General features: G+C 72.8%; 46 protein-coding genes. 24 read left to right on the forward strand and 22 right to left on the reverse strand.

The annotated features are described in order from the left end of the window. Positions 1 to 267 precede the first annotated feature (267 nt). Genes WBN91_RS21520 through WBN91_RS21545 form a run of 6 tightly spaced genes read right to left on the reverse strand, consistent with a single transcriptional unit; the run spans position 268 to position 7,585 of the window. The gene (locus WBN91_RS21520) at positions 268 to 1,479 is read right to left on the reverse strand and encodes a phthiocerol/phthiodiolone dimycocerosyl transferase family protein (RefSeq protein WP_337725954.1); all 1,212 of its coding nucleotides are present in this window, start codon (positions 1,477 to 1,479) and stop codon (positions 268 to 270) included. 15 nt (positions 1,480 to 1,494) lie between these two features. Then, positions 1,495 to 2,586: a terpene synthase family protein gene (locus tag WBN91_RS21525; RefSeq protein ID WP_337725953.1), complete on the reverse strand. Its 1,092-nt coding sequence runs from the start codon at positions 2,584 to 2,586 to the stop codon at positions 1,495 to 1,497. An 8-nt stretch (positions 2,587 to 2,594) separates the two neighbouring features. After that, positions 2,595 to 3,923, reverse strand: coding sequence for a cytochrome P450 (locus WBN91_RS21530; protein ID WP_337725952.1), 1,329 nt, complete (start codon positions 3,921 to 3,923; stop codon positions 2,595 to 2,597). Further along, positions 3,920 to 4,795, reverse strand: coding sequence for a DNA-binding domain-containing protein (locus WBN91_RS21535; RefSeq protein ID WP_337725951.1), 876 nt, complete (start codon positions 4,793 to 4,795; stop codon positions 3,920 to 3,922). Before WBN91_RS21535 ends, WBN91_RS21530 begins: the two co-directional genes overlap by 4 nt. Then, on the reverse strand, positions 4,788 to 5,663 hold the full coding sequence (gene bufB, locus WBN91_RS21540; protein ID WP_337725950.1) for an MNIO family bufferin maturase: 876 nt from the start codon (positions 5,661 to 5,663) through the stop codon (positions 4,788 to 4,790). The genes WBN91_RS21535 and bufB overlap by 8 nt, the downstream gene beginning before the upstream one ends. Further along, positions 5,660 to 7,585 (reverse strand): ferritin-like domain-containing protein, encoded by a 1,926-nt coding sequence (locus WBN91_RS21545; RefSeq protein ID WP_337725948.1) that lies wholly within the window; start codon positions 7,583 to 7,585, stop codon positions 5,660 to 5,662. Before WBN91_RS21545 ends, bufB begins: the two co-directional genes overlap by 4 nt. A 189-nt stretch (positions 7,586 to 7,774) precedes the next feature. Between WBN91_RS21545 and WBN91_RS21550 the strand changes: the two genes are divergently transcribed. From WBN91_RS21550 to WBN91_RS21595, 10 genes are all read left to right on the forward strand, one after another. Continuing rightward, positions 7,775 to 8,989 (forward strand): sensor histidine kinase, encoded by a 1,215-nt coding sequence (locus tag WBN91_RS21550; RefSeq protein ID WP_337725947.1) that lies wholly within the window; start codon positions 7,775 to 7,777, stop codon positions 8,987 to 8,989. Continuing rightward, positions 8,986 to 9,648: a response regulator transcription factor gene (locus WBN91_RS21555; RefSeq protein WP_337725946.1), complete on the forward strand. Its 663-nt coding sequence runs from the start codon at positions 8,986 to 8,988 to the stop codon at positions 9,646 to 9,648. The genes WBN91_RS21550 and WBN91_RS21555 overlap by 4 nt, the downstream gene beginning before the upstream one ends. A gap of 95 nt (positions 9,649 to 9,743) precedes the next feature. Continuing rightward, positions 9,744 to 10,400, forward strand: a complete 657-nt coding sequence (locus WBN91_RS21560; protein WP_337725945.1) for a DUF2306 domain-containing protein — start codon at positions 9,744 to 9,746, stop codon at positions 10,398 to 10,400. Further along, the gene (locus WBN91_RS21565) at positions 10,397 to 11,374 is read left to right on the forward strand and encodes an NAD(P)-dependent alcohol dehydrogenase (RefSeq protein WP_337725944.1); all 978 of its coding nucleotides are present in this window, start codon (positions 10,397 to 10,399) and stop codon (positions 11,372 to 11,374) included. The genes WBN91_RS21560 and WBN91_RS21565 overlap by 4 nt, the downstream gene beginning before the upstream one ends. Before the next feature lie 19 nt (positions 11,375 to 11,393). After that, entirely contained in the window at positions 11,394 to 11,609 is a 216-nt protein-coding gene (locus tag WBN91_RS21570) for a hypothetical protein (RefSeq protein WP_337725943.1), read from the forward strand. Between the two features lie 32 nt (positions 11,610 to 11,641). Then, complete coding sequence (locus tag WBN91_RS21575; protein ID WP_337725942.1) at positions 11,642 to 13,087, forward strand: hypothetical protein; 1,446 nt, start codon at positions 11,642 to 11,644, stop codon at positions 13,085 to 13,087. Next, the gene (locus WBN91_RS21580; RefSeq protein ID WP_337725941.1) at positions 13,084 to 14,355 is read left to right on the forward strand and encodes a hypothetical protein; all 1,272 of its coding nucleotides are present in this window, start codon (positions 13,084 to 13,086) and stop codon (positions 14,353 to 14,355) included. The genes WBN91_RS21575 and WBN91_RS21580 overlap by 4 nt, the downstream gene beginning before the upstream one ends. After that, complete coding sequence (locus tag WBN91_RS21585; protein ID WP_337725940.1) at positions 14,352 to 16,211, forward strand: vWA domain-containing protein; 1,860 nt, start codon at positions 14,352 to 14,354, stop codon at positions 16,209 to 16,211. Before WBN91_RS21580 ends, WBN91_RS21585 begins: the two co-directional genes overlap by 4 nt. Continuing rightward, positions 16,204 to 18,186, forward strand: coding sequence for a protein kinase domain-containing protein (locus WBN91_RS21590; RefSeq protein WP_337725939.1), 1,983 nt, complete (start codon positions 16,204 to 16,206; stop codon positions 18,184 to 18,186). Before WBN91_RS21585 ends, WBN91_RS21590 begins: the two co-directional genes overlap by 8 nt. A 36-nt stretch (positions 18,187 to 18,222) precedes the next feature. Next, on the forward strand, positions 18,223 to 18,951 hold the full coding sequence (locus WBN91_RS21595; protein ID WP_337725938.1) for an SAVMC3_10250 family protein: 729 nt from the start codon (positions 18,223 to 18,225) through the stop codon (positions 18,949 to 18,951). Positions 18,952 to 18,955: 4 nt separating this feature from the next. Here the strand turns inward: WBN91_RS21595 and WBN91_RS21600 are convergent, their stop codons facing one another. From WBN91_RS21600 to WBN91_RS21640, 9 genes are read right to left on the reverse strand one after another with little or no spacing between them, the layout of a single operon-like run. Beyond that, positions 18,956 to 20,602 (reverse strand): outer membrane protein assembly factor BamB family protein, encoded by a 1,647-nt coding sequence (locus WBN91_RS21600; RefSeq protein WP_337725937.1) that lies wholly within the window; start codon positions 20,600 to 20,602, stop codon positions 18,956 to 18,958. A gap of 57 nt (positions 20,603 to 20,659) precedes the next feature. After that, entirely contained in the window at positions 20,660 to 21,937 is a 1,278-nt protein-coding gene (locus WBN91_RS21605) for a VWA domain-containing protein (RefSeq protein WP_337725936.1), read from the reverse strand. Positions 21,938 to 21,960: 23 nt separating this feature from the next. After that, positions 21,961 to 24,183 (reverse strand): serine/threonine-protein kinase, encoded by a 2,223-nt coding sequence (locus WBN91_RS21610; RefSeq protein ID WP_337725935.1) that lies wholly within the window; start codon positions 24,181 to 24,183, stop codon positions 21,961 to 21,963. Further along, entirely contained in the window at positions 24,180 to 25,418 is a 1,239-nt protein-coding gene (locus tag WBN91_RS21615; RefSeq protein ID WP_337725934.1) for a caspase family protein, read from the reverse strand. The genes WBN91_RS21610 and WBN91_RS21615 overlap by 4 nt, the downstream gene beginning before the upstream one ends. Further along, positions 25,415 to 25,786, reverse strand: a complete 372-nt coding sequence (locus tag WBN91_RS21620; protein WP_337725933.1) for an effector-associated constant component EACC1 — start codon at positions 25,784 to 25,786, stop codon at positions 25,415 to 25,417. The genes WBN91_RS21615 and WBN91_RS21620 overlap by 4 nt, the downstream gene beginning before the upstream one ends. A gap of 20 nt (positions 25,787 to 25,806) precedes the next feature. Then, positions 25,807 to 26,802, reverse strand: coding sequence for a glutamate ABC transporter substrate-binding protein (locus tag WBN91_RS21625; RefSeq protein WP_337725932.1), 996 nt, complete (start codon positions 26,800 to 26,802; stop codon positions 25,807 to 25,809). Continuing rightward, entirely contained in the window at positions 26,799 to 28,067 is a 1,269-nt protein-coding gene (locus WBN91_RS21630; protein ID WP_337725931.1) for a hypothetical protein, read from the reverse strand. Before WBN91_RS21630 ends, WBN91_RS21625 begins: the two co-directional genes overlap by 4 nt. 15 nt (positions 28,068 to 28,082) lie before the next feature. Then, positions 28,083 to 29,051 (reverse strand): glutamate ABC transporter substrate-binding protein, encoded by a 969-nt coding sequence (locus tag WBN91_RS21635; RefSeq protein WP_337725930.1) that lies wholly within the window; start codon positions 29,049 to 29,051, stop codon positions 28,083 to 28,085. A 5-nt stretch (positions 29,052 to 29,056) separates the two neighbouring features. Further along, on the reverse strand, positions 29,057 to 30,310 hold the full coding sequence (locus tag WBN91_RS21640; protein ID WP_337725929.1) for a hypothetical protein: 1,254 nt from the start codon (positions 30,308 to 30,310) through the stop codon (positions 29,057 to 29,059). Positions 30,311 to 30,897: 587 nt separating this feature from the next. On the opposite strand from WBN91_RS21640, the gene WBN91_RS21645 reads away from it, so the two are divergent. The 6 genes from WBN91_RS21645 (at position 30,898) to WBN91_RS21670 (ending at position 37,772) form a co-directional block, all read left to right on the forward strand. Next, complete coding sequence (locus tag WBN91_RS21645; protein ID WP_337725928.1) at positions 30,898 to 31,359, forward strand: hypothetical protein; 462 nt, start codon at positions 30,898 to 30,900, stop codon at positions 31,357 to 31,359. Between the two features lie 174 nt (positions 31,360 to 31,533). Next, the gene (locus WBN91_RS21650; RefSeq protein WP_337725927.1) at positions 31,534 to 32,019 is read left to right on the forward strand and encodes an SDR family NAD(P)-dependent oxidoreductase; all 486 of its coding nucleotides are present in this window, start codon (positions 31,534 to 31,536) and stop codon (positions 32,017 to 32,019) included. Between the two features lie 111 nt (positions 32,020 to 32,130). After that, positions 32,131 to 33,048 carry an alpha/beta hydrolase family protein gene (locus WBN91_RS21655; protein WP_337725926.1) on the forward strand — a complete coding sequence of 306 codons (918 nt, stop codon included), beginning with the start codon at positions 32,131 to 32,133 and terminating at the stop codon, positions 33,046 to 33,048. 508 nt (positions 33,049 to 33,556) lie between these two features. Next, complete coding sequence (locus tag WBN91_RS21660; protein WP_337725925.1) at positions 33,557 to 36,553, forward strand: polymorphic toxin type 28 domain-containing protein; 2,997 nt, start codon at positions 33,557 to 33,559, stop codon at positions 36,551 to 36,553. Between the two features lie 14 nt (positions 36,554 to 36,567). Beyond that, positions 36,568 to 37,113 carry a pentapeptide repeat-containing protein gene (locus WBN91_RS21665; RefSeq protein WP_337725924.1) on the forward strand — a complete coding sequence of 182 codons (546 nt, stop codon included), beginning with the start codon at positions 36,568 to 36,570 and terminating at the stop codon, positions 37,111 to 37,113. A gap of 461 nt (positions 37,114 to 37,574) precedes the next feature. Next, positions 37,575 to 37,772 carry a hypothetical protein gene (locus tag WBN91_RS21670; RefSeq protein WP_337725923.1) on the forward strand — a complete coding sequence of 66 codons (198 nt, stop codon included), beginning with the start codon at positions 37,575 to 37,577 and terminating at the stop codon, positions 37,770 to 37,772. 3 nt (positions 37,773 to 37,775) lie between these two features. Here the strand turns inward: WBN91_RS21670 and WBN91_RS21675 are convergent, their stop codons facing one another. Then, positions 37,776 to 38,870 carry a serine hydrolase domain-containing protein gene (locus WBN91_RS21675; protein WP_337725922.1) on the reverse strand — a complete coding sequence of 365 codons (1,095 nt, stop codon included), beginning with the start codon at positions 38,868 to 38,870 and terminating at the stop codon, positions 37,776 to 37,778. Positions 38,871 to 39,079: 209 nt separating this feature from the next. On the opposite strand from WBN91_RS21675, the gene WBN91_RS21680 reads away from it, so the two are divergent. Beyond that, on the forward strand, positions 39,080 to 40,510 hold the full coding sequence (locus WBN91_RS21680) for an FAD-dependent monooxygenase (RefSeq protein ID WP_337725921.1): 1,431 nt from the start codon (positions 39,080 to 39,082) through the stop codon (positions 40,508 to 40,510). A gap of 26 nt (positions 40,511 to 40,536) precedes the next feature. Next, complete coding sequence (locus WBN91_RS21685) at positions 40,537 to 41,742, forward strand: SGNH/GDSL hydrolase family protein (protein ID WP_337725920.1); 1,206 nt, start codon at positions 40,537 to 40,539, stop codon at positions 41,740 to 41,742. Between the two features lie 372 nt (positions 41,743 to 42,114). Here the strand turns inward: WBN91_RS21685 and WBN91_RS21690 are convergent, their stop codons facing one another. Together WBN91_RS21690 and WBN91_RS21695 are read right to left on the reverse strand one after the other, a co-directional pair. Next, on the reverse strand, positions 42,115 to 45,270 hold the full coding sequence (locus WBN91_RS21690) for a BTAD domain-containing putative transcriptional regulator (protein WP_337725956.1): 3,156 nt from the start codon (positions 45,268 to 45,270) through the stop codon (positions 42,115 to 42,117). A gap of 61 nt (positions 45,271 to 45,331) precedes the next feature. Continuing rightward, positions 45,332 to 46,954 carry a tannase/feruloyl esterase family alpha/beta hydrolase gene (locus tag WBN91_RS21695; protein ID WP_443217767.1) on the reverse strand — a complete coding sequence of 541 codons (1,623 nt, stop codon included), beginning with the start codon at positions 46,952 to 46,954 and terminating at the stop codon, positions 45,332 to 45,334. Positions 46,955 to 47,037: 83 nt separating this feature from the next. On the opposite strand from WBN91_RS21695, the gene WBN91_RS21700 reads away from it, so the two are divergent. Next, entirely contained in the window at positions 47,038 to 47,682 is a 645-nt protein-coding gene (locus WBN91_RS21700) for a thiopurine S-methyltransferase (protein ID WP_337725919.1), read from the forward strand. Here WBN91_RS21700 and WBN91_RS21705 read toward each other — a convergent pair. Then, positions 47,679 to 47,915, reverse strand: coding sequence for a hypothetical protein (locus tag WBN91_RS21705; protein WP_337725918.1), 237 nt, complete (start codon positions 47,913 to 47,915; stop codon positions 47,679 to 47,681). The genes WBN91_RS21700 and WBN91_RS21705 overlap by 4 nt on opposite strands. Positions 47,916 to 48,072: 157 nt before the next feature. Here WBN91_RS21705 and ilvD point away from each other — a divergent pair, with 157 nt between their 5' ends. The 3 genes from ilvD (at position 48,073) to WBN91_RS21720 (ending at position 50,649) form a co-directional block, all read left to right on the forward strand. Next, complete coding sequence (ilvD, locus tag WBN91_RS21710; RefSeq protein WP_337725917.1) at positions 48,073 to 49,770, forward strand: dihydroxy-acid dehydratase; 1,698 nt, start codon at positions 48,073 to 48,075, stop codon at positions 49,768 to 49,770. A gap of 69 nt (positions 49,771 to 49,839) precedes the next feature. Next, positions 49,840 to 50,226: a hypothetical protein gene (locus WBN91_RS21715; RefSeq protein ID WP_337725916.1), complete on the forward strand. Its 387-nt coding sequence runs from the start codon at positions 49,840 to 49,842 to the stop codon at positions 50,224 to 50,226. A gap of 120 nt (positions 50,227 to 50,346) precedes the next feature. Continuing rightward, the gene (locus WBN91_RS21720) at positions 50,347 to 50,649 is read left to right on the forward strand and encodes a hypothetical protein (RefSeq protein WP_337725915.1); all 303 of its coding nucleotides are present in this window, start codon (positions 50,347 to 50,349) and stop codon (positions 50,647 to 50,649) included. A 6-nt stretch (positions 50,650 to 50,655) separates the two neighbouring features. Here WBN91_RS21720 and WBN91_RS21725 read toward each other — a convergent pair whose 3' ends face one another. Beyond that, complete coding sequence (locus WBN91_RS21725; RefSeq protein ID WP_337725914.1) at positions 50,656 to 51,312, reverse strand: response regulator transcription factor; 657 nt, start codon at positions 51,310 to 51,312, stop codon at positions 50,656 to 50,658. Further along, complete coding sequence (locus WBN91_RS21730) at positions 51,309 to 52,349, reverse strand: sensor histidine kinase (RefSeq protein WP_337725913.1); 1,041 nt, start codon at positions 52,347 to 52,349, stop codon at positions 51,309 to 51,311. The genes WBN91_RS21725 and WBN91_RS21730 overlap by 4 nt, the downstream gene beginning before the upstream one ends. 296 nt (positions 52,350 to 52,645) lie before the next feature. Here WBN91_RS21730 and WBN91_RS21735 point away from each other — a divergent pair, with 296 nt between their 5' ends. Together WBN91_RS21735 and WBN91_RS21740 are read left to right on the forward strand one after the other, a co-directional pair. Continuing rightward, entirely contained in the window at positions 52,646 to 53,047 is a 402-nt protein-coding gene (locus WBN91_RS21735) for a DUF6326 family protein (protein WP_337729397.1), read from the forward strand. A gap of 201 nt (positions 53,048 to 53,248) precedes the next feature. After that, positions 53,249 to 53,833 (forward strand): DUF3885 domain-containing protein, encoded by a 585-nt coding sequence (locus WBN91_RS21740; RefSeq protein WP_337725911.1) that lies wholly within the window; start codon positions 53,249 to 53,251, stop codon positions 53,831 to 53,833. Between the two features lie 362 nt (positions 53,834 to 54,195). Here the strand turns inward: WBN91_RS21740 and WBN91_RS21745 are convergent. Then, positions 54,196 to 54,727, reverse strand: a 532-nt coding sequence (locus WBN91_RS21745) for an RICIN domain-containing protein (protein ID WP_337725910.1), incomplete at its 5' end; no start/stop codon positions are given.

Below are 54,727 nucleotides of genomic sequence, written 5' to 3' on the forward strand. Positions count from 1 at the left end.
GGACGGGGAAAGAAACCGAGGCCCTTCCCGTGGTCGCTGCCGCTTGGCGGAACGCAAGAGCTCCCGCCCTTCGGGCGTAACGCCTTCGGCGGAAAAGCGCGCCTTCGGCGGAAAAGCGGCGCGCCTTCGGCGGAAAAGCGCGCGGCCGTTGAGTGGTGGGTCGGGCGGACCTGCGGCCGGCGGTACCGAGTTGCGCATTGCTCGTCCAGAGGGCCTGGGGTTTAGGGGTCCAGGGCCGCCGGTGCCACCCGTGCACCGGCCGGGGGGCTACCCGAGGGTGGTGTCGAGTTGTCGAGCCAGGGCGTGGGCCAGGTGTGCGGCCTGGTCGGTGTCGAACCAGGTGCGGGGTGTGGCCAGGTGTAGGGCCAGGGTGTGGTCGACGCGGGTGATGAACACAGCAGGGAGAGGACCAGGCGGTGGGGCGTAGCCGAACACGTCGGTCAGGTTGATGCCGGGTGGGAGCGTCAGGCGGAGGCGCTGGGTGGCCATGTTGGTGACCATCATCGTGTACGGGATCGGCGTGGGTGCGTGGAGCAGGTAGCGGAGGGCCACCGCTTGCCGCTCGGCGTGGGAGGTTGTTCGGGCGGCGGTGAACTGGTGGTCGATGAGGGGGCCGAGGGTGGCTGGCGTGTCGTCGGTGCCGACCTTGGCGGTGATGGGTACGAACGAGGTCGCGGTGACCACGTGGTGCGCGGGGATGGGCGGAGTAGTGCAGGGGCGCAGGGTGATCGTGACGCCCAGGGACAGGCGGCGGCGGGCCGGGCGGAGCCGGGTGTGGGCGGCCAGCAGGATGATCGAGCACAGCAAGGCGGTCGTGGTGGTGCCGTACCGGCGGGCGGTGCGGTAGAGCCCCTGTGCTTGTGCGGTGGTCAGTTCGACGGTGTGCAGGTGGGCACCGGGTTCGGGTGGCGTCGTTCGGCGGCCGGGTAGTCGTGCACCGCGGTGCGTCGCCAGGTGGACAGCTTGGCCGGCGAGCCAGGTGGCGACCTTCAGCGGTGGGTGGCGGTGGGCTAGCAGGTCGTCTGTGGCGGGGTGTGGTTCGGGCTCGGGTGGGACGGGCTTGTGGGTGCCGGTGACGAGCGCGGTGTGGGTCTGCCACAGCTCGGAGGCCAGCGTCACGGCGGAGACGCCGTCGCTGATGGCGTGGTGGACGGCCAGGACTAGTCGGTGGGTGCCGTCCGGGTGGCGGGCGAGGGTGGCGCGCAGCAGCGGGTCACCAGGGGCGAAAGGTGTGTCGAAGGGCTCGTCCGGGCTGGTGTGGCGCAGCTGCGGAGGGTGGTCTAGTGCCGGGGTGAGCCGGTGCCGTGTCCCATCCCGGATGATGCGGTGGGTGAGGACGGGGTGCCGGTCGCACAACAAGCGCACCGCGCGGGCGAGGGCGTCGGTGTCCAGTGGGCCGTGGATGGTGGCGCCGGAGACCACCGGCGTGCCGGTGCGCGCAACGAACTCCTCGACGGCGGAGAGAGCACGGCCCGGCATCGGCGCCCCTTTCGGTCAGGACAGGTCGGGGTCCCACCACCACGAGATCGATGGGATCGGCGGCGGCGACGTGTCGAGGGGCGGGGTGCGGGTGGTGGCGGCGATCGTGGCGACGGCGTCGGGGTGGCGGCCGTCGGGGTCGCGGTAGCGGTCGGCGTGCAGGCCCCAGTCGAGGTTGCCGGGTAACAGGTGGGCCAGGTGGTCGAGGTAGGCGCGCAGGGGTGTGCTCGCGCGCGGCACGACCCGCTCGTGCAGGGCGTAGAACCGGTGGGTGAGCCGGTCGCACAGGTCCACCGCTCGGGCGATGGCGTCCGATGTGGACAGACGGTGTTCGCGGCGCAGGATCTCCACCAGGCTCAAGCCTGAGGGCGGGGTCCCCTCGGCATGGGCGAACCAGAGTTCCTTGCCGTAGGAGAACAGGTCGTCGTCGAAGGCCGCGGTGGTGAAGGCCAGTTCGGTCAGGGCGCGCACGGCCGGCGCGGTCAGCTCGCGCTCGGGGACCTCCTCGCCGTCGACGATCTCGGCCCAGGACAGGGTGGCCGCGCCGGCGGCGGTGTGCTGGCGCAGGTGCGCGTAGTCGTCGAGGCTGGGTGTGCTCGCGGCGGCACGGTGTCCGAGCTCCCACAGCACGGCCAGGAACCACGCGCGGTGCGCCTCGACGCACCGCCGCCGCTGGGTCGGGGTGGCCCACCGCGCGGCTCGGCGGGCGAGGTCGCGCACCGGGGCGAGCAGGGCGGTGCCGTCGAGCGGGGTGTCGGGGACTTCGAGCACGCGGACGATCCTGGTGGCGAGATCGGTGAACTGGCCGAGTCGTCGACCGGGTGGGCCTTCGTCGCAGTGGGCGTCGTCGAAGTGGAACATCACCGTGCACCAGTCCACCGCCAGTTGCAGCCGGTCGGTGTCCGCGTGGGGCATGATCCGGCCGTAGAAGCCGGGACAGTCGTTGCCGCGCAACCGGTCGCGCCGCTGGGGCGACAGGTCGAGCCCGAAACCGGAGATCCAGTCGGCGGTCCGCCGGGCCAGCAGGGCTTCGTCGGGGTGGCGTTCCGGCGGCAGGGGGCAGTAGCGCGGCGGTAGCTCGACCGTCAGCGCCTGGTCGGACCGCACGTCGTGGGTCACCTCCCGGTCGAGGACAGCGCGAGCAGCAGCCGACGCGGGCGCAGAGCGGTGGACAGGGCGACCGGGCGGGGGTCGCTGCCCGCAGCGCCGCGCAGCCGCCACCGGGACACCAGGGTGGCCAGCAGCAGGCTGCTCTCGGTCAGGCCGAACTCCTGGCCGGCGCACTTGCGGGCCCCGGCGCCGAAGGTCACGAACGCGCCGCGCGGCAGGTGCCGGGTCCGCTCGGGCAGCCACCGGTCCGGGTCGAACGCGTCGGGCCGGTCGTGCACACCGGCCCGCAGGTGCACCGCGGACGGGCAGAACGCGACCGTGGTGCCGGCGGGGAGCCGGTGGCCGCCCAGCTCGATGTCCTCGGTGGTGATGCGGGTGAACAGCCACCCCGGCGGGTAGAGGCGCAGCGCCTCGGTGACCACCCGGCCGGTGTGAGGCAGCCGGGGCAGGTCGGCGGGGCGGGCGGGCTCGCCGCCCAGCACCTCGTCCACCTCCCGGCGCAGCGCGGCCAGCGCGTCGGGGTGCCGGTCGAGCAGGTGCAGCGCCCAGGACACCGTCGCGGCGACGCTGTCGGACCCGGCGACCAGCATGGTCAGCACCTGGTCGCTGACCTCGTCGTCGGACAGGCCGCCGCCGGACCCGTCCTCGTCGCGAGCGGCCAGCAGGGCGGACAGCAGGTCGCCTCGATCGCCGCCCCGGCGGTAGTCCGCGATCAGGGCGTCGATGTCGCGGCGCAGGCTCTCCAGGGACCGGTCGAAGCGGCGGTTGACCGGGATCGGCAGCCGTTGCAGGACATCGGGCACGAACATCCGCGCGGTGATCTGGTGCAGCAGCGTCTCCACCGACCGCCGCATCCGGTCCACCGCCGCGTCGTCGGCGGTCGTGGTGAACAGGCAGCGCAGCACCGTGCGCAACGCGGCGCCGAACAACGCCGGGTAGACGTCGACCACCTGCCCGTCCCGCCACCCCGAGGACAGCGCCGCCGCCTCCTCCGCCATGACCTCCGCGTACCGCCCCAGCCGCGCGTGGTGCAGCGAGGGCTGGATCAACCGGCGCTGCCTGCGGTGCTGGGCGTGCGGACAACTGCCGACCCCGTTGCCGATCGTGGCACGGACCCGGTCGAACAGCGGCCCGCCCTTGTCGAAGACCCGGTCGTCGGTCAACACCCGCCACAACAACTCGGGATGACACGGCACCACCGCCCGCACCGGCCCCAACCGCACCTCGACGAGATCCCCGAACCCGGACAAGCCCCCGGTGAACCGCACAGGATCCCGCATCATCGGCCACGCATGCCCCACCACCGGCCACCGCCCCGGCGCCACCGCCGTCATGCGATCCACCCTGAGCTCGCCGCACCACTCCCGCACGCCGGAACCACGCGATCAGGTGCCCGTCGATCGGGTGGCGCGGTCACCATTCCCGCTTCCACCGCCCAGGGCAGCCAGGTGAACAGGCCGGCCAGTACCCGGGGCACGGGAAGGCCGTGGGCGTGGGCGGTTGTGGTGGTGGCGGTGTGCAGGGTGGTGTTGGTGGCGGTGTGCAGGAAGGTGTGTTGCCACGGGGTGAGGGCGTGGAGGTGGACGCGGTAGTTGGTGCGGGTCACCGCGTAGTGGGTGTCTTGCGGAGTGGGTACGGGTGGGTGGTGGCCGTGGTCTGCGGCGGTGACGGTGTCCAGGAGGGCGAAGTCCAGGTGCAGCAGGCGCAGGGTGGGTGGGGTGCGCAGGGGTAGGTCGGGAGTGGTCATGAGCAGTACCGGGTCGATTGGTCGGTGTGTCGGGTCCGACTCGACGCCGGCGGCGCGGCGGGACTCCGAGCGGGCGCGGTCCAGGCGGGCCAGGGCGGTGGGTAGGGCGTCGGGGGAACCGGGTGGAGACAGCGGTTGGGGGCGGGTGTGGTGGAGGAAGTCGGCGAAGGCTGCGCCCAGGTCGGCCATCGAGTACGAAGCCGGCGGGTGGGCGGCGATGTAGGCGTCGGCGAACAGAGCGAACACCTGGTCGCCGACCAGGGCGTGGAGGACGCTGAACTCGGACTTGAGGCACTCGCGCAGCCGTGCGCGATAACCCCGCGCGTAGATGGCGACGCGGTCTTCGGCCGTCAGGCGACCGGAATCCCGCACGACTTCGGACGGACGGCGGGACAGCTGTCCGCCGGTGCACGCGGTCAGCAGCCAGCGCTGGAGGTCGGCCAAGTCCGGCTCACGCACGCGCCCACTCCCCCGCCGGCGGCAGATACCCGGCCCGCACCCGGGCCGCCTTGGCCAGCTCGGCGACCAAGTCCGGGAACGGCGGGATGTCGGCGTCCCACTCCAGCAGCGTCGCCACCCCGCCGGTCCGCTGCTGGGCCAGCGCGTACAGCGGCCACACGCGGTCGGGCACGGGACGGTCGTGGGTGTCCAGCAGGTAGTCGCCGTGGTCGCTGGGGCCGGCGAGGTGGACCTGCACGATGTGCTCCGCCGGCAGCTCCCGGATGTACCGCTCGGGGTCGAACCCGTGGTTGGTGGCGCTGACGAAGACGTTGTTCACGTCCAGCAGCAACCCGCACCCGGTGTCCTGCGCCAGCCGCCCCAGGAACGCCCACTCGGGCAGCTCCGACGCCAGGAACTCCAGGTAGCTGCTGGGGTTCTCCAGCACCAGCGGGCGGCCCAGGTGGTCCTGCACCGCCCGCACCCGGTCGGCCACGTGCGCGAGGCTGCGCCGGGTCAACGGCATCGGCAGCAGGTCGTGGCTGGTCACCCCGTTCACCCCGGTCCAGCACAGGTGGTCGGAGATCCACGCCGGGCGCACCCGGTCGGCCAACGCGCCCAGCTTGCCCAGGTACCCGTAGTCCAGCGGGTCGGTGCTGCCGATGGACAGCGACACCCCGTGCATCACCACCGGGCGGTGCGCCGCCACGTGGTCCAGGACGTGCGCGGCGAACCCGTGGTCGTCGAAGAAGTTCTCGCTGATGACCTCGAACCAGTCGACGTCCCACGCCTCGGGCGGCGTGTCCAGCAGGTGGCGGAAGTGGACCTCGCGCAGCCCGACGCCGTCGCCCAGGTTCGGCAGCCCCAGCCGGGGCGGCACCCCGCTCACGTCGACGGCGGGAACGCCAGCCGCACCCGGTTCGGTGCCGGTTTCGGCGGCACGGGCGACCCGCGGTGCTCCATCACGGCCTGGTACGCGCGATAGGCGACGTCGTGCACCTTCTCGCCCCGTTCGAACGTCAACTTGCCGATGGGCGTGGCGTTGTGGTTCTCGCCGACGAAGTCGTACAGCCGCATGGTCCCGCCCTGCGGCAGCACCTGCGACGCCGAGATGGGCACCGCGCACCCGCCGAACGCGCCGCACTTGTTGTCGCCGGGCGCGGAGTACACCGTCTGCTGGCCGTCCCGGGCCGGGTCGTCGGCGCTCTTCTCCTTCACCAGCGCGAAACCGCAGCTCCCGCCACCGCTGTCGTTCTGCACGAACCCGCACCCGCCCTGGGCCTTGCAGGCGTTGGACCCGCGGCAGGAGTGGAAGACGTCCACCGCCGCGCAGTCGTTGGGCACGCCCGAGCGGTTGGTCAGGTCCAGGCCCTGGCAGGCGTGCAGCAGGGCGCTCCCCCGCGCCGGCCCGCCGCTGAGGTCGGGCGCCTTGCGGAACATCGCCCAGCAGATCGCCATCCGGTCGCCCGAACCGGCCATCGACGGGTACGGGAACAGCACCGAGCTGTCGGCCCAGTAGTTGTTCAGGACCGTCGTGATGCCGGCGATCGACCCCACGGCCGCCTGGCTGATCGTGTGGTACATCGACTCGTCGAGACCCAGTTCGTTCATCGCCTCGGCGATGAACTCCGGGCTGGGCAGGTTGTAGTCGTTGGGCGCCCCGGTGGTCAGGTCGGCGGCCTGCCACGGCCGTTCCTCCAGCCTGCGCCACCGCGGCCAGGTCACGAAACCGTCCTGGCCCATCAGCCCTTCGATCTCGGCGAAGCGTTCGTAGTGGTCGTTCTTGCCGTTGTCGTACCGGGCGGTGGCGTCCCGGGAGTCCGTGGGCGCACCGGAGTCGGTGAAGCTGGGGTAGTCGGCCTTCAACGCCTTCAGCGAGGCCTGGTACTGGTCCTCGACCTTCATCGGGCGCGGGCGCGGCAGTTCGCCGCCCTCGCCCTGGTCGGTGATGGCGCTGATCATGTCCCACACCACGCGCAGCGACGGGCGGCTGATGGTCGTGTCGAAGCCGGGGAACTCCCGTTCCGGGTGGCCGTGCGGTTTCTCGACGTTGAACAGGTCCCGTTGCAGGGCGGTGTGGTCGTAGACGTGCTCCCACAACTTCGTGCCGGGGTCGTCCTGGTAGGACAGGTTGAGGTAGTCGTAATAGCACAGGTACATCTGCCCGATCGTGCCGAACATCGGCAGGTCCTTCTCCGTCATGCCCACCTTCCAGTCCGGGAAGGGGGCCTGGGGGAAGTACTTGTGCTCGGCTCCGGGCTCGATGTTCTCGCGGGCTTGTTTCTCGGGTTGTTCGATCACCCGGAACAGGCGCATTTGCGCGGGGTCGACAGGGCCGATGTCGACTTTGACGTCCTTGGCGTTCTTGGTGTCGCGGAGATCGACGATGTGCGGGATCACCGTGTTGTTCGGCCCGTAGCACGTCCAGCCGTACGAGGAGTTTTGCAGCAGAGGGCTGGTGAAGGTCGGTTGGACGCCGACGCGGGTGGCGAGGTTCGCCGCCATCTGGACGTGCAGCATCTCCTCGATGAACACCGAGAAGATGATGTTGTACGCCTTTTCGTTCGGTGTTTTCGGATGTGCCGTGGTGGCCGCCCCGGGCCACAGGCGTCCACGGTAGAAGGTTTCGTCCTTGCCGGTGATCTGGTGCATGCCCTGGATCGAGGTCATCGCGCACATGTAGAGCGGGATCGTGAACAGTTCGACGTTCACGGCGGCTTGGGCGATCGCCTGCAACGCCGCGATGTCCGCTTCCCGGCATTCGGGCGGACGGGGCGTGGTGACGGTTTCGGTCGTGACGGCGTGATCCATGTCCAGCCTTCCGATCGGTGTGCCGCGTGGCAGGCGAACCTGATTCGACCATAGAAGGTTCGGCGCGATGCCGGCTTACACGGTTGAGCGAATTTCGTCAGGGCGGTTTTGACGCATTGTGTCGACCACTGCGCCGGGGTCGTACTTTCGGCTGATCTGCGGTGTGACCCGCTCGCATACCATGACTCGGTGCACGAGTTCTTCCGCTCCATCCGGGACGAGCCACGCCCGCCGAACCCGCCGTCGCGCGCCCGGTGGGACTGGGCGCTCATCGGCGTGCTCGCCGTGGCGGGGGTGCTCGAAGGGGTGCTGCGGCGTGATCTCGCCTCGCCGGTCGTCGCGGTGGTCGTCGTCGTGGGGCTGCTGCCGACGTTGCGGTGGCGGCGGACCCGGCCGCTGCTGATGGTGGTGATCGCCTTCGGCGTCGGCGGGCTGGCCTCGGCGCTGGTCGGTCACGAACTCCAGATGTCCACGATGGTGTACTTCCTGCTGCTGCCGTACTCGCTGTTCCGGTGGGGGTCCGGGCGGGAGGCGGTGCTGGGCTCGCTGGTCGTCCTGGCCAACGTCGGCTCGTCGATGCTGCTGGGCCACACGAGCCTCTCCGACGGGCTCGCCGGCCTGGTGATCCTGTCGACGACCGCCACCCTCGGCACCACGCTGCGGCTGCGCGTCAAGGGGCGGCTGCGCGAGCTCGACCGGGTGAAGCTGCTGGAACGGGAGCGGCTGGCCCGCGACCTGCACGACACCGTCGCCCACCACGTCTCGGCGATGGCCATCCGGGCCCAGGCCGGCCTGGCCACCGCGGACACCAACCCGGGGGCCGCGGTCGACGCCCTGCGCGTGATCGAGGCCGAGGCGTCCCGGGCGCTGGCCGAGATGCGCAGCATGGTCCGCCTCCTGCGCCACGCCGAGCCGGCCGACCTCGCGCCCCACTCCGGCACGGCCGACCTCTCTGGCGCGGCCGACCAGACGCCGGCCGACCCGACATCGCGCCTCGGCCTGGCCGACTTGGCGCCGAACCCCGGCGTGGCCGACCTCGACCGGCTGGCGTCACCGTTCGGGCCGGTTGTGGACGTGGAGGTCGTCGGGGACGTCGAGGACCTGTCGCCCTCGGTCGGGACCGCGGTCTACCGGCTCGCCCAGGAGTCGGTCACCAACGCCCGGCGGCACGCCCGGCACGCCTCCCGGATCGGGGTCCGGGTGGTCGTCGACGACCGCGCGGTGCGCCTGTGGGTGACCGACGACGGCGAGCGCCCCAGCCGCCCGACCGCCACGCGCGGGCACGGGCTGATCGGCATGGCCGAGCGCGCCGACCTGCTCGGCGGCACCTGCGAGGCGGGTCCCAACCCCGATCGCGGCTGGACCGTGACCGCCGTGCTGCCGCGTGTCGGGAGGACCGCATGACCACCACCGTGGTCGTCGCCGACGACCAGGAGATCATCCGCACCGGCCTCACGATGATCCTCGACGCCCAACCCGGCATCGAGGTGGTCGGCGCGGCGGCGGACGGTCGGGAGGCCGTCGAGCTGGCCCGGCGGCTGCGGCCCGACGTGTGCCTGTTCGACATCCGGATGCCCGTGGTCGACGGCATCGAGGCCACCCGCGCCCTCGCCGGGCCGGGGGTCGCCGACCCGGTGGCGGTCGTCGTGATCACCACCTTCGACCTGGACGAGTACGTCTACGCGGCGCTGCGCGCGGGAGCCAAGGGCTTCCTGCTCAAGGACGCGGGACCCGGTCTGCTGGCCCAGGCCGTGCACGCCGCCGCGAACGGGGAGGCGCTGATCGCCCCGAGCGTCACCGCGCGCCTGCTGGACGCGTTCGCGGGCTCCGCACCGCCGTCCACGCCCGTGCAGCCGATCGAGCCGCTGACCGAGCGGGAGGAACAGGTGCTCGCCGCCGTGGCGGCCGGGAGCACCAACAGCGAGATCGCGGGCCGGCTCCACATCACGCTGAGCACGGTCAAGACCCACGTGGCGAGCCTGATGAACAAGCTCGGCGTGCGCAACCGGGTGGAAATCGCCATCTGGGCCTACGAAACCGACCGGGTCCGACGCGGCCGGTAGCCGAAAGTACTAGCCACCCACCGGTCTTCCGGCCGACCGGAAGGGTGGTCCAACGCCCGATGATCCGGGACCACCCCGGCGGCCACGATCTGGGCATGACCACGACAACACCGCACCACCGCACCAGGTTCCGAAGAGAGTGGCTCGTGCCGGCCGGGCTCATCGCGCTCAGCCTGGTCCCCGTGGTGGCCGGCGGCCTCCGCCTGGTCGAGCTGGGCGGCGGCCCGCAACTCGTGCCTGACGGCGGGCGGGACTACGCCAGCGCGCCGGGTTTCCTGATAGCGCACATCGTCACCGTCATCGTGTACTCCGTCGTCGGCGCCCTCCAGTTCGCGCCCGGGTTCCGCGCCCGGCACCGCGGCTGGCACCGGGCGGCGGGACGGGTGCTGGTCGTCGCCGGGATTGTCGCGGCCCTGTCGGGCGTGTGGCTGTCGCTGTTCCAGCACCGCCCGGACATCAGCCCGCTGCTCACCGGCTTCCGGCTCGCGGCCGGCACGGCGTGGGTGGTGTTCCTGGTCCTCGGCTTCACCGCGATCCGCCGCCGCGAGGTCGTCCGCCACCGCCGGTGGATGGTCCGCGCGTACGCGATCGCCCTGGGCGCGGGCACGCAGGCGTTCACCCTCGGGGTGTGGCAACTGGCCGTCGGCACCTCCGGCCCGATCGCGGAGGCATTCCTGATGCTCGCCGGGTGGCTGATCAACATCGCCGTGGCCGAGTGGGTCATCCGCCGACCTGCGGTGAGGCGGCGGTGAAAGCGATCACGCAGCACCGCTACGGCGGTCCCGACGTGCTCCAGTTCGAAGACGTCGACCAGCCCGTGCCCGCGGACCACGAAGTGCTGGTGCGGGTGCACGCGGCCACGATCAACGCCCGCGACTGGCACGTCATGCGCGGCGACCCCCACCTGGCACGGATCATGCCCGGCATCATGGGATTGCGCCGCCCCACGGCGATGATCCGCGGCACCGACTTCGCCGGCGTGGTCGAGGCGGTGGGCCGGCAGGTGACCCGACTCCGGCCGGGCGACGAGGTGTACGGCGAGGCGGACGGCGCGTTCGCCGAGTACGTGGCCGCGCCCGCCACCGTCGTGGACCACAAGCCCTCGAACCTGAGTTTCGACCAGGCCGCGGCACTCCCGCTGGCCGCCAACACCGCGCTCATGGGCCTGGGACAGGTGCGGGCCGGGCACCGCGTCCTGGTCAACGGCGCGTCCGGCGGCGTCGGCACGTTCGCCGTGCAGATCGCGAGGTCGCTGGGCGCGGACGTGACCGCGGTGTGCAGCACCCGCAACGTGGACCTGGTCGCTTCCCTGGGCGCACACCACGTCATCGACTACACCCAGGACGACTTCACCCGCGACACAGCCCGCTACGACGTCGTCCTGGACCTCGTGGGCAACCACTCCCTGCGAAACCTCCGACGCAGCCTCAAACCCGGCGGCACGCTCGTCCTCTCCGGCGGCGGGGTGTCGACCGGCGGCAGCCTGATCGGCCCGATGGGTCTGATCCTGCGGGCGAGCGCGGCGAAGCCTTTCATCCGCCGGCACCGCGTAGTCGTGCTGGCAGCGCACCCGAACGTGGAAAACCTGGCGGCACTGCGGGAACTCGCCGAGGCCGGGACGATCACACCGATCATCGACCGCTCCTACGGGCTCGCCGAAGTGCCCGCCGCCATCCGGTACGTGGAGGAGGAGCACGCGCGGGCCAAGGTCGTCATCACGGTGTGAACGATCTGGGGCCGATACGGTGGTCGGGTCGGCCCCACTGCCCTTGCTGGTGTTGGCCGAGCGCCGGGAGTTCCGAGCTGCCGCCGTCGATGGGATCCCCGTCGCGGGGTTCCCGGCGAGCCTGGGTGCGATGTTGGCGTTCGGCGTGGGTTTCCTGCCGGTCGTGGTGGCGGCCCTGGTCGTGGACATCCCGATCGTGGCTCGGTTCCTGCGGGCAAGATCGTCGTTCCGGTAACGGATGGCCCTCGCACGGCCGATCATGGGTGCATGTTGGTCAGCTTGACGCGGGTGGGTGGCGCTCGGCAGAGGTTCGACAAGGCTTTCGCGGTGCTGGGGGTCGAACCGGCGGCGATGGCGGCGGCCTTCGCGGCGAGCGAGTTCCGCGTCGGCGGCATGCCCGCGCAGGTGGTGCCGGTGGCGGGGACGCCGGGGCTGTTCGCCGTTCGGGTGCCCCTGTCGTGGTTGGGCAGCCGTGCCGCGCGGGACGAGGTGTTCGCCGAGCTGGCCGACGTGACCCGGCGGCTCGCCGAGGTCGCCCGCCGGGCCGGGGGTGTCCTGGTGGCGCCAGGAATCGGCACGTCCGGGCATCCGGGTGTGCTCGGTGGTGACGTGCATGTCGTGGAAGTGCTGTCGCCGGTGGAGCAGGAAGTCCTGTGCAATCTGTTGCGCAGCCGGGTTCCCGCGTTGATCGCGTTAGCCGGGCGGGGTGTCACCAGCGTCGGGCAGCCGTTGGACCGGACGGGGTCGCGGTGGCTGGCCGCCTCGCGCTCGCACCTGGCCACCCGGTTCCTCGCCTCCACCGCCGACGAGCACCTGGACCGGGTGAAGGCGGAGTTGCGGCGGCGGGACGGTGTGGCGCAGCTGGACCGGATGGACGTCTCCCCCGGCGCCGAACCCGACGGCACGCTCACCGTCGTGGTGCGCTGCCTCGACGCCACCGCCACCCTCGCCGGCACCCGTGCGCACGCGCTGCTGCTCGCGGCGTTGGCCACGCAGGCGCGGCGGATGGTGCGCGACGGCAGGCGCGCGGGGCACGAACCGCAGCGGCTCCTGGAGGAGAACCGGGCGCGCGCGGTGGCGGACGGGCTGCGGGCGCGGCTGGTGGTGGAGGACCGCAAACCCGCCCGACGCGACCGCGCCGCCCCCGCGGAGAAGCGCAAGCGGCCGGCTCGGGACGTGGTGCGCGGCGTGGTCGGCGACGTGGCCGTCGAACTGCGCAACCTCGGCGCGGCACCTGAGGAGCTGGCCCCCGTCCTGCTCGCGCTCGACCTGCCCGACCTCGGCGTCAAGCACGGCGCGGTGGAGGCGGAACTGCTGGCGCACTGGGCGAGCGGGGGCGATGCGCACCTGCTGGACCGGAGCCTCGACGCGCTGACCGACGCCACGCCGGGCGGTCCGCTGCTGGCCGCGCTCGACCAGTCGTTCCCCGGCCGGGTGGCCGTCGTGCTGGGCACCTGGCGCAAGCGGATCGCCGAGGCCGGCACCGCGACCCAGGCCCCCCGAAAGCAGGAGGGGCGCGGCGGCGACCGGCCGAAGCAAGACCGGCGCGGCGGCGACCGGCGCGGCGGCGACCGGCGGAGCGGCAGGCCACAAGGCGAGCGGGACGGCAGGCCGCAAGGCGAGCGGGACGGCAGGCCGCAAGGCGAGCGGGACGGCAGGCCGCAAGGCGAGCGGGACGGCAGGCCCCAGGGCGAGCGGAGGGGCGGACGGTGAGCGGCGACGTCGAACTCGTGTTGGACCTGCGCGGCCTGCGCGACGCTCCCACGACACCGGACGGGTTCGCGGAGCTGTGGGACGCCGTGGAGCCCGCTCTCCTCGGCCGCGACCTCGCGCAACGCCCGGTGCACGAACTGCACAGCCCCGACGGGTCGGTGCGGCTGGAGGTGGCGCGGCTGCCCGACGGCGTCGGAGTGGTCGACCACACCACCCGGTTCGCCATCGTCGCGGTGCGCGAACAACCCCGCGTGCGCTACCGGTGCAAGCACTGCGAAGCCTCCGGCGAGACCGGCTACGCCCCGTTCGTCTGCGCGTCCTGCCCCCGCGACGACGCCGGCAGCCGCGTGTGCGACCGGCACGTCGTGATCCTCGACGGCGCGCTCCTGGCGACCTGCCGGGACCACCACCCCGCGTGCCAGGAGTGCGGCGCGCCCGCGGTGTTCCGCTGCGCCGGGCGGTCGTGCCGCCGGGAACGCGCCTGGTGCGCCGCCCACCGCAGGCCGCACCCGCGTGATCCGGACGTGGACTACTGCCCGACCTGCTACGACGAGGTCTTCCCGCGCTGCGAGGCCCCCGGCTGCACCGACATCGGCACGGTCCGCTGCGAGCACGTGTCGCGGGACCTGGACCGCTGCGGCCGGCGGATGTGCACCCGGCACGCCCGGCGCTGGCAGGTGTTCGGCGGCGAACGCGTCGGACTCGGCCGGTGCGCCCGGCACGGCTCGATGCGCGGTGTCGCGCCGGACGAGCTGGTGTTCCAGATCGTCGTGGGCGCGTCGGCCCGCAAGCGCAAGGAGCGGTTGCCCAGCCTCCAGGGTTTCGCGCACAACCTGCGCAACGGCGGCCACCGCGACCTGGCGCTGGACTACGAGCGCATCCACCGGCTGCTCGACGTGGTCGGCCGCGAGGTCGGGCGCGACCGCGCGGCGTCGGCGGCCGTCTCCGAGGCGCGGCCGGTGTGGCAGCGGCAACTCGCGGGCCTGGCCACCACCTCCCAGGAGGGCATGCGGCTCGTCGAGAGGCTCAAGGGCCTGGTCCGGGCGCACGACCCGCGCTTCGGCGTCGAGGTCGCGGCGGCGATCGAGCTGGCGGAGTACAAGCCGCCGATCCAGCGGGACGGGGTCGTGACCCGACGTGCCACGCTGTTCGTGAAGGTGCCCGAGCACCTGCGCGGCCGGTTCATCGGCCCGCGCGGGCAGAGCGTCCAGGCCTACTCGGCCGGCCTCGGGGTGGACGTGAAGATCGAAGGGGGCAGGCGCGGATGACACCAGTCGCGGACTCGGCCTCGCACCGCCTGGCCGTGGTGCCCGGCGGCGGCCCGATCTCCGGTCACCGCATCGGTGTCGCCGCAGGCGACGGCAGCGGTCCCTGCCTGATGAGCGTCCGAACCGGAGCCGGGTGGCTGCGCGCGGCGGTCTATGCGGCGGAGTCCGACGCGGTGCCGCCGGGGTTCGTCGCCGTGGACGAGGAGTTGGCCGTGGCGCTGGACGTCGACGCCGCCGACCGCCCGCAGTGGCGGCTGGAGCGGGAGACGCCGGTGCCGGTGCGGCGGCTGGTGCTGGAACTGCCGACCGAGCGCGACCCCGCCGAGGCTGCCCGCGACGTCGCCCGCGCGGGCCTGGTCGGCGCGCTGCTGTGGGTGCCCTCGGACGGCACGGACGTGTCGCTGCCGGTGGACGGCGTGCCGCACCGGGTCCGCGAGATCGACCTCGGCGGCCGGTCGGACGTCGTGGCGAGCCTGACCCGGGACACGGTCGTCGAGCTGCACGCCTCCGCGGTGCGCGCGGGCGTGGACATCGTCGTGCTGGCCGATTGCAGCAACTCCATGTCCGTCGACGACCTGCCGGTCGGCCTGGAGACGCGCCGCCTCTTCGGGTCCACCCAGCACTGGATCACCCGGATGGAGGCGCTCAAGCGATCCCTCCAGGAACTGCTCGACATCCGGTTGCAGATCTCCGGGCGGGTGTCCCGGTTGGCACTGCTGGAGTTCAACACCCGGGTGCGCCACCGGTTCCCGCGCCAGGGCGGGATGGCCCAACTCGACGGCAGCTCGCCGGAGTCGCTGGTGACGGAGTTCCGCCACGCCGTGGCCCTGCTGCGCCCGGACGGCGGCACCGACATCGGCAACGCCCTGCACGAGGCCGCGAACCTGCTCTACCAGCACGGCAGGCCGGGCAACGAGAAGCTCATCGTGCTGGTCAGCGACGGCGCGAACTGGTCGCCCGCGGGCGACCGGGGCACCGGCGAGGTCGTGCACACCGTCGAGGAGCCGGTGAGCCTGGTCGCCCACCTGCACCGCGACGTCGGCATCCGGCTGCACGCCATCGGCATCAGCACCGCCGAGCTGTTCCGCAGGCGTGGTCGATACCAGCCCAACGAGACCATCGTGCCCAACCACGCCCTGCTGGAGGAGCTGGTGAAGGTCGGTGGCGGCGACCCGACCACGGTCGGCGGCCTCGACGTGCTGGCCGACTACTTCGCGGGCCTGGGCGGCGGCATCATCCACCGGGTCGGCGAACGCCTCACCGAACCACCCCGGCCCGGTCCCCTGCCCGACCACACCCGCGCGGCGCTGGACCGGCTGCGCTCCGCCGGGGCGACCGACTTCGACCAGCGGCGCGGCGACCTGCGCGGCCGGATCTCCGAGCTGGCGGGCCTGTGCGACACCGAGGCGCAACGCGTGCTGGGCAAGCCGGTGTGGAAGCAGGAGAGCATCATGCGGCTGTCCTCCCGCGAGTTCGGCCGGCTGCCGGCCGCCGAGCCCGAGCTGGCGCGGTTCCTGGTCGGCCTGTGCGGCGGGCTGCGGCCGGGCCACGGCTCCGGGCACTTCACGGCGTTGCGGGCGGTGCTCGACGAGCTGTCGGCGGCGGTGACCGGCCAGTCCGCCGACCACGCGCGGCTGGCGGCGGTGTCCGGCCTGCCGGTCGACTCGCCGGCCGCCGCCCAGGTCGCCGTCATGCAGCGCGTGCACGACGTCCTGGCGGACCTGCACCGGACGCTGGCCGCCGCCCGACCCGAGGTGTCGCCGCCCGAGGTGTCGCCGCCCGCCGCGCCACCGCCGGTCGAGCCGGCCGCGCAGCCGCCGACCACCGCGAAGCGGGGGTTCACCTACCTTGAGTGAAGGTCCGGCCTGGAGTGGGGGTCCGGGCTCGGGTGGAGGTCCGGGTTCGGGTGGGAGTCCGGGCTCGGGTGGGAGTCCGGCCTGGAGTGGGAGTCCGGCCTGGAGTGGGAGTCCGGCCTGGAGTGGCGGTTCGGCCTCGGGTGAGGGGCGGGCGGCCCACGACGGACGGGCGCGGCCGGGGTTCCACGTCGGTCCGCCCGACGACCCCGACCGGTACCGGCTGGACCAGGGCGTCGGCCGGGGCGGCGAGGGCGAGGTGTGGCTGGCCAGCACCGCCCGCCGCGACGGCAGCACCCGGCACCGGTGGGCGGTGAAGGTCCTGCACGCCGACCACCTGCCCGCCGACCACGAGGAGTCGGCCGCCCAGGCGCTGGCCCGGTGGCACGCCCGCGCGCTGGACGCGTTGGAGGAGGCCGACCAGCTGCAACGCGCCGTGGCCGGGGTGGTCGGCGCGACGCACGCCTTCCTCGGCGCGGAACCGCACCCGCCCGGCGAGGAGGGCGCGGCACGGACCCTCTACGTGGTCTCGCCGTGGATCGAGGGCCGGGACCTGGTGCACTGGCTCAAGGAGCAGCCGACCTTCGAGCAGGTGTGCGCGGTCGCCGCGCGGCTGGCCGAGATCCTCGACGGCATCGCCGCGGGTCCGCTCGCGGTCAGCCACCGGGACGTCTCGCCGGCCAACGTGGTGGTCGAGCCCTCGGGCGCGGTGTGCCTGATCGACTTCACCTTCGTCGTGCCGACCCGCAGCGGGCCGGTCACCGCCATCCGGAACTCCGGTTACACCGCACCGGAAGCGCGAGCCGGCCGGGGCAGCCCGGCGGCGGACCGGTACTCGTTCGGCGCCGTGGTGCACTTCCTGCTCACCGGCCGGCCGCCGGACGACTCGAACGCCGAGGCCGACAGCCGCGCGACCCTCGTCCGGGCCAACTTCCCGGCGGCCGTCGCCGACCACGTGGCCGCGCTGCTGGCCGCCGATCCCGCGCGGCGACCGACGTCGTTGACGCGGTGGGTGGCGGAACTCGTCGCCAAGGCCGCCGTGCGGTCGAACGCGTCGCACTACGGCGACCTCGACCTGACCGTGGACGGTTCGAACACCACGGTCGTCAGCGCGGCAGGCACCACCGTGCTGTCCCGGGCAAGGTTGGGCGCGGGCGCGATGTGGGCGCTGGTCCCCGACCCGGACGCGCCGACCGCCCCGGTGCTGCTGCGGTCCGCGACCGACGGGACGGGCACGACCGTGGACTTCGTGGTGGACAAGGCACAGCGGCTGTGGATCGGGCGGGCCGGCGGGTGGCGGGACGTCGGCGGGGCCGCGCTGGGCGGCGGCATCGCGACCGTGCGGCTGGCCAACGGTTCGGCGGCGGCCTTCACCATCGACCCGGTCGGCGAACGGCTGACCGAGGTGGAGGTCCGCGTCGACGGTTCGGTGCGCCGCGGCACGGCCGGGCCTTACGCGCGGCGGGTGCTGGCCGCCGCCAACGACTCCGACGGCTCGCCGGTGGTCGCGGCCGTGGCACCCGACGGCGAACTGGTCGGCGTGGCCGCGGGCGACGTGCGGCGGCTCGGCCCGACCGGGGTCGTCAAGGCCGCGCTGTGCCTGAACACCTGGGGCGAGTTGCAGTGCTTCGCCGTGCCGGCGGACGGGGGTGGGATGATCACCTTCGAGCAGTTGCACGGGTCGTGGGCACCGGGCGGCGGGATCGAGACGCCGGGTCCGGTCGCCGACCTCGCGTGCGTCGGGCACCGGGACGGCGTGACCGTCGCGGTCGCGGGCGACGAGGGGCTGTGGGTGGCGACGCACTCCGACGCCGGGCTGTCCGAGTGGCAGCGGCTGACCGACCGGCCGTGCCACCGGGTGGCGCTGGGCGTGGGCGCGGCGTGGCGGCTGCGGCTGGCCGCGCTCGTCGACGGCCGCGTCGCGGTCGCCACCGAGGACTTCACCGGCCGGTGGTCGACGGCGCCCGGGTACCTGTGACCGGCAAGACCCCACGACGACACGGAGGCCACACCCTTGTTCCACGAGTACGTCTACCTCTCCGACGCCAAGGTGCGCCAGTTCATCCCGGCCGACGCCCCGTGGTGGCGGCGGATGCGCGCCAAGAAGCTGGCGGGCGCCGCCAAGGTCGCCGGCGTGGAGGCGTCGCTGGAACTGGAGCCCTCCGACATCGCGCGGAAGGCCGAACTGCTCAACCGGCTGGTGGAGCACATCACCCTCACCGGCCGCTGGTACACCGACCGGGACGTGCGCGCGGGCGAGTGGGTGTTCTTCGAGGGGCGGATCGGCTACCAGGTCACCGGCCCCGACCCGCAGGCCGGCGCGGTGCTGTTCTGCGAGGCCGGCGAACCGACCGGCGCCACCCCCCGCATCGTCCTGCACGGCTCGGCCCGGCACCTGGTCACCGGCGGCGCGGCCCCCACCCGGACAGCGGTGGCTCCGACTCCAGGCGGGTTCTCCGAGTTCGACGGCGCGAAGTCCGTGGTGGAGGCGGTGGGCCGGTCGGCGATGTCGGTCCCGGAGCGGACGTTCTGGCGCCTGTTCGACCGCTCGACCGCCACCGGCGACGCCTTGCCGCACCACCTGCGCACCCTGTTCCGGGAGGTGGCCGGAACCGACTCTTTCCTCGACGCGGCCCCGTTCCTGGGCGGCTGCGCCCGCGTGACCACCGTGGTCCGACCGCCCCACCTGCCGTTCCCGGTGGTCCTCGCCTCTCCGCTGTACGTGCGGCACGAGCGCCCCTGAGCGGTCACCCGGCGCAGGCGGTGACGGCGCACCGGTCGGTCAGGCCGATCACCGGGGCCGGCGGGCCGGTGGACGCGCGGGCCAGGACGATCGCGCCCGACGCGGGCACCAGGTGCAGCCGCGCGAGCAGGTTCGAGCCGTCCAGGCGCAACGGGGTCGTGGTGGGCGGCGCCCCGGTCAGGTCCTGGGTGACCAGGGTGAGGTCGTGGCCGGTGTCGCCGCAGGCGCGCAGGTAGGTGGTCGCCGTGGTGGCCTCGGCGGCCGGGTTCGGGCACGCCGCCAGGTCCAGGGGTGTGGTCGCGGCGGTGGCCGGGTCCAGTGCCCGCACGGCCTTCACCTCGCCGTTCTCCTCCCACTGGAGCACCGGCTTCGGACCGAGGTCGGTGCGCAGGGACCAGGGCAGCGCCGCCAGGTCCGGTCCCCACCAGGCGGGGTCCGGTCGGGCGATGAGCCGGCCATCCTCGGCGTCGAGCAGGCCCGCGCGCACCGCGTCGGGCGCCGCGTCCGGCGCGAGCGTCCGCAACCACAGCAGCGACCCGTCCGGCGACGCCGGCATCCGGATCTCCCGCCGCTCCCCCACCGCACCGGTCAACGGCACCCGGTGCGACCACCGCTGCTCGCCACCGGCCTCGTCCAGTGCGAGCACCACCAGCGCGTCGGGGCACTCCACGCCGACCAGGACCGTCGTCCGCCCGCGCGCGGGCAGCGAGTAGGGCGCGGCGCACCCGGCCGGGGCGGTCCACCGCCAGCGCTGCTCCCCGGTGGCCAGGTCGTAGCCGGTGACGGCCTCGTCCTCCCACAACGCCACCGCCCGCGTCCCGGGCACGATCTCGCCGACCTCCGCCACGACGCCGCGCACGGTGCGCTCGGACCGGACCCGGCCGGTGTCCGCGTCGAGCACCACCATCAGGTGCTGCCGGTTGTCCCGCGGGCCGGCGAAGGCCGCCACGACGGTCTCCCGGTCCCGGGACGCGACCAAGGCGCCCAGCCGCGCGCCACGCCGTGCGAACCGCCAGTCCTCGCTGCCGAACGCGCCGTTCAACGCGACCACGGTGCCGTCCCCGAGCCCCACCACGACGCCGTGCCCGGCGGCGGTCACCGCCACCACGCCGGCCGGCGGCGTCCACGACCACTGCCGCCCGTCCGGCCGCTCCGCGACCCGGGGCGCGGCGTGGTCCCGGGCGTCCCGCTCCTCCGAGCGCACCACCAGCCGCCACGCGCCCACCGGGGCGAAGCCCGCCGCGACCAGGGCCGCCACGACGGCCACCACCCCGACCGGCGTCACCCGCCAGGACCGCGCCGGCCGCCGCACCTTCGCCGCCCACCCCACCGCGCACGTGGCGCTGTGGGAGCACCACCCCGCGCCCACCGCGACCGCCGCCGCGCCGACCGCCAGCACCGGCAGCCGGGGTCCGGCCCGCCCGGTGCCCACGTCCAGCAGCAGCAGCCACCCGCACACCACGACCAGCGCCACCGCGCCGAGCACCGCCACCACCCGGAAGGCCGTGCACGCGAGCCACGCCGCCACGGCGATCCCGGCGGCCAGCCCGATCACGGTCGGGTCGACGTCGTCCGGCCGGGCCGGGCCACCGGGCAGCACCGGCGCCACGGCGGCGATCAGCGCGCCCGCCAAAGTCAGGTGTCGCAACACGTCCCGCACCTCCCGCGCCTGTGACGACCAGGCGGGCCGCACCGTTCCGCGGGGGCGTCAGGTCTCGTCGGGCCACCGCTTGGTCGCGCGGGACTCCAGGGTCAGCATCTCCTTGTCGACCTCTTCCATGTCCCGGCGGACGCGGACCTGGGCCGAGGCCGCGTCGTCCAGGTGCACGACCTTGTCGAGCATCTCCAGCGTCTCCACGCGGCCGGACTCCTTGGCTCGTTGCGCGGCCAGGCCGAAGTGCGCCGCCGCCTCGTCGTCGCGGCCCTCGCGCATCGCCGACAGGCCCGCCTGGATGGCTTCGCCCAGTTCGACCTGGCCGGTGTAGTGCGCGACCTTCTCGCCGATCATCGTGGACAGCGCCCGGTCGTCGGTCCACTCCGCGGTCACGAGGCCGCCGCCGGCGAGTTCGGTGTTCCCGCTCATCACGCTGACCAGCGCGGCGAGCACCTCGTCGCCGATCTCGTTGTCCGCGGGCAGTTCCACGGACAGGTGGTAGTCCCGGGTTTCCGCGCCCCACGAGCCGGTCGGGTAGTCACCGCTCTGGTCGGACACGTCGCGGCGGCGGTCGGTGAGGTCCACCCGGTGCGGGTGCACCTCCTTGAGGAAGCGCACCCGGCCACCCTTCGGGGTCCGCACCCGCAGCGCCACGTTGGCGATCGTCGTGCTCATGAAGTCCTTGGCCATCGCGCGGAACTCGTCGACGAGCATCTTCTCGTCGGGCAGGCCGCGTGCGCTGCCGTGCAGGGCGTCGGCGACCGCGACCAGCGGCTCGGCGGCCCACCCCTTGCCGACGCCGCGGCTGTCGCAGACGAAGTGGTCGCGGCACCGTTGCAGGGTGGCGGCGAGTTCGTAGGGCTGCTCGTGCTGGTTGTGCCCGTCGGTGAGCAGGATGGCGTGCTTGATCTCGGCCTCCTGCGCGACCAGCAGCTTGTTCGCCAGCTCCAGCCACGAGCCGATCGCCGTGCCGCCGGAGGCCCGCAGCTTGCGGATCGCCTGCCTGGCCTCCTCCTTGGAGGCCGGGGACGCGGTGACCATCCCGGCGGACGGGTACACCATGTGGGCCGTCTCCGTGCCCGCGACGATGGCGAACGCCACGCCGTCGTTGAGCATGTCCACGGCGACGGTGGTCGCGCGCTTGGCCTCCACGATCTTGCCGTCCGCCATCGAGCTGGAGCAGTCGATCATGATGACCTGCGCCGCGGTCGGCGCCGCTCCCCGGCGCTGCCCCGCCGTGCTGACCGAGATCACCGCGTCGATGACCCGTTGGCCCTCCGGCAGGTACTTGTTGTGGTCGACGCTGAGCTCGAAGCTCGCCGACTGGCTCACGCGCGCACCTCGTTTCCTCGTCGTCAGAACAGGGTTCTCGGCCGGACCTGGTTCGCCCGCCGGACCAGCGCCACCTTGCGGTCGACGTCGTCGGTGACGGTGGCCAGGTCGCGGAAGGCCTTCTCCAGGCCGAACCGCAGCTCGCGCTCCTCCAGCGGGCGGCCGAGGATCGCGCCCGAGCGGTCGAGCCGGCCGTTGCCGCCGGTCACCCACTTCAGCGCGGCGTCGAGGACCTCCGCGGACAGCGCGGCCCGCTGCTCGATGCCCAGGACCAGCTTGCCCAACCGGGCGGCGGCGTCGAGCAGGCCCGTCCGGTCCGGTTCGGCCGCCAGCCGGGCGCGGATCGCGGCGACCTGCGCGTTGCGGTGCAGGCTCGACGTGTCCGGCACCCGGTCCAGCGCCTCGACCGCCGCCGCCAGCTCGCCCCTCCCGCGCAGCACCCGCGCCAGGCCGAACGCCGCGCTGACGTACCGGTTGTCCGTGCGCCACACGCGGGCGTACAGCTCGCCGGCGCGGTCGTCGTCGCCCGCGTACTCGGCGGCGGCGGCCAGCGCGAGCTTCGGCGTCAGCTCGCCGGGCAGGGCGTCGTACACGGCGTCGAACTCGCGCACCGCCTCCTCGGGCCACCCGGCCGCCATCGCGTGCACGCCCCGGTACCAGGGGATGCGCCAGTCGCCGGGCAGGTCCTCCGCGCACTCGTCGAGGTCCGCGGCGGCCTGGTCGAACCGACCGGCCGCGATGTGCGCGCCGACCAGTTGCAGCCGCACCTCGGTGCTCCGCACCGGGATCGCGCGCAACGCGGCGATCATGTCGTCCGGGTCCGACACGGCGATCGCCGCGAGGTGGGCGGCCGACTCGTCGCCCGGGTCCACCAGCGGCGCCGGCAGCGCCTCGGGCACCCGGGACCAGTCCACGCCGCCGGCCGGGTCCTCGATGGACTCGGCGCCGAACGTCCTGACCTCGACGGCGAACTGCGAGGACACCGTGAAGCGCGGCTTGCCGTCCTCGGCCGCCAGCACCTCCAGCAGCACGCCCTCCAGCTGCCCGCTCATCTCCTCGGCCGAGGCGAACCGCTTCTCCGGCACCATGTGCGTGGCCCGGCGCAGCAGCCGGTAGTACGACTCGTGCCGGGCCAGCAGCGGCACCGTGTGCCGGGCGGGCAGGTTGTAGAGGTTGTCCTCCCGGGAGAAGCCGGTGAACGGGAAGCTGAGCACCGCGAGCGAGCGGCCCACGGTGTGCAGGTCGGAGGCGACCGACGGGCCGCGCCGGGCAAGCTCCGGCGCCGCGAACCCGGGCGTGGCGAACAGGACGCCGCCGGGTTTCGTGGCGTCCACGACCGCCCCGAGGTCGATGAGCTTGATCTCCTGGCCGGTGTAGAGGGCGTTGTCCGGCTTGAAGTCGCAGTACAGCAGGTTGTGCGAGTGCAGGTGGTCCAGCGCGTTCAGCACGTCGATGCCGAACGCCAGCACGTGCGGCAGCGGCAGCGGTGCCCGGTTGCCGTGCTCGTCGCGGTGTTCGAGGAACAGCTCTTGCAGCGACCGGCCCTCGACGTACTCCATGACGATGTAGCCGGTGGGCCTGCCGGTGCGCGGGTCGCGGTGCTGCACGAAGTCGTTGATCTTGACGATGTTCGGGTGCTTGACCTGGAGCAGCCGCCGCCGCTCCTCGATGGCCTGCTTGATGGCGACCGGGTCGTCGGTGTCGATCAGTCCTTTGAGGACGACCAGGTGGTCGGTCTCGTGGTCGCTCAGGTGCCGGTCGCGGGTGAGGTAGATCCACCCCTGCCCGCCGCGCGCGATGCACCGCACGATCTCGTACCGGTCGGCCACCAGCTCGCCCCGGGCCAGGTCCGGTGCGAAGGAGAAGCGGACGCCGTCCTTGGGGCACACGCCCTCGGTCGGACCCGGCTCGCCGTCGGTCCCCCGGCCGACCGGTTCGCCGCACTCGCGGCAGAACCGCTTGTGCTCGGGCACGTCCCACCGCGACGTCGGGGCGGTGTCGCGGGGCGGCAGCGGCGGCGGGTCGACCATGCCGCCGCCGACCGTGCCCCGGCCGCGTCGGCCCGGACCGGTGACCGGGCCGGAGGTGTCGCGCCGCGGCTCCGAGGGTCGCGGTGTCGGTGTGGGTGTCGTCGGGTTCTTCGGCGGTGGCGGCGGGCCGGCGGGTTTCGCCTTGTGCCCGCAGACGTCGCAGAAGCCGTGCGGGAGGATCGTTCCCCCGCAGCCCGCTCTGGCGCAGGCGCTCATCGTTGTGCCTCCCTCCGCTGGGCGACCGCGCGGACGTAGGCGTCGACCGCCGCTTCGGCCGCGCCCAGGTCACACGGTTTGACCCACAGCAGGTTCCACGCGGCCTCGTGCAGCGCGCGGAACTCGTCTTCCTCGGCGAACCGGCGGCGCACCGCGACCACGCGGTAGGACTCCAGCAGGCCGCGCAGCTCGTTGCGGGCCTCCAGCGGGCGCTCGGCCGCCGCGCGCAGGTGCTCGGCGGCGTCCCGGGCGGCGACCAGCTCGGCGTCCAGCGCGTCCAGCTCCGCGGTCGAGGGGCGGACACCCGTCGCCATCCGCCCGACCAGTTGCTCGACGCGTTCCCGCAGCAGCGGCGCCGTGGCGGTGAACGGCGGCAGGTCCGGCGCCAGGATCCGGTCCACCGTCAGGTCGTACCGGCGTTTCACCTCGGTCTCGGCCGCGTCGAGCGCTTCCGCGCGGGCGTCGAGGTCGACCAGCTTGCGGCGGACCTTGTCCGCCGCGTTGAGCGCGAGCCCCAGCGATCCGGCGGTGTCGTTGCGCTGGCAGCCCGGTTCCGGGTAGCCCTGTCGGCGCAGGGAGGCCAGCACCTCGCGGTAGAGGGTGTCGAGGGTGATCAGCGTGCTGGTCTCGGCGGCGACGCCGTGGCGCAGCACGCGGAGCAGTTCGCCGGTGAACAGCGTGTTGCGCAGCCCGGCGGGCGCCAGCGCCTTGCCGTAGGCGGCGGACAGCACGTACGCGCCCTGCACGTCGACGTGGCCGAGCAGGTTCTCCGGACCCGACATCGTCTCCGTCAGCGCCCTGCCCGCGAAGCAGCAGTCGAGGATGAGCACGCGGATCGCCGCCGGGCTGGCGCCGACGTACTGGCGCACGTCGGCGGCGCGCAGGGCGGAGGTGCGCAGCAGCTTCGACCTGCTGTCCCGCATGGTCAGGTACAGCTCGTTGTGCGAGTCCCAGGTCATCTCGCCGTGCCCGGCGTAGTAGACCAGCAGCACGTCCTCGGCTTCGTGGGCCGCCGCCCCGATCTGCTCGCCCACGCGCGACTGGTCGGGCGGGTCGTGCACGACGACGCAGTGCTCCTTGGCCAGTCCCGCGCCCAGCGGCGAGGTGAGGACGCCGGCCAGGTCGGTCAGGTTGTGCGCCACGCCCGGCAGGTCGTCGAACTCGGGGTGGGTGTAGGAGGAGGTGCCGATCAGCACCGCGCGCGACCGCGCCGGGTCGGGGAGGCGTTCGATCACGCGGTGCCGCCCTCGTGCTCGTCGAGGACCTTGCGCAGCATCGCCTCCACGTCGGCCTGGTTGCCCTTGGCCTGCTTGACGTCGACCTCGGTGGTGCGGCCGTCCGGGCCGGTCAGCTTGATCCTGATGTGCGAGCGGCGGCTGACCAGCCAGGTCGCCAGCGAGCCCGCGAGCGCGGTGACCGCGCCGCCGTCGCCGACCGCCACCGACACCACGTCGGCGAGCCACCCCATCTCCTCGGGGTCGCGGGCGGGGCTGCCCAGCGTCACCGCGCCGCGCAGCTCGGGACGGCTGATCAGCCACCCGTGCAACGACTCCAGCTCGGCGGGGGCGTTGTCGGTCTCTTCGATCCGGATCGCGGCGCTCACGAGGACTCCTCCACGGCTTTTCAGTCGACGTACAGGGCGGGTGGTGGGCTGGGCAGCACGGGTTCCAGGTCGACCAGCCACTTCCCGTACAGCCGGCTCCACGTGCCGTCGGCGCGCAGCTGTTCGAGCACCGCGTTGACGTAGCGGACGAGGTCCTCGTCGCCCTCCCGCATGGCCAGGCCGTGGTGCTCCTCGCTGAACCGCGGTCCGACCAGGTGGGTGGTCGGGTCCTGCTCGACCAGGCCGAGCAGGACGCTGTCGGTGGACGAGATCGCATCGATCTGCCCTTGTTGCAACAGCACCAGGCAGTCGCTGAACTCGCGCACGGCCACCGGCACCAAGCCGAGCGCCGGGTCCATGATCCGGCCGATGGAGGTGGTGCCGTTGGGCGCGCACACGCGCTTGCCGCGCAGGTCCTCGATCCCCTTGACCGGCGAGGACTTCGGCACCATCACGCGCTGCCCGGAGAAGAAGTAGTCGGTGGAGAACATCACCTGGCGCGTGTACCGGCGTTCGCAGGTGATGGTGATCGAGTCGGCGAGCAGGTCCACCTCGCGCGCGGCCAGCTTGTCGAAGTTGTCGGAGAAGTCCACCACGACGAACTCGACGGCGTTCTCGTCGCCGAACAGCGCCTTGGCGATCTCCCGGGCGATGTCGACGTCGAAGCCCTCCAGCTCGCCGGTGAGCGGGTTGACCGAGCCGAACTTGCTCAGGTTCTGGTCCACGCCGACGATCACCTTGCCGCGCTGGGTGATCGTGCTGAGCGCGCCGGTGGTGAACCTCGTTCCGGGTGGTGGCAGCGGCCCCGATGGGCGCAGGCTGCTGCGCTCGGGGACGAACGGTCCCTTGCCGTCGGGGCACTCCCTGGGGTCCCTGGCGCCCTTGATGTCCGAGGGCGCGACCATGCCCGGCGGTTGCGGCGGGGCCAACGACAGCTGCGGCCGTTGCGGCACCTGGGCCGCGCTCGCGCAACCCGCCGTCAACGCCGCCACCACGGCCAACACCCACAGTCTCATCGGTACTCCCGGATCCGGGGCGCGAGGCCGAAGCCCACCGCGAGCGCGCCGAGCAGCGCCAACAGGGCCACCCCCACGTCCGCCGCGTCGAGCGCGTCCACCGCGCGCACCGACTCGTCCTCGAACCGGCGCTGCGCGTGCCCGAACGCCTCCGCCAGCCGCTGGTCCACCTCGTCCGCGAGCGCCGAGGAGCGGGCCGTGTCGGCGGCGGCGAGGTCGGCGCGGTTCCGGTCGTGCAGCTCGCGCCACTGCCGCCACGCCCCGATCGCGGCGTCGGCGGCTTCCTTCGCCTCCGGGTGGTCGCCCACCTTCGCCACGGCTGCGGCGAGCGAACCGGGCATGTTCGCGTCGCCGTCGAGCGTAGTGCTCGCCTTGCGGAAGGCCTCCTCGTACGGGCCGGCGTCGCTGCGCGCGACCAACGCCAACGCCTCGCTGCTGCGCGCGGTCAGCGCGGTGATCCGCGCGGTGGCGAGCGCTTCGGTCCGGGCCACGCCGTCACGCCCGGCGTCGGTGTGACCGGCCGCGACCGCCGACGCCACGGCGAGCCAGACCACCGCCGGGAGCAGCGCGCCGGTGGTCACCAGCAGCCCGCGGTTGAACGTGCGCCGGGTCGTGGCCCGCAGGTAGAGCTGTGCGGCCACCAGCGCGCCGAGCGTCAGCACGCCGACGACGACCGCGAGCCACGCGACCGATCCGGCGTCCCGTTGCACGGCGACGAGCCGGTTCACCTCGTCGCGGTAGAGGCGGTGCGCGGCGGGCAGCAGGGTTTCCTGGGCCAGCGCCGAAGCTTGGCGGAGGTAGGCCGCGCCGACCGAGAGGCCCTGGCGGTTGTGGGTGTGCGCGGTCTCCACCAAGCCGGAGTAGCGCGCGAGCTGCGCGGTGAGCTCGGCGACGGTGCGGGCCGTGGCGTCCGACGTGCCCGCCGCCGCGGTGCTCAACGCGACCGCCGCGCGTTCGATGTCGGCCAGGTAGCGGGTGCGCTGCTCGGCGCTCGCCCGTTCACCGGCCAGGAAGACGCTGTTGGCGGTGGCGTCCGCGTCGGACAGCGACTGGTAGACCTCCAGTGCCGCGCTCGCCAGCGGGATGCTCTGCTGGGTCACCTCGGTCAGCACGGTGCGCCGGTCGGCGATCTCCACCGCGCCGACCACACCCGTCACCAGGCACAGCCCCACCAGCCCCACCAGCAGCCCGCGCAGCTGCTCCAGCGGCGACCGCGCCGCCTTGCGCACCCGCGCCACGACGTCGGCCCGCGTCGGCGTTTCCATCACCACCACCGCGCCTCACTCCGTCCGGTAGCGCGGGGTCGGCGGCTCGGCCGCGCCGATGTGCTCGGACAGCCACCTGCCTTGCAGCCGGGTCCAGGTGCCGTCCGCGACCATCCTTTCGAGCACCGCGTTGACGAACCGCACGAGGTCCACCCGGTTGGGCGCCATCGCGATGCCGGTCGGGTCGGAACGCAGGCTCGGCCCGACGATGTGCGTCGACGGGTCCTGCGCGGCCAGCCCGGCCAGGATGATGTCGCCGGTCGACACCGCGTCGACCTGCCCCTGCTGGAGCAGCAGCAGGCAGTCGCCGGTGTTGGCGGCGCCGACCGGGACGGGGTTGGACTTCGCCAGCGCGATGGGCCGCAGGTTGGTGCTGGAGTTGGAGGCGCACACCTTCTTGCCGCCCAGGTCGTCGATGCTGTTCACCCCGGATTTGCGGTGGACCAGCACGCGTTGCCGCGACGAGTAGTACTCGGCGGAGAAGGCCACCTTCTCCCACCGCTCGCAGGTCATGGTCATCCCGGCGAGGACCATGTCCACCGCGTTCTCCTCCTTGACCAGCGCCGCTTCCCGCTGGTCGGCGTTGAGCGAGCGGTACTGGACGTGCTCGGCGACCCGGGCGCGGTCGCCGCCGAAGATCGCGAACGCGATCTCCTCGACGATGGCCGCCTCGAAGCCGTGCATCTGCCCGTCACGGGGGTCGCGGTAGCCCAACAGGAACGCGTTCGTGCCGACGCCGACGACCAGCTTGCGCCGGGCGATGTCGGCCATCGACGAGCCCGCGGGCGGCTGACCCGGCGGCGGCAGCGGGCCGTCGGGCCGGAAGCTCAGCTCGGGCCGGCAATCGTCGCGGCGCTCCCCCGGGACCTGCGCGGGGTCGGACACCCCGGTCGGCGCGGGCGCCGGGACGGACAGCTGCGCCCTCGGCGTCACCGTGACCGGCGCGGCGCACCCCGCGACGGCGAGCAGGACGACCAACGCCATTCGCCTCATCGGAACTCCCGGATCCTCGGCGCGTAACCGAATCCGACGGCCAGCGCCGCCAACCCCATCAGCACGGCGACGACCAGCTCCCCGTAGGACAAGGCGTCCCGCGCCCGCAGGGACTCCGCTTCGAACCGCTCGGTGGCCGCCTTGATCGCGACCGCCAGCTCCTCGTCGACGGCGGTCGACGGGCCGGCCGTGCCCGTCGCGTCGGCGCCGGTGGCCAACCGGACGGCGCCGTTGTAGTCACCGCTGTCGTCGGCGGTGCGCAGGTCGCGGTGGTTGGCCTGCCACTGCCGCCACGCCTCGGCGGCCTTCTCCACCGCCGCCCGCGTGTCGTCCCCCGCAGCCGCCGCGGACGCCACGGCGAACAGCCCCTGCTCGCCGTTGAGCTTGCCCGCCTTGTCGATGTAGGCCAGCTCGTAGGCCTGGCCGTTGCCCCGGGCGACCAGCGACAGCGACTCGTCCGCACGGGCCTGCAACGCCATGACCCGCACGTCGGCGAACGCCTCGACCTGCGCGGTGGCCGCCTGGCCCGCCGCGCCGTGCGTGGCCGCGGAGATCGCGGCGACGGCCGACCACGTCACCGCCGCCAGCACGCAGGCCGTGGCGACCAGCAACCCGCGGTTGAGGATCCGCCGGGTGGTGCGCGCGAGGCGGACCTGCGCGGCCACGAGCGCCAGCAGCGCGAGCACCCCCGCGCCGAGCGCGATCCAGTCCACCGCCGCCGCTTTCGCCTGCGCGGCGGCCAGCCGTGCGTTCTCCTGCCGCAGCAACTCCTCCGCCGCGGGCAGCATGACCGTGTGCGCGAGCGTGGACGCCTCTCTCAGGTACGACGCGCCCTGCGGGAGCCCTTGGCGGTTGAGCGTCCGCGCGGTCTCGATGATCCCGGCGTAGACCGGCAGGTGCGTGGTGAGGTGCGTGATCGCCGCGGCGCTCTCCCCGTCCGGGGCGCCGGAGGCGGCGGTGCCCAGCGCGGCGGAAGCCTCGGCGACGTTGGTCCGGTACCGGTCCCGCAGGGGCTGCGGCTCGACGTCACCGACCAGGAACGCGCCCGCCGCGGTCGCGTTCGCGTCCGAGATCGACTGGTAGGTCTCCAGCGCGGCGCCGGTCAACGGCCCGCCCCGCGCCAGCACGTCGTCCAACGCGGCCCGCCGGTGCTGCACGTCCAACGCCCCGACCAACCCGGCCACCAGGCACAACAACGCCAACCCGGCGGCGAGCGCGGCCAATTGCCGCGGCGGACGGCGATAGGCCAAGCGCAATGGCATAACGCCGATGCGCGCGATCAGCGGTCCCTCGGCCCGCACATCGCGCGTCGATAATCCCACATGTCCCCCTCGCGACACCTGACACGATACCGCTTGCATCGGAGAAGACCTGGGCTTTGGTTACGCCTGATCGACGAGAAATGTTGTTTGCTCCGAATGGCGCTCCCTAATACGACCGCAAGGCGCACCGCCCCCGAGTGCGGCCACAAGGGCAACCACAGCCGCACCCTTCGACGTTCACCCCTTGAATCCCGTCGACGTACCCTCGACGTCCGAGTGCCCGACAGAGGGGTGGACTCCCAGTGTGCGCTCACGTTCCTGCCCACGAGGAACCCTCACCCAGAACCACCCCCGGAAATCGCCCCCGCCCGCTCACCCCTCCGATCGCCGACCGTGTCCCGGGACTCCTCCACCTCCAGCGCTTGGCGGGCAATTCGGCGGTTGTCGCGTCCGTGCAGCGGCAGGCGAGGGACGCGGGCACCGGCGTGCACCCCGGCCGCTTCGTGAACTCGGGAACCAGCCGACTGGGACGAGCCCTCGGCTTTCGGAGTTCCGGCCCCTACTACGTCAACGGGGTGGAAATCGTCTTCGACCTGGATCCCGGCGCGAGGTCCCGGTATTCGGCCCTCCGCCCCCGCCAGTGGTCCGGCCCCGAAGCGGTGTACTTCAAGACCGGCCCGCCCCTGGGTTCGCCGTGGCACACCCAGTCCCGCACCAACGGCGCCGGCCCCGACGACCCCCAACCCGAGAGCCAACGAGTCACCAACACCGCTGTTGTGTACGACGACAGCCCTGGTCCGTCGGTACTCGGCCATTTAGGACACACGTGGATCCACACGGTGCAGAACTTCACGGGGTGGGTGGAGGGCAGGCTCCGGGCGGGCGGCGGCTTCGAGCGGCTGACCGAGGTGGTGGCTTGGCACAGCGTGATCAGTGTCGTGAACCCGGAGGCGGCTGACGGCGGAACGGTCTACCAGCCAATGGGTTTCACGACCAGCGGCACGGGCTGGGTACCCACCACCCCTCCGGGACTGTGATCACCGGAGGGGGTCACAGAAATCCGCCGGTGGAAAGTGGCGAACTTCTGCCACACCCCAACCGTTGACGTCCACTGTGGCCTGCTGACTACCCTCGACAGGTCTGCTTCGTCACCCCCGCCTCGGCGATCAACCGCGGGGAACGCGGCCGTCCACTGTAAGGAACGCATCACCATGTCTCGTCGTCTTGAAGGCACCGTCGTCCTGGTCACGGGCGCCTCCAGCGGTATCGGTCGCGCCACGGCCCTCGAACTCGCCGGGCAGGGCGCGGCGGTGGCCGTGGTCGGGCGGCGCGAGGACCGGTTGACCGCGCTGGCCAAGGAGGTCTCCGACGCGGGCGGACAGGCCCTCGTCCTGCCCGCCGACGTCACCGACGCGAAGGCCGCGGCGGAGGTGGTCGAGCGGACCGTGGAGGGTCTGGGTCGGCTGGACACGCTCGTCGACAACGCCGGGCTCATGCTGCTCGGGCCGGTCCCGGGCGCGGACGTCGACGACTGGCGGCGCATGGTCGACAAGCTGCACCCGAACGCCGGCGGCTACGACAAGATGGGCGACCGCTGGTTCTCCGCCCTGCCGCTCTGGAAGCTCCCGACGCCGCTGAAGGGCAGCACCAAGTGCGTCGACGTGCCCGCGTCCACCACCACAACGGCACCGACCTGATCATCTGGGACTGCCACAACGGCCCAACCAGCAGTGGACGCTTATTTGAGGTGACCCCGCCCGTCCTCGCTTATACGCTGCACCGAACGTTCGACTCGGGGGGAGTCTTCAGTGCAGGACGTCACTTTCGCCAACGCCGGCGTCGTGTTGGCCGGTTCGCTGAGCTTGCCCGAACGCGGTGCGCTGGTGGCGGGTGTGGTCATGGTCGGCGGGTCGGGGCCGTCGAACCGGGACAACGACACGCACTTCCCGCCGATCCGGCGGCACCTGGTGGACGCCGGGATCGCCGTGCTGTCCTACGACAAGCGCGGCGTCGGCGGGTCGTCCGGTGACTGGCAGGACGCGACGATCGACGACCTGGCGTCCGACGCCGCCGCCGCGCTGGACTTCCTGCGCGCGCGGCCCGAGGTGCGGGCCGAGACCGTCGGGTTGTTCGGGCACAGCGAAGGCGGCTGGGTCGTCCTGCGCACCACCGCGCTGCGGGACGACGTGCCGTGGGTCGTCACCAACGGCGGCCCCGGCACGACCCCCGCCGTGCAGGACCGCTATTCGCTGGCCAACACCCTGCGGCGCACCGAGGGGATCACCGACGACGAGGTCGACGCCGCGCTGGCCGCCTACGACCGGGTCGTCGAGGCAGGTCGGCGCGACGCCGACTTCGCCGAGGCGGCCCACCTCGCCCAGTCGCCGCCGACCGCGTTCAGCGAGTACGCGGCCGAGGTGGACGAGCGCCTCTGGACGTTCCTCAAGCGCAAGCAGGACCACGACCCCGTGCCGGACGCGATGCGCCTGCGCTGCCCGCACCTGGCCATCTTCGGCGGCGACGACGACGTGGTCCCGGTAGCCGACAGCATCCACCTCTTCACCACCGCCACCCACCACCGCGACCACCGCGCGACCCTGACCGTGGAAGTGTTCCCCAGCGCCGACCACCGCGTCCGCACCGACAACGGCACGCGTGTGGCACCCGGCTACCTGGACACCCTGACCCGGTGGATCACCGATCGGACCAGCGACCAAGGCGCCTGAACCCCGCCACGCCGGCCTCCGGAGACGCCGATCACCACCAGGGCCAGACCTCCACCACCGGACCACGCGCACGCCCACAAGCCGCCACCGCAAGCCGCGAAACCACAGCCGCAAACCGCGAGCACGAGCCAGCGCGAGCTGCCCGGTCGCCAGCGCAAGCCGCGAGCTCGCGAGGCAACAGCCACCGGCGCGAGCCTCGAGCCCGCTGGCCACCAGGCCACCAGGCCACCAGCGCAAGCTGCGAGCCCGCGAGCCGCCAGACAACAGCCGCCAACCGCTGGCGCGAGCCGCCAGCCCTCGATGCCGCCAGGCCGCGAGGCATCAGCCGCCGGCGCGGGCTGCGGGCTGGCCGCGGGCCACGGAGTGTGGCACGGCTCGGTTCAGGCTGCCTCCCCAGTGCCGGGACGCGCAGTGGATGCTGCCCGTTTGGCCGTCGTCGCGATCGTTGTCGCGCGCACGCTTGGTCGCCATGATCGCCCGCAGGACCCGGACAGCGAGGCGGGCTTGCATGGGTGGACACGTCGAGGGTGCGGACCGGTTACCGGAGCCGCCTCGCGCCGGGCGGCCGGTGCGGCGCGAACCGGAGGCCGGTGGGCCGCCGACCGTGCGTCAGCTGCTCGGGTTGCAGGCTTCGGCGGGCAACGCGGCGGTCGCCGGGGCGCTCAAGCCGGAGCAGGAGGCACTCGTCGCCCGGCTGCGCCTGCGACTCCAAGTAGACCCCGACGACCGGACGGGAGCGGTGCGTCGGCAGTTGGCGGCGCTCGACGCGGAAACGCGTCGGAAGGTCGTGGCGGAACTCGGCGACCGGCTCCCGGCTCGGCTGCGCGGTGGCGAAGCGCCCACCGCCCCGCCCGCCAAACCCGCACCGCACACCCCGCACGCCCCGACGCCCCAGCCCACGTCCCCCAAGCCGCCCCCACCGCCCAAGCCGGCGAAACCGAGCCGTGCCGCACCGCCCCGGAAGCCGTCCCGGCCGCCCGGTCCGGTGGAGCACAAAGCCCCGGCGGTCGCACCGCCACCGGTGGAGACCGCGCGCGAAACGGCAGCGTCGCCGGTGCCGGACAACGGTTCCACCCTGGACTCGGTGGAGGTCGCGCCCCGGCAGCGCAACGCCTTCGACCGGCTCCGCGCCCACGTCACGGCGAAGAAAGGCGAGATCACCGCGGCCCTGTCCACGGCGACCCAGGCCGTGGCGACCAGGGCGGCGGCCGGTCGGGCGAGCGCCGCCCAGGAGGTCGCCGCCCTCACCGCCCGCCTGAACGACGGGTTCGACGCGGCGGAAGCCGGGGTGCGCTCCCACATCGCCGAGCAGGCCGGGGTCGTGCGGGCCGCGGTCGCTGCCGGACGGACCGAAGCCGCCGCCGCGACGACCGGGCAGAGCACCCGGCTGGGCGTCGAGGGGCACGCCCACGCCACGACCGTGCGCGCGGCCGGCACCGAGAAGGCGACCGCGACCCGCGACCTGGGTCGGACGGAGGCGCAGCGCGCCCGGGACACCGCGACCGGCCACGCTGAGGACGCCGCCGGGCGCGGCCAAGGCCGGGCGAGCGCGATCAGCGATCCCGACCCCGACCGGGCCGCCGCGCGCGCCCAAGCCGTGCGGCAGGTCGGCACGGCCCAGGCCGACGAGTTGCGCGGGGTCGCGCCGCCCGCCGCCGAGTTCGCGCTCACCGAGGCCGACAAGATCGCCACCGGGATCGGCGAGCAGACCACCAAGGTCGCCGCCGAGGTCGACGCGGCGCTGCCCGCCGGGCAGAACACCATCCGCGACATCGGCGCGGCCGTCCAGGACGGTCTGGGCACGGGCGTGACCGGCGCGATCGAGGCCCTGAACGCGATCGAGGCCCGAGCCCTCCAGGAACTGCGCGAGCTGCGGACGGCCACCCTCGCCACCGCCCGTGAACTCGGCGGCCGGCTGGTGGCCCAGGTCGACGCGGTGGAACGGGCGGCCGTGGACCAGGCCGGGCACGGCGCGGACCTCGCGTCGCGCGGCCTGGACGACGCGGCGGTCGCCAGCCTCGGCCGGTCCTCCGGGTTCACCGCGGTGGACGGCGTGGCCACCCAGGCGATCAGCGCCCTGGGCGCGCTCGGCGAGACCGTGGGTGGCGAGCTGGACACCGTCGCCGGGCAGGGCCGCACGGCCGGGACCGAGCTGGAGCAGACAGCCCGCAGCGGGACCGAACAGGCCCAGGCGGGGGTGCGCCAGGCGACGACGACGGTGACCACCCGCGTCCAGGAGGGCGTCGACCGGCAGGTCCGGCAGGGGCGGGAGGCGGCGACGGGCAGTGCCGACCATTTGCTGACCGCGTTGGCCGACACGTCCGGCAAGACCGTCGCCGAGGTCGGCGCCACCCACGACAAGTCGCGCACGACGATCACCGACGGCGTCACGGACTCGTTGGCGCACAACGGTGCCGCGCTGGCGTCGCTGGACGGGAACCTGGCCCGCGCGGAAGCCGAGGCGCAGCAGGAGTACGACCGGCCCGCGTGGCAGAAGGTGCTGCTCGCGCTGGGCAAGGCCGTGCTCTACCTGGCCGCCGCGATCCTGGCCACGCTGGTCATCGCGGCGGTGATCTTCGTCGGGGCGCTGATCCTGGCCAAGCTCGGCATCGTCGCCGCGATCAGCTTCGCCACCGCGGCGGTGATCGCCGTCGTGGTGCTCGCGGTCGGGGCGTTCCTCTACGAGTGCGTCACCAGGGCCCAGGCCTATCGCGCGGAACACGGACCAACCTCGGGGTTCTGGCAGACGTTGGGCGTCACCGCCGGGATCGTGCTGGCCAGCGCGGGCAGCCTGATCGGCATCACCCAGATCATCGAAGGGGCGCGGGGCAAGCGGTTCTTCAGCGACAAGGAGCTGTCCTCGCAGGAGAAGTACGACCTGGTGGTCGGCGGCATCTTCCAGGTCTTCGTGCTCTTCTTCGGCGGCCGGATCGTCCGGGGCCTGCGGGGTGCGCCGAAACCGGGCGACCCGCCGCCACCCCCGGTCCGGCCGCCCCCGGTGGAACAGCCGCCGGTCGAGCAGCCGCCGGTGCGCACGCCGCCCGTCGAGCGGCCCGCGACGCCGGTGGAGGAACCGCCGGTGGTCGAGGAACCGCCGGTGCCCAACCGGTCGCTCGGCCTGCGGCAGGAAGCCCTGGACGCCATCGCCAAGATGGAGAACCTCAAGAAGAACCCGGTCGGCGAGATCAACCGCCAGCCGAACCACAACCACTACAGCGCCGCGCGTCGGGAAGCGCGGGGCGAGGTCGTCGCGCGCAAGTCCAACGGACGGCCGTTCTCGCACATCCGCGACCTGCAAGAGGCGTGCGACGGCCTGTTCAACGTGCGGGAGGCCCTCACCCGCGAGGCGCACAACCCGCCCGACACCATGACCGAGCGCGGCATGAAGGTGCTGCTGGAACGGCTCAGCGAGGTCAACCGGCTGATCAACCGGCTCGCCGGGTTCCTCAACGAGATCGGGCACGGCTCGTTCCCGCCGTACCATGAATGGCCACCCGGCAGCTGACCAGGGGAGATGTCGTGCTGGACGAAACGCGTCACCGCGAGCGCGCGCTCCGGGAGCGCTGGCTGACCGACCAGGGCCGCGCCATGCTGGACGCCGCGCTGACCACCCTGAAGGCCGGTGGCGACTGGCGGGCGCACCTGGCGGAGCTGCCGGAGGTCGCGGACACCGACGGCCGAGACCTCCGCGCCGCGCCGTGCGCGGGCCGGGACCTGACCGGCGTCGACCTGTCCGGCGCCGAACTGGAGTTCGCGGACCTGAGCGGCGCCCGCCTGGAGCGCGCGGTGCTGCGGGACGCCTCACTCGCCTACGCCAACCTGACGGGCGCCGACCTGTCCGGCGCGGACGCCGCCGGGGCGTTGCTCGCGATGGCCGACCTGACCGGGGCGACCGTCGTCGACGCCACGCTGCGCGGTACCGCGTTCACCGGGGCGAACCTGACCGGGGCGGACTTCGCCCGCAGCGACCTGACGGGGGCGAGCCTGTTCGGCGCTAACCTCACCGGCACCCGTTTCGAGGGCGCGGTGCTCGACGACGTCCGACGCGGCAACTTCGCCGATTGACAGTCCACAAAGGACTGTAACGCGCGGCTTCGCCGAGACCGCACACTGCGGACTGGTGTTCGAGGACGCCGACGGCAAGCCGCACCGGGTCGCCGCACACGAGTTCGCGGACATCGTGGCCGACCTGGTGTCGGAACTGGTGGACGACGACCGGCCGCTGCCGATCGACGAGTCCGAGTTCCACTGGCCGGACGAGGTCCGCTCGGCGCCGGCCGACGCGGTCCGGCATGCCCCCGACGACGAAGATCTCCTCGCCCGGTGCCGGGCGGTGCTGCGCAAGGCAGTGCGGGAGCTGGAACTGCCCCCGACCGAGGCCGCCGCCCTGGCCCGCGAGGTCGGCCCGGACCTCGACCCGCCCGCCGACGACACGTGGTCGACCGAGGAGCTGGAGGACGAGCTGCGGGAAGCCCTGCTGGACAACAGGTTCACCAGAGCCGCCGAGATCCAACGCAGGCGAGTCGGTGGTCCTGGCACTGGTGGAGCTGAAGTCCGACGACCGCGCTGCCCGTGCGTTGCTGGACCTGGCCGAGTGCTGGTTGGACATCGACGGCGTGCCCGAAGCCAACGAGCGCTTCGGGCGCCTGCTCTCCCCCGACCAGCTGTCGCCGGGCCTGATCTCGGCATTCCTGACCCGGTTCCAGGAGCGGATGGCCGACTGACCGCTATCGGCAGAACACCGCGACTCCCAGAGGGACGACCGCCGTCGTGGGCGGGTCCTGCTCGTATGGGTTCAGGGACAGGACTAGTGACCGGCCCTCGCCGTCGGTCAGGGCGATCGTCAGGTACCCGATCAACTGGCCGGTGTGCCCCCACACCGCCCGAGGGCCGTCAGGGCAGGGCAGGGTGAACTCCTGCAACCCCAGGCCGTAGCGGAACAGCGGGTCGGCCGACGCCGTCCGGCGCATCTCGGCCAGGCCTTCCGGGCTGGTCAGCCGCCCTTCCAGCAGGGCGGTGACGAAGGTCGCCAGGTCCTGTGTGGTGGAGACCATCTCGCCGGCCGCCCAGTCCAGCGACGGGTCCATCTTCGTGGCGTCCACGATCGTCGGCGGATCCGTGCGCAGGAGTTCGTACCCGTGCGCGTGCGGGACGGGCAGGGACGCGCGGTGGCCGGGCACGCTGGTGTGCCTGAGGCCGAGCGGGTGCAGGATGCGTCGGCGCACCTCCTCGCCGTACGGGCGGCCGGTCAGGTGCTCGACCAGCAGGCCCGCGACGATGTAGTTGGTGTTCGAGTAGTGCCAGGTCCGGTCGTCGTCCTGGTCCGCGGCGAAGGCGACGTCGAGCAGCTGCTCGGGTGTGTAGTCGTCGAACCGGGCGTCGCCCCGCCACCGGTTGGTGGAGTAGCCCGGCTCGCTCATGTAGTCGTGCAGGCCGCTGGTGTGGTGCAGGACCTGCCGGACGGTGATGTGCTCGCCATCGGGCACCAACCCCGGCAGGTGACGTTCGATCGGGTCGTCCAGCGCCAACCGTCCTTCGTCGACCAGTTGCAACAACACTGTGGCCACGAAGGTCTTGGTGACGCTGCCGATCCGGAAGTGCCCGTCCGCCACAGCCGGTTCCCCCGACGCCAGGTCCTCCACACCCACCGCGTCCGACCACCGGTCCGCGCCGTCCTGGACGTGGACCAGCCCGGCCGTGATGTGGCGGTCGCGCACCAGGCCGTTCAGCTGGTCGCGCAACCGGTCCGCAGGGATGTCCGAAGTGGACGGTGTGACGGAGCCGAGCGCCAGTGCGGCGGACAAGATCGTGTTCAGGAGCATGGTCACGACGCTAGGCACGGGCGGCGCGGCCAACCATGAGGTCGTCCACGTGATCGACTGCGGAAGACCGTCCCTTTCCTGCGGAAAACCTCATTGACCGGTGCCAGGGGCGTGCCGGCGGCGTGTGCGGGCGGTGCCAGAGGAGGTGGGCAGGCTGCGTGGCGAGACCGGAGCCGAGCACGGCCCCGGTCCGGGACGGAAGGACAGCCATGCGTGATCTCGTGGTGCACGACGTCGTCATCGTCGGCGCCGGGCCGGTCGGGCTCTTCCTCGCGGTCGAGCTGAAGACCGCCGGGGTACGGCCGCTCGTGCTGGAGCGGCTCGTCGAGCCCGATCGCGGGATCAAGGCCGCCGCGATCGGTGCGGTCGGGGCCGAGGCGCTGGCGCGACGGGGGTTCGCGCGGGCGCTCGACGACGAGCAGGTCACGATGCCGGTGGCGAAGGCGGCACGTGTCGGGACCGGGCCGGTGCGGAAGCCGGGAGGCCACTTCTCGGCGTTGTTCGTGATCGACCAAGACCTCCAGCGCGACCCGGAGCGCCACAACCGCATGGTGCCCCAGGAGGCGCTGGAGAGGATCCTGGCCGCGCGGGCCGGCGAACTCGGCGTCGAGATCCGTCGTGGCGTCGCGGTGGAGGACTTCGAGCAGGACGACGACGGCGTGACCGTGCGGACGAGCGCGGGGCCGCTGCGCGCGAAGTACCTGGTCGGCTGCGACGGTGGCCGCAGTCGGGTCCGCAAGGTCGCCGGCTTCGAGTTCCCCGGCACGGACCCCACCATCACCGGCTACCAGGCCCTTGTCGAGTTCGACGCGCCGGACAAGCTCACCAAGGGGTGGCAGCGAACGCCGCGCGGGCTCGTCACGGCGATCCCGGGGCGTGTCTTCACCGCGGAGTTCGACGGCCCGCCGCCGCCTCGGGACGTGCCGGTCACGCGGGCCGAGGTCGAAGCGGCGATCCAGCGCGTGAGCGGCACCGACGTGGAGGTCGTGTCGATGTCGAAGGCGACGCGCTGGTCCGACAACGCGCGCCAGGCCACGACCTACCGCAAGGGCCGCGTCCTGCTCGCCGGCGACGCCGCACACGTGCACTCGCCGTTCGGCGGCCAGGGCTTGAACCTCGGCCTCGTCGACGCCGCGAACCTCGGGTGGAAGCTCGCCGCGGCGGTGCGGGGCCGCGATCACCTCCTCGACTCCTACACCGCCGAGCGCCACCCCGTGGGCGCGCGCGTTCTGGAGAACACCCGCGCACAAGTCGCGTTGATGCGTCCCGACCCGCTCACGAGTGCGCTGCGCACCATCGTCAGCGAGCTGATCACGCTGCCGGAGGGCAATCGCCACATCGGCGAGATGCTCTCGGGTATCGACACCCGCTACGACCTCGGGGATGACGACCCGCTCGTCGGGACGCTCGTGAACGACCAGCTCCTCACGCTCGCCGATGGCACGCAAGAGCACCTCTACGCGCTGGCCACTGACGGCGGCGGCCTGTTCATCTCGCCTTCACCACGCGCGCTCCCCCACAACGTGCACCACGTGCACACCAAGGAAGGCCCGTCGATGCTCGTCCGTCCTGACGGCTGCATCGCGTGGACGGAAGCGTCCTCCGGGTCGCTCCACGCGGCGCTCTCGCGCTGGTTCTGATCACCACACTCGAAAGGGCGGGAGCCATGAACGACAGCACGAGGACCTGGATCGCCACCTGGGGCACGGCGCAACAACTGGCACGAGTTGCCGAGCCCGATGGCGGGCCGGACATGCCGGACGACGCGCCCACTGAACCGTTCGGTGCGCCGACGAAGGTGGGCGCACAGACCGTGCGCATGGTGGCGCGTACGACCGCAGGCGGCACGGCCATGCGCGTGGCGCTCTCAAACTCCTTCGGTCACGCACCAGTGCGCATCGATGCCGTACACATCGCGCGGCACGACAGCGGCGCGGCGACCCATCCGGGCGGCACACGCGAACTGACCTTCGGCGGGCGCACCACGGTGGAGTTGCCGACGGGCGCGTACATCTACAGCGATCCCCTCGACTACGACGTGCCCGCGCAGACCGATCTCGTCGTCTCGCTGCACATCCCCGACGAGGACGTGATCCCGACGACCCACGAGGTCGGATTGCGCACGGCGTGGCTCGCCCCCGGCGACCAGACCGCCGCACGGGACCTGCGCGACGCCACCGCGTTCCGGTCGTACCTGTGGCTCACCGGCATCGACGTGCTGGCACACCCCACGGCGGCCACAATCGTGGCCCTCGGCGACTCCATCGTCGACGGCATGGAAACCACGCCCGACGCGGACGCGCCGTGGCCGTCGGTGCTGGCACGCAGGCTGGCCGTGCGGGACGACCTGCCACCGCGTGCGGTGATCAACATGGGGATCGCGGGCAACCGCATCCTGCGCGAGAGCGACGGCATGGGCGCCGGCGCGCTGGCGCGCTTCGACCGGGATGTCCTGGCCCGGCCCGGAGTGCGGTGGCTGGTGGTGTCCGCGGGGCTCAACGACCTGTTCTTCGGCTCCCTGCCGGGCATGCCGGAGAGCGAACGGGCGACGGCGGAGGACATCATCGTCGGCTACCGGACGCTGATCGCCCGCGCGCACGCGCACGGCCTGCGGGTCATCGGCTGCACCCTGCTGCCCATCGGCGGCACGCCTCTCTTCACCGCTGAGATCGAACGGATGCGGCAGGAGGTGAACCGCTGGATCCGCGGCAGCGGCCGGTTCGACGCGGTGGTCGACCTGGAAGCAGCCACCCGTGACCCCGGCACCGCCGCGATGCGCGCCGACCTGGTGTCACACGACGGTGTACACCCGAACGACGCGGGCCAGCAGGTGATGGCCGAAGCGTTCGACCTGGAACTGTTCCGGGACTAGACGAGCAATGCGCAACCCCACCGGCCGCGCCGAAGGCGCTGTCAAGCGGCAGCGACCACGGGAAGGGCCTCGGTTTCTTTCCCCAGGGGCCTCCCGCGCGGCGAGCGCCGCTTTTCATCTTGGGAGCGCGGAGCGCGTTCGAGCTTGCGAGCGCGGAGCGCGTCCTGTTTGGATCCGCGAAGCGTGTGGGCTTGAGAAGCGAAGCTCCTGTTTAAGCGCCTCGCCAGCGGGCAGGCTGCCAAGGATGGACGGAAGAAGCCCAAGTTGGGAGGTCTGCTGCGCGAGCTTGGAGGACAGTGCGCCATGCGGGAGCGAAGGTGTGTGCGGGCGGTGTGGGGTGAAAAGCGTGCCCTGCGCCTCTGCCGTCCCGGCTTACGCATTACTCGTCCAAGACGGGCGCGTCGGATCGACCCTGAGGCAGGCCGTCCTCCCGTCCAGTCGCCAGCCGGCCTGGTACGCGGCGGCGAAGACGTCCTCGCCCAGGGCCGCCCGTCCGCGGGCGGTCAGCTCCTGGATCCGCGGGTCGCTGAGGTCGTGGGCGCCGCGCAGCCGGGCCGCCGCGCCGAGCGTCGAGGCCACGTCCCGGTGTCGCCCGCGCAGCCCGGCCAGTTCGGCCCCGCTCACCGCGACCACCGCCACGACCGGCAGGTCACGGCTGCGCGCAGCGGCCTCGTGGGCACGGGCCAGCGCCGCCTCAGCGCCCTCGACGTCACCCCGCCGCACGCACAGCGACGCCCGCACCGAACCGACGATCGCCCGGGCGTGGTCGCCGTCCACCACCCCCTTCTCCGCCACCTCGATGCGGGCCTGCGCGCGGTCCAGGTCGCCGAGCCGCAGCCACGTGCCCGCCTCCAGCGCGGTGACGATGACGACCAGCTCCGGCGACGCCGACCGCCGCACCCGCTCGTGGACCGCGTCGAGCACCGCCCGCGCCGCGTCGGCTTCGTCCCGGCGCACGTGGAGTTCGGCCCAGCGCACGTCGAGGAAGATCTCGTCGGCCGGGTCCAGCGACCCGAACTCCCGCGCGTGCGCCCTGGCCTGCCGCAGGTCGGTCAACGCCCCGTCGAGGTCCCCGTCGTACTGGCGCAGCATCGCGCGCACCGGCAGCGCCGAGGCCAGACCCCAGCGGTCGCCGGTCCGGTCGAAGGCGTCGAGCGCGGCGGCCACGTCGACGCGGACCTGGTCCAGGTCGCCTTCGTTCTCGGCGAACGAGGCCCGGAACAGGTGGGCCAGCCCGGACAGCCAGACGTCGGGGCCGTCGACGAGGCGGTCGACCAGGGCGATGGAGGCTTCGTGCTCGCGGAGGAAGTGCAGCGCTATCGCGGCCAGGACACTGGTGACCCCGGGCAGCGACGGGTGGGCGAGTAGCCGGTCGGCCACGGCCCGCAGCGCGGATTCGTGCTCGTGCAGGCCCTCGGTGCTCAACGCCGAGCGTGCGTTGATGCGGTTGAGCAGCAACATCACCTCGACGGAGTCGCGGTCCAGCGTGCGTTCCGCCGCCGGTAGCGCCAGCGCCTCGCCCTGCCAGTACGCCGCGTCGGCATGCCGACCGAGCATCTGCCAGTACCAGGAGAGGTCCCTGGCAAGCGTGACCGCCGCGGTGGCGTCGCCGGTGTCGCACAGGTGGCGCAGGGCGGCGAGGGCGTTGTCGTGCTCGGCGCGTAGCACGCGCACGGCGGCGAGCTGACCGTGTCCGCGCAGCTCGGGGTCCTGCCGGGCGACCAGGTCGGCCAGGTGGCGGGCGGCGAGGTCCCGGACGTTGTCGAGCTCGCCCCTCGCTGCGAGCCGCTCGATCCCGTACTCGCGCAGGGTTTCCAGCATCCGGTAGCGCCCCGCGTCGTCCGTCATGTGCAGCACCGACTTGTCGGTCAGGGCGGAGAGCAGCTCGTCGGGACGCACCGCGGTCCCGGCGCAGAGCGCGGCGGCGGACTCCGCCGTCACCCCACCCGGCAGGACCGCGACCCGCTCGGCCACCGTGCGCTCGTCCTCGTCGAGCAGGTCCCAGCTCCAGGCGATGACCGCGCGCAACGTGCGGTGCCGCGGCGACGCGGCCCGGCGGCCCGTCGCGAGCAGCCGGAACCGGTCGGACAGGCCGGCAGCGAGATCGGTCAGCGAGAGGGTCCGCAGCCGGGCCGCCGCCAACTCCAGCGCCAGCGGCAAGCCGTCCAGGCCGCGCACCAGCCGGACCACGTCCACGCTCGTCCGCTCGTCGACGTCGAACCCGGGGCGCACCGCCGCCGCGCGTTCGGTGAACAGGCGCACCGCCGCGCTGCGACGGACGTCCTCAAGGCCCTCGCCGGAACCCGGCAGCGCCAGCGGGCCGAGCGGGACCAGCGCCTCACCGTCGATCGCGAGCGGCTCGCGGCTGGTCGCCAGCACCCGCAACCCCGGGCAGCGCGGCAGCAACGCCGCCAGCAGCCGCGCGACGGCGTCGACCACGTGCTCGCAGTTGTCCACCACGAGCAGGGACTGCCGACCGCCGAGCCGGTCGACCAGCACGTCCAGCTCACCGCCCCCGGCCGGCCGCCGACCGGAGGCCTCGAAGAGCGCGGCGCCGCGCGGCCCGATCGCGGCCAGCACCGCCGCGCCGACCTTGGCCGGCTCGGTGACCGCGGCCAGGTCCACCAGCCAGGTGCCGTCGCGGTGCTCGTGGCGGCGGCCCGCCTCGACGGCGAGCCGGGTCTTGCCGACCCCGCCCGGCCCTACCACGGTGACCAGGCGCCCGCGCGTCAGCAGCGCGTCGATCCGGGCCAGGTCGTCGTCCCGGCCGACGAAGCTGGTCAGGGCGGCGGGCAGGGTGCTCGTGGGCACCTCGTCACGCGCCTCGGGTGACCGCAGCAGGCTCAGGTGGCGTTCACGCAGGGCTGCGCCGGGGTCGGCGCCGAGCCGGTCGGCGAGGGTCTCGCGCACCCGCTCGTACAGGTCCAGGGCGTCGGCCTGGCGGCCCTGGGCGGCCAGCGCGTCCATCCGCAACGCGGCCACCCGCTCGTCCACCGGGTGCTCGCCGAGCAGGACGCTCAGCCGGGCGGCGGCGTCGTCGGCACGGCCCAGCGCCAGCTCCGCCTCCGCCAGGTCCGCTGCCGCCTCGACGGCGGTGGCCGCCAGCCTCGTCGCGACCGCCGGGGCGACTGCCACCGGTTCGCCGCACAGCGCCACCGCCTCGGCCAGCAGCTCGGCCGCGGTCCCGGGATCGCCCGCCCGCAGCCGTTCCCGGCCGCGCGCGGCCAGCCGCTCGAACCGCAGCACGTCGACGTCGTCCTCCCCGACCCCGAGGCGGTAGCCGCCTTCGGACCGGGTGACCGTGTCGGAGCCGCCGAGCACCCGGCGCAGCCGTGAGACCAGCGAGTGCAGGGCGTTCACCGGGTCGGCCGGGAGTTCCTCGGGCCACAGCGCGTGGACCAGGACGTCCGCCTCGACCAGCCGCCCGCCCGCCAGAGCCAGCCGCGCGACCAAGCCGCGCAGCCGGACGCCCGGGACGGTCAGCGCGGCACCACCGCGAGACACCTCCAGGGAGCCGAACAACCTCACCCGCAAGCGTGTCTCGTCCCCGTGCACCACCCGATCCTCCCCCGGACGGCACCCGCCCGGGTCAGGGGGCGACCGGGCCGGGCCTGTGGTGCAGGTGGGCGCCGACCCAGTCGACGATGTCCCGGGTCGGGCGGGACGGTGGGGCGGGGCGGAAGTTCGCCGCGTCGTCGATGCTGCCGGTGCCGTCGTAGCGGGCGGTCAGGGGGTACGGGAAGACCGGTCGGGTGCGCACCACCCGGCCGTCGGCGTCCCGGCCGACCGCGACGACCCGGTCGGGGGCGGTCCCCTGCTCGACCCACGCCAGCAGCGCGCGCAGCGGGTCGAACTCGGTCAATCCCGTGCCGCCGGCGCAGTGGTGGAGGCCGGGCACCATGAACACCCGCGCCCAGCGCCGGACGTCCCCGTCGTCGTGCCGCGCCAGCCGGGCGTAGTAGTCGAGCAGGCCGCGCGGCGGGATGCCCGGGTCGCTCCAGCCGTGCCAGAGGATCAACCGGCCGCCGGCGCGGCGGAACTCCCCCAGGTCGAGGCTCATCGCGTTGCCGCGCGCGCCCTCCACGCCCAGCCGAGCCACCTCGCGGGTGGTGAACTCGACGTCGGCCAACGACGAGTGCGGCGTGCCCATCGGGTAGCCCATGTGCTTGAGGTAGCCGTCCGCCAGCAGCGCGGCCACCGAGGACCCGCCGAACTCGGGGACGGGGACGATCCAGCCGGCCCAGCCCAGTTCCGAGCCCCGTTCCTGGCCGGCCGGGTAGAGCTTCCGGCCGTGCGGGTCGGTGGGTCCGGCGTAGAGCAGGCGGACCGCCCGCACTTGGGCCGGGGTGAGGCACGTCGGACCGTTCGCGCCGGGCGGGCACAGCAGGGCGGCCGGGTCGTGGTCGCACCGGCGCGGATCGTCGAGTTGGCCGTCCACCAGGCCGTCGAGGTGGTCGCAGTGGGCGAGCACCGCGGCGTGCAGGGCGGGCAGCCGGTCGGCGGTGAGCACCGGGCGGCCGTCCGCGCCGGTGTTGGCGCGGGCCAGCCACGCCTGGTGCAGCAGCAGCGGGGACATGGCGTGGACGGGTGCGCCGGCGATGATCCCGTCGAAGTCGTGCGGGTAGCGCTGGGCCAGCAGCAGGCCTTCGCGTCCGCCGTTGGAGCAGCCGCCGAAGTACGAGAACGACGGCGGCCGGCCGTAGAACTCCCGGATGATCCGCTTGGCGGCCATCGAGACCACGTGCGGCGCGCGGAAGGCGAGGTCGTCGCGGGCGGCCTGGTCGGCGGCGGCCCAGGAGCCGTCCACGGAGGGCACCGGGGCGTTGCTCACGTGCCCGTCGTCGGTGGCGGCGACGGCGAGGCCGCCGATGTCCGTTCCGCAGTCCGGGAAGGCCGGCGCGGCGAGCGCGCCGCAGAACCCGCCGCACCCGTACTGGAGGTAGCGGCCGGTGTAGGTGGTGGCGGGCAGCTTGAGGTGAAACCGCACCCGCGGCTCGACGTACCCGAGCACCTCGCAGTGCGCGGCCTCTGCGTCCACCGGCTGCGCGCTCGTCACGTGCACGCGGGTGCCCGGCACCGCGAAGTCGTGGACCAGGTCCGCGCACTCTGCCACGGGCGCGATCGTGCCGCCTGGGGCGGCCGACGCGGTGGGGCCGGAGACCGGCAGCGAGGCCAGCAAGCCGACTACCACGAGCAAGCGGATCGCGCGCACTTCACCCTCCCGTGGTCGAACGCCCGGGTGACATCACCCGTTCGGACCCGTCTCCAGCACGCTCCGCGCACCTCTGGTACAGCATGGAATCCGAGTTCTGGTACGACTCCTGGGCCGTGGGCGGCACGAAGACCAGCTTCCACCTGCCGAACGTGCACGAGCACGCCCGCCTGCTGGACCGCCTCGGCCTGGTGGCCGGCGCCCGCGTCCTGGTCCCCCTCTGCGGCAAGACCGCCGACCTGCGGTTCTTCGCGGAGTCGGCGGCGGAGGTCATCGGGGTCGAGCTGGTGCCGCGGGCCGTCGCCGAGTTCTTCGCCGAGAACGACCTGGACCCGGTGGAGGAGGAACCCGACGTCTTCCGCTGCGGCAACCTCGTCATCCGCCGCCAGGACGTCTTCAAGCTGACGCCCGAGGTGCTCGGCCCGGTGGACCTGGTCTACGACCGGGCCGCGCTGATCGCGTTCCCCGACGACATGCGGCAGCGCTACGCCGAGGCGATCACCCGGCTGGTGCGGCCCGGCACCCGGTACTTCATCAACACCCTGGAGTACCACCCGAGCCTGCCGACGCCACCGTTCACCGTCGGGCCGGACGAGGTCGTCGAGCGCTTCGGGCACGCGTTCGAGGTCGAGCACGTGGCCGCCGAACCCCGGCCGAACCACCGGATGGTCGAGAAGTTCGGCCTGACCAGCCTGGTGGAGCACGGCTTCCTGCTCCGGGCGCGCTAGTTGCAGCGCGCCTGGCCGAACACCAGGTAACCGCGCTGCACGCCGGAGCTCTCCGACCTGCCGTCGCAGTCGATGGACAGGAAGCCGTTGAACTCGGTGTGCTCGGGGTCGGCGTACCACTGGTAGAGGCACGCGTAGCCGCTCTTGCACACCGGGATGGCCTGGGCGGTGGCCGGCACCAGAGCGACGACCCCGAGTGCCGCGGCGACCGCGACCACCAGACGACGGATCACCGTGGACCTCCTTGCTCGGGGGCCGTCCGCCCCTTTCCGGTCAGGATGGCAGCGGGACCGCCCGCGGCGACATCGCCGACCGGCAGAAAGCTTCGGGATCACCGGCACGCCGGGGGTCCCGGTGCGCCGGCCGCCCGCGGGCGCTAGCTTGGCGTTCATGACCGACTCCCCGGACATCAAGCCCCGCAGCCGCGACGTCACCGACGGTCTGGAACGCACGGCCGCGCGCGGGATGCTGCGGGCCGTCGGCATGGGGGACGACGACTGGGCGAAACCGCAGATCGGCGTCGCGTCGTCCTGGAACGAGATCACGCCGTGCAACCTGTCGCTGGACCGGCTGGCCAAGGCCGGCAAGGACGGCGTGCACGCGGCCGGCGGGTACCCGCTGGAGTTCGGCACCATCTCCGTGTCCGACGGCATCTCGATGGGCCACGAGGGCATGCACTTCTCGCTGGTGTCGCGGGAGGTCATCGCGGACAGCGTGGAGACCGTGATGCAGGCCGAGCGGCTGGACGGCTCGGTGCTGCTGGCCGGCTGCGACAAGTCCCTGCCCGGGATGCTCATGGCGGCGGCCCGGCTCGACCTGGCCAGCGTGTTCCTCTACGCGGGCTCGATCCTGCCCGGCCGGGTCACGCTGTCGGACGGCACCGAGCGCGAGGTGACCATCATCGACGCGTTCGAGGCGGTCGGGGCGTGCGCGCGGGGCCTGATGAGCCAGGCGGACGTCGACCTGATCGAACGCGCCATCTGCCCCGGCGAGGGCGCGTGCGGCGGCATGTACACGGCGAACACGATGGCCAGCGCGGCCGAGGCGCTGGGCATGTCCCTGCCCGGCAGCGCCGCCCCGCCCGCCACGGACCGCCGCCGCGACACGTTCGCCCGCCGCTCGGGCCAGGCCGTGGTGGAGATGCTCCGGTCGGGCATCACCGCCCGGCAGATCATGACCCGCGAGGCGTTCGAGAACGCGATCGCGGTGGTGATGGCCTTCGGCGGGTCGACCAACGCCGTGCTGCACCTGCTCGCCATCGCGCACGAGGCCGAGGTGGAGCTGTCGCTGGACGACTTCTCCCGCATCGGCGCGCGGGTGCCGCACCTGGCGGACGTGAAGCCGTTCGGTCGGCACGTGATGACCGACGTGGACCGCATCGGCGGCGTGCCCGTGGTGATGAAGGCACTGCTGGACGCGGACCTCCTGCACGGCGACTGCCTGACCGTGACCGGCCGGACGGTGGCCGAGAACCTGGCCGACATCGCGCCCCCCGACCCGGACGGCCGCGTGCTGCGCGCCCTGTCCTCCCCGATCCACCGCACCGGCGGCATCACGATCCTGCGCGGCTCCCTGGCCCCGGAGGGCGCGGTGGTGAAGTCCGCGGGCTTCGACACCGACATCATCACCGGCACCGCCCGGGTGTTCGACCGGGAGCGCGCCGCGATGGACGCCCTGGAGAACGGCACCATCAAGGCCGGCGACGCCGTGGTGATCAGGTACGAGGGCCCCAAGGGCGGGCCGGGGATGCGCGAGATGCTCGCCATCACCGCCGCGATCAAGGGCGCCGGCCTGGGCAAGAACGTCCTGCTGATCACCGACGGCCGCTTCTCCGGCGGCACCACCGGCCTGTGCGTCGGGCACGTGGCCCCGGAGGCTGCGGACGGCGGCCCCATCGCCTTCCTCCGCGACGGCGACAAGATCACCCTCAACGTCGCCACCGGCACCTTGGACGTCGACGTGGACGCCACCGAACTGGCCGCCCGCCGCGAGGGCTGGGAGCCGCTCCCGGCCCGGTACACGCGCGGTGTCCTGGCGAAGTACTCGCGCCTGGTGGGTTCGGCCAGCGGAGGCGCAGTCTGCGGGTGACTCTTCGGCGGGCACTTAAAGATGCGCAAAGCGAGGACACCCGAGAAGTGTGAGCGTTAACGTGCCCACGTGATCTTTCTTCGGGTTGTCCGGGTCATCCTCATCGTTCTGGGCATCGGCACAGCGGCCTTGGGGATCATCTTGATCACCGTCGACGCCCGGATGTCGGGTGGCCCCATCGCGGCATCGTGGAGCTGCAAGTCCGAAGGCACCGGCACCGCCGCCCGCATGAACTGCAAAACCGAGTCGGCGACCTACGCGGGACCGGGCGGCTTGGTCGACACCCTGAGCTTCCTCAGCCTGACCATCGGCGGCGTAGCCCTGATCGGCGCAGCAGTGGCCATCGGCCAATTCGACCGCCCCCGCACCCCGACCGCCCCCAAGCCCACCCCGATGGGACCCCCACCCCCACCACCCGGCCACGTCCCCCAGCAGGCACCGGGCCGCCCGTGGTGACGACTCCGGTCGGTTAACCGGGTCAGCCCTCGCGGCGCTGGAAGGTCACGGACACCTCGAACGTCGCCTCCGCGCCGGCGCGCGACAACAACACGCCCGCCTCGGCGGTCAACCGACCCGGTGCCCGACCTCCTCCCCGAGATCCTCAGGGCCGTCGTCGGCATGTGGTCCACCCCGCTGCGCCGCTCCGCGCTCACCATCCTGGCGGGCAGGGTCGCGGCATCCCCCGAAGCCGTCGACCCCGACACCATCCACCCCACGTGGACGGCTGCATTGCGAACCGTCTCCGCACACCCCCGACCCGTGCAGGTGCACGAAGTGGCCGCGCTCGCCGCTATGGGATCGCCCTCCGGCGCGTCCGGGCGGGTGGCGTTGCGGGCGTTCGCGTCGGCGTTGACCAAGGTCGGCACGTGGTGGGATTGATTCCGGTCAGGGTCGCACTCGCTTGGTTTCGTAGGCCCAGATGGCGATCTGGACGCGGTTGCGGGCGCTGATCTTGTTCATGAGGCTCGCGAGGTGGAACTTGACGGTGCTGAGGCTGACGTGGAGTTCGTCGGCGATCTCGGCGTTGGTCAGGCCCCGGGCGACGGTCAGGGCGACCTCTTCCTCCCGGTCGGTCAGGGGTGTGAGGGGTTGGGGGCGCTTCGAGGGGGACGCCGAGTCGGCGAACGTTGCGAGCAGACGGGCGGTGACGCTGGGGGCGATGAGGGCGTCGCCCTCGGCGGCGGCGTGGATGGCTTGGACCAGCAGGTCGGGTCCGGCGTCCTTGAGCAGGAAGCCCCTGGCGCCCGCTTTCAACGCGCCGCTGACGTGTTCGTCGGTGTCGAAGGTGGTGATGACGACCACGGCCATCGGGTCCGCGACGTCGGGTCCCGCGAGCAGGCGGGTCGCCTCGACGCCGTCGAGGTGCGGCATCCGGATGTCGAACAGGCACACATCGGGGCGCAGCCGGCGGGCGAGCGTGACGGCCTCGTTGCCGTTGGCGGCTTGGCCGATCACGTCGATGTCGGGTTGGCCGTTGAGGATCGTGGTCAGGCCCGCTCGGATGATGTCCTGGTCGTCGGCGATGAGGACGCGCAGGGTCATGTGTGGGCCTCTCGCCTCGGGATCACCGCGTGGACCGTCCAGCCGTGGTCGGGGCCTGGCCCGGCTTCCAGGGTTCCCCCGAGCAGTGTGACGCGCTCGGCCATGCCCACAAGCCCGTAGCCCGGCACGCGGGAGTTGGACAGTCCGCGCTCACCGTCGTCTGTGACACTCAACCGCACCGTGTCGGCGCCGCCTTCCACGAGGACGTGAACTCGGGTCGCGTGCCGTGCGTGACGCTTCGCATTGGTGATCGACTCCTGCGCAACCCGGTACAACGCCGCCTCAACCGAGGGCCGCAGCCCGTCAAGATCACCGCACCTCTCGACCTCGATCCGCAACCCCTCGTCTCCTGCCGCCGCCAACCCCTCGATATCGGCCACACCACGCTGGGCGAACACCTCAGGTGTGCCCCGGCGCAGGGACCCGACCATCGAGCGCATCTCGGCCAGCGTGCGCGACGCTTCCCCCTCGATGACTTCGAGAGCCTTGGCAGCTCCGTCCAGGTCCCGGGAACCGGCCAGGAACCGCCCCGCCTGCGCCTGGATGGCGATAGCGGAGACGTGATGGGCAACGGTGTCGTGCAACTCCCGAGCCAGCATCTCCCGCTCCTCGAACCGAACCCGCTCGACCCGTTGCGTGCGAACGATCCGCCGATAGCGGACCAGGACGCCCAGCGCAGCGGGGAACAACAACACGACCAGCCCGCCGGCGGCGTAGGTGACACCGGGAAAGTCGGTCGTCACGACAACAAGCCACTCCAGCAACACGATCGCCAACCCGATCGCCGCCTGCCGCCCGGTCCCCCACCGAAACAGCGAGTACACAAGCACCACGACGAACATGCCCGCGTTCAGCGAAAAAGCCTCACCGCCGCTAAGGATCGCCGCCAGGTCAACCAGCATCAACCCGCCAAACCCCACCCCCACCGCAGCAAGCGGACGCACCCGCCGCCACAACATCGTGAACGCCAACACCGCACCAGCCACAAGCCCAAGGAGCCGCCACACCCAGCCATCACGAACGACGACCTCCCCCACCGCCGCCCCCAAGACCCCCACGGCAAGCACCCAGTCCCGCCACACACGACCCGGCGGACTCCCCCCACCAGGCTCAATCCGCAACCACCCGGGCACTCTCCTCACCGGCCACAGAGTAGGGCTTGGCAGGAGACGCCGGATCGACCAAGAAGCCAGCCCCGCCGCCGGCCGATCGGCCAGGCCAACTCCACCCAAGACCCCGGGGCGCCACACACCCGACGTGATGACACTGGGATCTCCCAACCAGGAGGAGCCCGGCGATGACGCGAAGGCAGTACCAAAACACCCCGATAGACGTGAAGCTGGTGCTCTGCGCCCTATGGGTCACAATGCTCTTCGTCTTCGCCTACGTAGACATCTTCGGCCTCTACCGCGCCGACGTCCTCACCGCCGCACTGGACGGCAAGGTGGCGAACACACCTTTCACGATCAACCAGACGTTCCTGACCTCAACCTTGATCTACATCCTGCCATCAATCCTGATGGTGATCCTGACCCTCGTCCTCACACCACGGGCCAACCGAACCGTCAACATCGCGGTCAGCGCGCTCTACATGATCACCATCATCGCGTCGTGCATCGGCGAGACGTGGATCTACTACCTGGTCGGCAGCCTCATCGAAGTAGCCCTCCTCACCATCATCACCCGAACCGCCTGGAAATGGCCCCCACCACCAGCCACCCCCTCGCAGCCATGACGGCCCGCCTGCGCCACCACCACCGACAACAGCCCAAGACCCGCTCAGGCCACCGCTCCCGCACCGCAACCAACACGCTCTCATGCCGATGGGCGGATAACGGGCTGCGTGCGGGTGGATCCGCGCGTAGGTTCAGCGGACTCGGTCGACCCGGCGGGAGACGGAGACCCGGTCGGCTGTCAGTCGGAGAATGGTGATCGTGTGTTGGACGAGGACCTGTCGGAACTGTGGCGGCGGCAGTGGCCCGAGTGCCTTCCGTTGGCCCACGACCTGAAACACGCCTACCACGACCGATGGGCGCGTTTCCACAGCCTGCCCGGATCCAAGCGCTATCCCGACACCCCCGCCGAGTACGACATCGTGCTCCGCCGCTACAACACAGTCCTGGACGAACTCTTCCGCGGACAGGAAGTCCGAGTCGTGACCACCGATTGGTCGGACGCACCCGGACCCGTGGAGCAGTCCGCGCAGCACGCGCTCTGGAACCCCGGTGCCCGTCACTGGACATCCGTGCCCACCGACCCGGACGAGACCGACCCGGACTTCATCACCTACACCCACCTGCACGCCTCTCGCGTGTCCTGGCGATCCGGCCTCCTGGACGACCTGCTCCGCGCCGTGGCCCAGGACAACGCCTCGGGCGTGATGATCACCAGCCTGACGTTCGACCGCGTCCACCACCCCTACGACGGCGGCGCCGACATCCTCCTCCCCACCACCACCGAACGCGACGCCCTCGAACTCCGACACACGGACTGGCTCTCCACCCACCCCTCGGGACTCTGAACACCCCGACCAAGCCCGGCAGCGTGCCCCGGTGTCGCCGAGCGGGCGGAGGGTGTCGCTGCGGCTTCCCGACCAACCTCGTCGTCGCGGGTCCGCGGACTACCAAGCACAGCTGATCCGACGTCACTGGCCGTCTCGACGGACGGCCCAGTGTGGGATGGCGAGTGTCTCGGCCTCCTGCCCGCAGCGGGGCACAGCCTGGCCCGCATCGACGTCTGAACGGCGGTCGATCCCAGCCCTCAAGCAGCGCCGTGACGACCGCGGCGGCGACACCGGCCAGGCTCGCGCTCCGCACCCTTCTCGGTGAAAGCGAAAGGCGGGGGACCTGGAGGTCCCCCGCCTTTGCCGAAGGCGGTGCTGGATCAGCCGACTCGGACGAGCTGCCACTGTTGGTTGGCGCCGCCCGTGTCGCTGTACTGGACGACGTTGGCGCCGTCTGCTGTCGAAGAGCCCTGGATTTCGACGGCCTTGTTGCTGTTGCGGTTGATCAGCTTGTAGTAGCCGCCCGACTCCACCGCGCGGAACTGCTGGTTCGTGCCGCCGTGGTCGGCCCACTGCTGGATCGCGGCGCCGTCGGCGGTCGACGAGTTGGGCACGTCGAGGACCTTGCCGGAGTGGCGGGACTTGACGCGGTAGTAGCCGTCACCGGAGTCGACGAACTGCCACTGCTGGTTGGCGCCGTCGTTGCGGGTCCACTGGGTGATGCGTCCGCCGTCGGTGGTGGCCTTGCCGTACACGTCCAGCGCCTTGACGCTGTTGCGGTTCACCACCACGTACCACGCGGTCGGGTCGATACCGGTGGGCGGCGTCGAGCCCCCGTTGAGCGCGTTGAGGACGGCGGTGTAGGCGGGCTTCTTGTTGCCGTTGCCGTCGAACAGCAGCGGGGTGCCGTAG

This window comes from Saccharothrix sp. CCNWYY140 (assembly GCF_037401995.1).
Taxonomy (GTDB): domain Bacteria; phylum Actinomycetota; class Actinomycetes; order Mycobacteriales; family Pseudonocardiaceae; genus Actinosynnema.

Coding starts and splice junctions, on each gene's coding strand:
- WBN91_RS21575 (WP_337725942.1), top strand. CDS start 11,642: ATGTTGGTCAGCTTGACGCGGGTGGGTGGCGCTCGGCAGAGGTTCGAC.
- WBN91_RS21635 (WP_337725930.1), bottom strand. CDS start 29,051: ATGGCGTTGGTCGTCCTGCTCGCCGTCGCGGGGTGCGCCGCGCCGGTC.
- WBN91_RS21630 (WP_337725931.1), bottom strand. CDS start 28,067: ATGGAAACGCCGACGCGGGCCGACGTCGTGGCGCGGGTGCGCAAGGCG.
- WBN91_RS21685 (WP_337725920.1), top strand. CDS start 40,537: ATGAACGACAGCACGAGGACCTGGATCGCCACCTGGGGCACGGCGCAA.
- WBN91_RS21725 (WP_337725914.1), bottom strand. CDS start 51,312: ATGACCCTGCGCGTCCTCATCGCCGACGACCAGGACATCATCCGAGCG.
- WBN91_RS21545 (WP_337725948.1), bottom strand. CDS start 7,585: ATGGATCACGCCGTCACGACCGAAACCGTCACCACGCCCCGTCCGCCC.
- WBN91_RS21610 (WP_337725935.1), bottom strand. CDS start 24,183: ATGAGCGCCTGCGCCAGAGCGGGCTGCGGGGGAACGATCCTCCCGCAC.
- WBN91_RS21585 (WP_337725940.1), top strand. CDS start 14,352: ATGACACCAGTCGCGGACTCGGCCTCGCACCGCCTGGCCGTGGTGCCC.
- WBN91_RS21530 (WP_337725952.1), bottom strand. CDS start 3,923: ATGACGGCGGTGGCGCCGGGGCGGTGGCCGGTGGTGGGGCATGCGTGG.
- WBN91_RS21650 (WP_337725927.1), top strand. CDS start 31,534: ATGTCTCGTCGTCTTGAAGGCACCGTCGTCCTGGTCACGGGCGCCTCC.
- WBN91_RS21625 (WP_337725932.1), bottom strand. CDS start 26,802: ATGAGACTGTGGGTGTTGGCCGTGGTGGCGGCGTTGACGGCGGGTTGC.
- WBN91_RS21555 (WP_337725946.1), top strand. CDS start 8,986: ATGACCACCACCGTGGTCGTCGCCGACGACCAGGAGATCATCCGCACC.
- WBN91_RS21680 (WP_337725921.1), top strand. CDS start 39,080: ATGCGTGATCTCGTGGTGCACGACGTCGTCATCGTCGGCGCCGGGCCG.
- ilvD (WP_337725917.1), top strand. CDS start 48,073: ATGACCGACTCCCCGGACATCAAGCCCCGCAGCCGCGACGTCACCGAC.
- WBN91_RS21560 (WP_337725945.1), top strand. CDS start 9,744: ATGACCACGACAACACCGCACCACCGCACCAGGTTCCGAAGAGAGTGG.
- WBN91_RS21660 (WP_337725925.1), top strand. CDS start 33,557: ATGGGTGGACACGTCGAGGGTGCGGACCGGTTACCGGAGCCGCCTCGC.
- WBN91_RS21675 (WP_337725922.1), bottom strand. CDS start 38,870: ATGCTCCTGAACACGATCTTGTCCGCCGCACTGGCGCTCGGCTCCGTC.
- WBN91_RS21700 (WP_337725919.1), top strand. CDS start 47,038: ATGGAATCCGAGTTCTGGTACGACTCCTGGGCCGTGGGCGGCACGAAG.
- WBN91_RS21520 (WP_337725954.1), bottom strand. CDS start 1,479: ATGCCGGGCCGTGCTCTCTCCGCCGTCGAGGAGTTCGTTGCGCGCACC.